This window comes from Pseudomonas sp. LBUM1646, assembly GCF_059716165.1.
Map to the genome: position 1 here is coordinate 57,672 of NZ_CP166810.1, position 54,811 is coordinate 112,482.

A 54,811-nucleotide genomic window follows, 5' to 3' on the forward strand; every position below is an offset into this window, starting at 1 on the left:
GCAGCCAGCATCGCCAAAAACCATGGGCGATAGAACCAACTACGCAACCTCTCTCGAGCAGCAGGCATATTGGAATATCCGAAGAATTACCAATGAGTTATAGCTGCTGATTGAGAATAAGCGCTGACCGTCGGGCGGGCGTCATTATTTTGTCTGGTTGAGCACCAGCAGCATGGCTGCGGTTTGCGCATCCGGGGTGCCGTCGAAACGGGAAGGGCGGTAATGCATTTGGAAGGCTGCCAACACATGGCGTGTTGCCACATCCAGTTCGCCGGTTTGCGGCGTTGCGTAGCCCAGGCGCGCCAGTTGTTCCTGGAACCAGCCGATGCTCGGCAGCTCTACCTCGTATTGCACTTGCCGGCGTGCGACGGCCTGCTCGTTCGGCCAGATGCCCAGGCCTTCGGCGGCCAGGCGCTTCCAGGGAAACAGCGGACCTGGATCCAGCTTGCGCAGCGGGGCGATGTCGCTATGACCGATGATGTGCCGAGGGCTGATGCCATTGCGTTGGCTGATGTCCTTGAGCAGGACAATCAAGGATTGGACCTGGGCTTCGCTGTAGGGGTACCAGTAGCGGCCGCCGGTCGGCATGTCGCGGAAGCCCGGATTAACGATTTCAATGCCGATGGAGCTTGAGTTCAGCCACGTCCGGCCTTGCCATTCGCTTTCCCCGGCGTGCCAGGCGCGCAGGTTTTCATCCACCAGTTTGTAGATGGTCGCGCCGTTATCGTCACCGATCAGGTAGTGGCTGCTGACCTCGCCATGGGTCAACAGCTGCAGCGAACGCTCCAGCGAGGCGGAGGTGTAATGCACCACCACGAACTGCACGCGGCTGTCGAAGTTGGCGGAAGGGTGGCTGGTGTCGAAGCGCGGACCGCTGGCACAACCGGCCAGCAACAGAAGCGACAGAGCGAGAGCAAGATATTTCATGGCAGAAGGCAATACACGCAGGACTGTAATGCAACAGTGTAACGTAATGCCTTGTGCCACGAAGGCGAAAGAGCCGCTTTAAACAAAATGGCACAAATAGCTATCAGCCCAGTTCCACCCGGTTGCGCCCGGCATTTTTGGCCCGATAGAGCGCCTGATCGGCTCTTTTAAGCACCAAGTCGCTATGTTCTCCGGGTTTGAACGCAGTCAGCCCCATGGAAATCGTGACGGTCACCCGTTCACCCTTGAAGTGAAAAGGGCAGGCTTCAATCGACGCGCGCAGGATTTCCAGCAATTTTGCGCCGGCTGCCGGCACCGTCGCGGGCATTAATAGCACGAACTCTTCGCCACCAAAGCGAGCAATGAAATCCGATCCGCGCAGGCGTTTGCGCAGCACGCTGGCGATGATTTTCAGCACCTTGTCGCCTGCCAGGTGGCCATAGTTATCGTTGATGCGTTTGAAATGGTCGAGGTCGAGCATAGCCAGCATCAACGTGTTGCCGTGCTGCTGCCATTCGCCGATTTCGTGTTCAAGTCGTTCGCTCCAGGCGGCGCGGTTGGGCAGGCCGGTCAGCGGGTCAATCAGGGCTTTTTGCCGTTGTTCTTCAAGGTGCTCGCGGTAGCCCAGGGCTTCTTGTTCCATGTGCGCGACCCGTTCGGCCAGGCCTTGCAAGCGGGCAGCGACTTCCTGCTCGCGTTCGTCGCGCTGCTTCTGATGCTGGTCCATGGTGCCCAGCAGGCCTTCGAGATGGTTTTCCAGTACGTGTTTGAGGTCTTCCAGGTCCGCGGCGTCCTGCACGCTGGTTTGCAAGCCGTCGACCTGTTCGCGGATCTGCGTGTCCATCTCCCGCGCGGCGGAGCGGTTATCGGCATGGCCGGCACTGGCGGCTTGCAGGTTGCTTTGGAATGACTCGAGGCGTTCATTGAGTTGCTGCAAGTACGCTTCGAATTCGTGCTGGCCGCTGTCGGTGATCGCCAGCATCAAAGTCGCCAGATCATCGAGGATCGGCAGCAATTCATACCAGTTCAAGCCATTTTGCAGGCGTTCCCGCATGGCTTCGGCCTGCGGGCGGTGGCGCTCTGGGAGCGTCAAGTCATTTAGCAGACCCAGCAGCGTTTCTTCGATATGCGATGCCACGGAGCTGTAGGACGGCTCCGGTGAATCTGGCAGCGCGTAGAGGATGTCTTGCTCGGGGTGTTCAGGATCGATTGCGGCCAGTGCCTGAGCCATCACGGCAGGTAAGGGCAGGCTGTCGAGGAATACAGGTGTTTCGGGATTGGCCGCCGGCGTCAGTTCGTCCGGATTGAAGGCTGGTTGAGCGTGGACGGCGGGCGCGATGATCGGTGGCGTTGGCTCTTGGGGCAGTTCAGGCTCTGGCTGCGGCACTGGCGCTTGGGCTCGCGTTACTTGCGGCTCGAGCACCGGTGGGACAAATGCCACGATTTCCGGCACGGGTACCGGTGTCGTCTGCGGCGCTGGCGGTTCGGGAATGACGGTGGCAATTGGCGCGACTTGCGCTGTTGGCGGCACTTGCTGCGGCACATTGGCGACTGGTGCGATTTCGGCCTTGGTCTGCGGTGCCTCGGCAAGCGGCGCAGAAACCGGTGCGGGAGATTGCTGGACCGGCGCCTGCACCGCGGGAGCAGCGACCTGTGGCACTGCTTCTTCCGTTTCCCGACTGCCAAATAGCCGCTGGAGCAAACCTGGGCGGCCAGGTTCGGCAGGGTTTTCCAGTTGGTTCAGGGCCTTGCCTTGCAAGCCGCTCAGTTCGCTGAGCAGCAGTGGAATCTCGCGGGCCTGGCCGACGCGCCCGTCCAGTTGCTTGGCGAAGGTCTTGAGTGGCCGGCTGACTTCCCGGGGTAGCGGCAACGCCTGGAGCTGCGAAACCAGCGCGTTCAGTGCCGCGCTGACCTGATCGACCCGGGTTTCGCGGCGCTGTTCGGAGTCGAGCACGGCTTTTTCCAGTCGCGGCAGCAGCGCGGCGAGACCCGCATCCATGTCGTCGGTGCGCACCACTTCGCGCATTTCCTTCATGCACAGGTCAACGGCGCGGTCGGTGCCCTCGGCCGCCAGCGTGCTGCGTACCAGCCCGCGACGCAGCAGGTCGAGCCGGGCGTCCCAGCGACGCTCGAGTTTTTCCTGTTGTTCGATGCTTTTGAGGTACTTCTCTTTCCAGCGCTGTGCTTCGTCGCTCATTCATGGGATCCGCGAGGGGCAGGACTCAACGCGGGGAATGCATCGGCCGTGAGCGAACCCGGCAAACGAATCTCTACCGCGACCGGCAGGTGATCGGAAATCGGTTGTGCCAGCACTTCGACTCTTTCCAGGGTCAGGGTCGGGCTGAGCAGAATGTGGTCCAGGCAGCGCTGCGGGCGCCAGCTGGGGAACGTCGCTTCCAGTTGCGGCGCCAGCAGGCCGAGGTCGCGCAACGGGGAGTTTTGCAGCAAGTCGCTGGCGTGGGTGTTCATGTCACCCATCAGCACCTGGTGTTTGTAGCCGCCGATCAATTCGCGGATGTAGGCCAGTTGCAGGCTGCGCACACGGGCGCCGAGCGCCAGGTGCATCATCACGACGATCAACGCCTCCGGACCTTCGCCGAAGCGCACCAGAATTGCCCCGCGGCCCTTGGGCCCCGGTAGCGGGTGATCTTCAATCGCCCATGGGCGCAGGCGGCTGAGCACGCCATTGCTGTGCTGGCCGAGGCGACCGAGATTGCGATTGAGTTGTTGATACCAGTAAGGGAAGGCCCCGAGCTGGGCCAGGTGTTCGACCTGATTGACGTAGCCTGAGCGCAGGCTGCCGCCATCGGCTTCCTGCAAGGCGACCAGATCGAAGTCGCCCAACAGGTTGCCGATCTTTTGCAGGTTGTCGGCACGCCCGGTGTGCGGCAACAGGTGTTGCCAGCCACGGGTCAGATAATGCCGATAGCGCTCGGTACTGATGCCGACCTGGATGTTGAAGCTGAGCAAACGCAAACGGCTGTCTGCGGGCAGGCCCGTCGATTCCAGGTGATGCGTGTTGACCCGCGGTTCATGCAGGCCAACGACGCGTTCAGTACCCCAGCGGCGCATGGCAGTGGCCGCGCTTAGTTGGCAGCAGCCTTGTTAGCCGCTCGCTCTTGGTCGACCAGTTTGTCGGCCAGTTTCAGGGCTTGTTCGGCACCGCCGGCAGAGCCCACGTCAAAGCGGTATTTTCCGTTGACGATCATGGTTGGAACACCGGAGATCTCATACTTCTTCGCCAGCTCTTTGGCTTTGACGATTTGGCCTTTGATGGCGAAGGAATTGAAGGTGGCCAGGAACTTGTCTTTGTCGACGCCCTGAGTGGCCAGGAATTCCGCCATGTCTGCTGGATCAGTCAGCTTCTTGTGTTCTTTCTGGATAGCTTCAAACACCGCCTTGTGCACCTTGCTCTCGACACCCATGGCCTCCAGGGTCAGGAACATTTGCCCGTGAGCATCCCAAGGGCCGCCGAACATGGCGGGGATACGGACGAAGTTGACGTCGGAAGGCAGTTTCTCAACCCAGGGATTGATCACCGGTTCAAAAGCGTAGCAGTGCGGGCAGCCATACCAGAACAGCTCCACCACTTCGATCTTGCCAGGGACAGCCACCGGAACAGCATTGGTCAATTCGACGTAAGGGGCTGCAGGTGCTTCGGCGGCCTGGGCCGCGGTCATGCCGAACAGGCTGGCAGCGACGAGTGCGGCGCTGATGATCAGATTACGCATGCTTTACTCCTGGACAAATTAGGTCGCCTCGCGCGACCTGTTTACAGACAGGTCATGGCGGGCTTGAGTTCTGTAGTGTAACGGCAGCGGCCACAAAAAAGGGCGGCCAAAGCCACCCTTTTTATGCTTGCATCGACGGATTAATCGAGCGTTAACGTTGCAGGAGATGTCCATCCTGCGTAACGCTCGATCCGCAGGCCTTAGTGCAGGCCCTGGATGTAGCTGGAGACCGCGGCGATATCTTCGTCGCTCAGCCTTTTGGCGATGGTCTGCATGGTTTTGGTGTCGCCGTCGTTGGAGCGGCCGCCTTCTTCCTTGCGGAAGTCGGTCAGTTGCTTGGCCACATATTGAGCATGTTGACCACCCAGGTGCGGGAAGCCGGCGGCGGCGTTGCCTGCGCCATTGGGCGAGTGGCAGCCGGTACAGGCTGGCAGACCCTTGGCCAGGTCGCCACCACGGAACAGTGCTTCACCGCGAGCCACGACTTTAGGGTCGGCGGCGCCAACGCTGCCTTTCTGGCTGGCGAAGTAGGCGGCGATATCGGCCAGGTCCTGATCGCTCAGGTTGGTCAGCAGGCCGGTCATTTCCAGTACCGTGCGTTTGCCGGACTTGATGTCGTGCAACTGCTTGTTCAGATAACGCTCGCCCTGACCTGCCAGTTTCGGAAAGTTAGGCGCCATGCTGTTGCCATCCGGGCCATGACAGGCGCCACATACTGCGGCTTTCGCCTGGCCAGCTGTTGCATCACCTGCAGCATGGGCAATGCCGGAGATCCCCACGGTCAACAGCAGACTCACGATCAATTTGTTCATCAGCTAATCCAACTACGGCTAAGGGTTAAAGAGTTATGGGCCGGGTTTACTCGCTCATCCAGTGGATGATGGCTTGGTAATCCTCGGCACTGCAGTCCATGCACAAACCACGCGGCGGCATCGCCTTGAAACCCTGGGTCACGTGTTGCACCAGCGTCTCCATACCTTTCGCCAACCTCGGCGTCCAGGCTTCCTGATCGCCCTTCTGAGGCGCCAAGGGTAGTTGGCCGGAATGACAGGCACCACAAACACGGTTGTACACAGCTTCCGGATCCTGTGTAGCCTGAGCGCTGTAAAGCGGCATCAAGACACCGGCAGCTAGCAGCCATTTCGTCATAAAACGACCTTTTCAGGGTAGAGAGCGTTCTGCGTTCTAGTGCGCAATCAAGGTCTATCGCTCTCGTGAACTTCATCCTACGCTGGGACAAAGCGCACACAAAATCTGCGGCATTATATACTGGCGCTACTGAAACGGAAACGACACTGCTCGCCGCGTCCATTCCCGGCGCCGCCCACATCGGAAATCCCATGCAACTCAAGAACCCTATCCTCGGCCTGTGCCAACAGTCCACCTTCATGCTCAGCGCTGCCAAAGTCGACCAATGTCCGGACGACGAAGGCTTTGAAGTAGCCTTCGCCGGGCGTTCCAACGCCGGCAAATCCAGCGCGCTGAACACCCTGACTCACGCCAGCCTGGCGCGGACCTCGAAAACGCCGGGTCGCACGCAGTTGTTGAACTTCTTCAAGCTAGACGATGATCGTCGTCTGGTCGACCTTCCGGGCTACGGTTACGCAAAAGTACCTATCCCGTTGAAGCTGCACTGGCAGCGTCACCTGGAAGCTTATCTGGGCGGTCGCGAGAGTTTGAAAGGTCTGATCCTGATGATGGACATCCGTCATCCAATGACCGACTTCGACTTGCTGATGCTCGATTGGGCGGTCGCCAGCGGCATGCCGATGCACATTTTGCTGACCAAAGCGGACAAGCTGACCTACGGCGCGGCGAAGAATGTCCTGCTCAAAGTTCAGGCAGACATTCGCAAGGGTTGGGGTGACACGATCACTATCCAGTTGTTCTCGGCGCCAAAACGCTTGGGTCTGGAAGACGCCTACACTGTATTGGCGGGCTGGATGGAATTGGCGGACAAGGGCGCCGAGATCGCCGAGTAAAACTTTCCTGCAGGCAAAAAAAACCCCGGACTTCTTATGGGGAGGGGGAAGTTCCGGGGTTCAAGTTCCGGACCGTTAGGGCGGGGTCCAGAGTATCTGCCAACACTTAACACAACATAGGAGCATCGAAGGGCTTCACCAGCCATTCAGTAACTCTGAGTGGCGGTTCACTAGATTAGTTCAGAAATTTTTCAAATGCCTTTGGAATAACCCGACGCATTTTTCGAACTAAGCGCCCTTCGACCCGAGTCTGCCGCGGCACTATGCCGCGGCAGAAAGCCCCGTTCAGACGGCTTAGTGAGCCTCGTCCCAGTTATTGCCTACGCCCACCTCGACCAGAAGCGGTACGTCCAGCTTCACTGCGTCGCTCATATGCGCACGAATTTCTTCACGCACCTGATCGACCAGGTCCTCACGCACCTCAAGCACCAATTCATCGTGCACCTGGAGGATGACTTTGGCGTCCAGGCCTGACGACGTCAGCCAGTTATCCACTGCCACCATGGCTTTCTTGATGATGTCTGCCGCGGTGCCTTGCATTGGGGCGTTGATCGCCGTGCGTTCGGCACCTTTGCGCAGGGCCGGGTTTTTCGCGTTGATGTCCGGCAGGTACAGGCGTCGACCAAAGATGGTTTCAACGAAACCCTGCTCGGCAGCCTGGGTGCGGGTGCGCTCCATATATTGGAGAACGCCGGGGTAGCGGGCGAAATAACGGTCGATGTACGCCTGGGACTGCTTGCGATCGACGCCAATCTGCTTGGCCAGGCCAAACGCGCTCATGCCATAGATCAAGCCGAAGTTGATCGCCTTGGCGCTACGGCGTTGATCGGTGGTGACCTCAGTCAGTTCAACCCCGAAGACTTCCGCCGCCGTGGCCTTGTGCACGTCCAGGTCGTTGCGGAAGGCGTGCAGCAAGCCTTCGTCCTTGGCCAGGTGGGCCATGATCCGCAGTTCGATCTGCGAGTAGTCCGCCGCCAGCAGTTTGTAGCCTGTTGGCGCGACGAACGCCTGACGAATCCGCCGACCTTCGGCGGTGCGGATCGGTATGTTTTGCAGGTTTGGATCGCTGGACGACAAACGCCCGGTCGCCGCGACGGCTTGATGATAAGAGGTGTGAATCCGACCGGTGCGCGGGTTGATTTGCTCCGGCAGGCGATCGGTGTAGGTGCTTTTCAGCTTGCTCATCGAGCGGTACTGCATCAGCACCTTGGGCAGCGGGAAATCCTGGTCGGCCAGTTCCGCCAGCACGGCTTCGGCGGTGGAAGCCTGGCCCTTGGCGGTTTTGCTGAGGATCGGCAGGCCGAGTTTGTCGTACAGGATCGCGCCCAATTGCTTTGGCGAGCCGAGGTTGAATTCTTCGCCGGCAATGGCATAAGCCTCACGCTCCAACTCGACCATTTTCGTGCCCAGTTCAACGCTCTGGATACCCAGCAGGGCGGCATCCACCAGCGCACCCTGGCGCTCGATCCGTGCCAACACGGGCACCAGCGGCATTTCGATGTCGCTCAGGACCTTGCTCAGGCTCGGAATCGCATTGAGCTTGGCCTGCAAGGTTTGGTGCAGGCGCAGGGTCACGTCGGCATCTTCGGCGGCGTAAGGCCCGGCCAGTTCCAGGGCAATCTGGTCAAACGTCAGCTGCTTGGCCCCCTTACCGGCGATATCGGTAAAACCGGTGGTGGTGTGATTCAGGTATTTGAGTGCCAGGCTGTCCATGTCGTGGCGGGTCGCGGTGGAATCCAGTACGTAGGATTCGAGCATGGTGTCGAAGGCGATGCCTTGCACGCTGATGCCGCAGCTCTGATCGCCACCGATGGCGCAGTTGGCCAGGATGTTCATGTCGAACTTGGCGTGCTGGCCGACCTTGAGCTTGTTCGGGTCTTCCAGAATCGGTTTCAGTGCGCGCAGTACGGTGTCGCGATCCAGTTGCTCCGGCACGCCCATGTAGGAGTGGGTCAACGGGATGTAGGCCGCTTCATTGGCTTGTACCGCGAACGACAAGCCTACGAGTTGCGCCCGTTGCGCATCGATGCCGGTGGTTTCGGTATCGAAGGCGATCAGTTTGGCGTCGTTCAACTTCTTCAACCAGAGATCGAAATCGGCCTGGGTGAGGATTGTCGTGTATTTGAGTTCGGCTGCTGCGACGACGGCTTCTTCAGCCACAGGCGCGACCACTTCCTGGCCGGAACGCTTGGCATCGCGCTGGTTGTCTTCAAACCAGCTCTTGAATTCCAGCAGGGTGTAGAGCTCGGCGAGTTTGTCGTGGTCCGGCTGGCCCATTTGCAGGTCGTCGAGGCCGATGTCCAGCGGCACGTCGATCTTGATGGTCGCCAGTCGATAGGAGAGGAATGCCATCTCCTTGTGCTCTTCGAGCTTGGCCGGCAGGGTCTTGGCGCCGCGAATCGGCAATGTCGGAACGATGTCGAGTTGCGCGTAAAGCTCGGTCAGGCCGCCGTTTACGCCCACCAGCAGGCCGGAAGCGGTCTTCGGACCAATGCCCGGAACGCCCGGGATGTTGTCGGACGAATCGCCCATGAGTGCCAGATAATCGATGATCTGCTCGGGAGCGACGCCGAATTTCTCCTTCACGCCCTCCACGTCCATGCTGCTACCGGTCATGGTATTGACCAAGGTAATGTGCCCGTCGACCAGTTGCGCCATGTCCTTGTCGCCGGTGGAGATCACCACCGGGCGGTCGGCCGCCGCGCTGCTACGGGCCAAAGTGCCGATCACGTCATCGGCCTCGACGCCTTCGACGCACAACAATGGGAAGCCGAGGGCGATCACGCTCTGGTGCAGCGGCTCGATCTGCACGCGCATGTCGTCGGGCATGCTCGGGCGATTGGCCTTGTACTCGGCAAACATCTCGTCGCGAAACGTCCCACCCTTGGCGTCGAACACCACGGCGAACGGGCTCTCCGGGTACTGCTTGCGCAGACTCTTGAGCATGTTCAACACACCTTTGACCGCGCCGGTCGGCAGGCCTTTGGAGGTGGTCAGCGGTGGCAGGGCGTGAAAGGCCCGGTACAGGTAAGAAGAACCGTCCACCAGGACGAGGGGGGCTTGGCTCATGAGCAGGATCAACCTTTTCGGCGGGTCCGGCGCTAGAATAGCGGGACCGTTGACGACAAAGGGACAAGGTTATCATGCGCACACTAAATCGCCTGTTGCTGGCTGGGTTGTTTGCAACCGTTCCATTGGCCGTCATGGCGGCGGATGACGCGCCGTCGGCAGAGCCGGAAGTTACTATCAGTACGCACAAGGAAGGCGACAAGGTCATTCAGGAATACAAGAAGGGTGGGTTTACTTACGCCATCAAGGTCACGCCGAGCGTTGGTAAGCCGTATTTCCTGGTGCGTGCGGACGGGACCGATGCCAATTACATCCGTTCGGACCAGCCGGATATGCTGATTCCCGCGTGGGAAATCTTTACCTGGAAGTAGTTTCTTAACTTTAATCGGCGCCGCTTTTATAGCGGCGCCCGAACTGAGCAGTTTTTAACCATGTCTGTGTTCACCCCCCTGGCTCGGCCCGAGCTGGAAACCTTTCTCGCCCCATACGGGCTCGGCCGCCTGCTCGATTTCCAGGGGATTGCCGCCGGTAGCGAAAACACCAATTTCTTTATCAGCCTGGAGCAGGGCGAATTTGTCCTGACCCTGGTTGAGCGCGGTCCGGTTCAGGAAATGCCGTTCTTCATCGAGCTGCTTGACGTGTTGCACGACGCCGACCTGCCAGTGCCCTACGCGCTGCGCACCACCGACGGCGTGGCCCTGCGCGAACTGGCCGGCAAACCGGCGCTGTTACAGCCGCGCCTGGCCGGCAAGCACATCAAGGAAGCCAACGCCCAGCATTGCGCTCAAGTGGGCGAACTGCTTGGTCACCTGCATTTGGCGACCCAGGCCAACATGATCAAACGCAAGACCGATCGTGGCCTGGACTGGATGCTGGAGGAGGGCACGCAGTTGCTCTCGCACCTGAATGCCAAGCAGAGCGATCTGCTGCAACGGGCGCTGGACGAAATCACCCAGCAGAAGACGAAAATCCTGGCGCTGCCACGAGCCAACATCCACGCCGATCTGTTCCGCGATAACGCGATGTTCGAAGGCACGCACCTGACCGGGTTGATCGACTTCTACAACGCCTGCTCCGGGCCGATGTTGTACGACGTGGCGATTGCCTTGAATGACTGGTGCTCGGACGAGCAAGGCGTGATCGACGGGCCGCGAGCCCGGGCGTTATTGGGGGCTTATGCGGGGCTGCGACCCTTTACGGCGGCTGAAGCTGAACTTTGGCCGACCATGCTGCGGGTGGCGTGCGTGCGGTTCTGGCTATCGCGGTTGATTGCCGCTGAATCGTTCGCCGGGCAGGACGTGTTGATTCATGATCCGATGGAGTTTCAGCAGCGCTTGGTGCAGCGGCAGAAAGTCAGTACACCGTTGCCTTTCGCCCTTTAAAGTCAAAAAATCGCAGCCTTCGGCAGCTCCTACACCGATCTCGGTAGGAGTTGCCGAAGGCTGCGATCTTTTTTTACGGGGTTACAACGACTCCAGACACCCTGCCAAATCATTCCCCAACTTCTCCAGCACCTGCTCATACCCTTTAGCGGTCGCCGGGGTATAGCCGCCCAACGCATCCAGTTCCGCCAGTTTCACCGGCAGGCCGGCCACCAGGGTCTCCGCCAGACGCGGGCGCAGCGGCGGTTCGCTGAACACACAGGTTTTGCCGACTTCCTGCAATCGCGTGCGCATCGCCGCGACATGCTGGGCGCCCGGCTGGACTTCGGCGGCAACGCTGAACACGCCCGTGTGCTTGAGGCCATAGGCGTCTTCGAAGTAGTCGAACGCTTCGTGGAACACGAAGTACGGCTTACCGGCAATGCCCGCCAGGCGAGCCTTCAAGCGCAGGTCCAACGCATCCAGGCGCTCATCGAATGCCTTGAGATTGCTCTGATAGCGCGCCGCGTTATCAGGATCGGCAGCACTCAGGTCGGCGGCCATTTTCGTGGCGATCACTCGAGCGTTCACCGGCGACAACCACAAATGCGCGTCGAGGGTGCCCGGACGATGATCGTGGTCATGTTCGTCGGCATCTTCGGCGTGAGAATGGCTATCTTCGGCGAAGTGACGCAGTTTCAGGTCAGGCAGGTCCTGCACGGCCACGGTCGGCAATGTGCGACCTTTCAGCACGCGGGGTAGGAAACCTTCCATGTCCGGCCCGATCCAGTACAGCAGATCCACCGACTGCACCTTCCGTACGTCGGATGGGCGCAAGGCGTAGTTATGCGGCGAGGCACCCGGCGGCAGCAACACTTCCGGAATCGCCACGCCGTCCTGTACCGCCGCAGCAATCAGCTGTAACGGCTTGATGCTGGTCAGCACTTTGACCTCGGCCTGGGCCGAACCGATCAGCAGGAAACTTGCGACAAATGCGACAAAGATAGAAAAAAGTCGGGACACGATGACCACTCGAAGAGGCGAGAACGGGTAACATAATAACGTCTCTCACAAAATGCGTCGCCGCTCATGCCTAAAACACCGATTGCCAGCCGTCCCCACGACCACTCTCATTGCGTTCATAGCGCATTGTCCGAGGCCGATACCCTGTGCGCACGTCAAGGCTTGCGCCTGACCGCCTTGCGTCGGCGGGTGCTGGAGTTGGTGTGGCAGAGCCATAAACCGCTGGGTGCCTACGACATTCTGGCGGTGCTCAGCGAGCAGGATGGCCGCCGCGCTGCGCCGCCGACCGTGTACCGGGCGCTGGATTTCCTGCTGGAAAACGGCCTCGTGCATCGCATCTCCTCGCTGAATGCCTTCGTTGGCTGCAATCACCCGGAACATGCACACCAGGGCCAGTTCCTGATTTGCCGCGAATGCCACGCTGCCATCGAGCTTGAACAAAAATCCATCAGCGACGCGATTGTCATCAGCGCCAAAGACGTTGGATTTATCGTCGAAGCCCAGACTGTTGAAGTGATCGGGCTCTGCTCGGGTTGCCAGGGGGCTTGATGAGCAACGCGTTGATCCGTCTTGAACAGGTCGCTGTCACATTTGCCGGGCAAAACGTGCTGGAAAACATCGATTTGAGCGTCGAGCCAGGGCAGATCGTGACCCTGATCGGCCCCAATGGTGCCGGCAAAACCACGCTGGTACGCGCCGTACTCGGTCTGTTGAAGCCGGACAGCGGCAGTGTCTGGCGCAAGCCGAAATTGCGCGTCGGCTACATGCCGCAAAAACTTCACGTCGATCCGACCCTGCCACTCTCAGTGCTGCGCTTCTTGCGCCTGGTGCCGGGTGTGGACCGTGCGCGCGCTTTGGCGGCACTCAAGGAAGTCGGCGCCGAACACGTGATCGACAGCCCGGTGCAAAGTGTTTCCGGTGGTGAAATGCAGCGCGTGCTGCTGGCCCGGGCGCTGTTGCGTGAGCCGGAGTTGCTGGTGCTCGACGAACCCGTGCAAGGCGTCGATGTGGCCGGCCAGGCTGAGCTATACAGCCTGATCACCCGTCTGCGCGACCGTCACGGTTGCGGCGTGTTGATGGTTTCTCACGATTTGCACCTGGTGATGAGCACCACCGACCAAGTGGTTTGCCTGAATCGCCACGTCTGCTGTTCCGGGCACCCGGAACACGTCAGCGGCGATCCAGCTTTCGTCGAGCTGTTCGGAAAGAACGCACAAAGCCTGGCGATTTATCACCACCATCACGACCACGCGCATGACTTGCATGGCTCTGTGGTCAGCGCAGCCCCGTCGGCCCAACCCCACGTTCATGGAGATAGCTGCAAGCATGGCTGATTTTCTGCTCTACGCCCTGCTTGCAGGTCTGGCCCTGGCGTTGGTCGCGGGCCCGCTAGGTTCGTTCGTGGTCTGGCGGCGCATGGCCTATTTTGGCGACACCCTGTCCCACGCGGCGCTACTGGGCGTGGCCCTGGGCTTCTTGCTGGATGTCAGCCCCACCGTTGCTGTCACCGTCGGCTGCCTGCTGTTGGCGGTGTTGCTGGTGACCCTGCAGCAACGTCAGCCGCTGGCGTCTGACACGCTGTTGGGAATTCTCGCACCGAGCACGCTCTCGTTGGGTCTGGTGGTACTAAGCTTCATGCACGAAGTGCGGATCGATCTGATGGCGTATCTGTTCGGCGACCTGCTGGCGATCAGCCCGACCGATCTGGCCTGGATCCTGGGTGGCAGTGCGGCGGTGCTGGCGTTGCTGGTGACGTTGTGGCGGCCATTGCTGGCAATCACCGTGCACGAAGAATTGGCAACGGTGGAAGGTTTGCCGGTAGCGGCGTTGCGTTTGACCCTGATGTTGCTGATCGCCGTAGTCATTGCCGTGGCGATGAAAATCGTCGGTGTATTGCTGATTACGTCGCTGTTGATCATCCCGGCGGCTGCGGCACAACGTCACGCCCGCTCGCCGGAGCAGATGGCACTGGGCGCGAGCCTGCTGGGCATGCTCGCGGTGTGTGGCGGGCTGGCGTTGTCATGGTTCAAGGACACCCCGGCGGGCCCATCGATTGTGGTGACGGCCGCCGCGCTGTTTCTGCTGAGTTTTGTCCTGCCCCGTCGAGGGGTGTAGACTTGCTCGTTTTTTGCGCAAATAGAGAGTCGCAGGAATGAAGCCGTTCGCCTCCCGTTATCTGCTCCTTGCCGCATTTTCTCTGCTGCTGGGCGCTTGCCAAAGCACGCCACCGGCGGCCCCCAAGGTCCCCGATGGACGGGCCACGGCCATCGCACAGCTGGAACAAAACCTGGCCAGCAGCGAGCTGGCCACTGCCGAGGATCAGCTGGCTACCTTGCAGGCTCAATCGCCCGACGACCCAAGCCTTGTGCAATACCAACGGCAACTGGCCGAAGCCTATCTGCAACGCAGCCAAATCGTGCTGCAAAAAGGTGACGTAAACGCTGCCGCTACCGCCCTGAGCCGTGCCCGGGCGTTGATGCCCAAGGCCCCGGCGCTGACCGGAGGGGTTAACAACGCCATCGTCAATGCGCGTAAGGCAGAGCTGGACAGGGCCGAAGCGGCGCTGATGGCAGCCGAAGCCAAGCCGAAGGCGAAAGTGATCGATCCGACGGCTGAAAGCACGACGGTTGCGTTGAATCTCTCCGATATGGGCAAACTGCGTCGTCAACTGGACGCTATCGCCGCCGATGTGGTGAATTATGAATGCGCCGTGAGCATCCAGGCACCGCGCACCCAGGATTACCCTTGGTTGGCTACGCTGCTGACCAAGCGGGTGAAGAAGCTGGATCCCGAGTTCGAATTGAAGATTGAAAAGCAGATCTTGCGCAATATTCCGGCGCAGATGGTTTTGAGTCCGAGTAAGCCCTAAAAGCATCGCGGGCAAGCCATGCTCCTACAGGTTTCGTGTCATTCAGAACACCACACGAACCCTGTAGGAGCGAGGCTTGCCCGCGAAGGCGTCCTCACTCGCAATGCATCTCTTTAGGCCGGAATCGCCTTGGCCTTAGGCTCCCGATCCCAAACCCGATGCTGTCCGATCGCCGCAAAAAACGCCTTGAACAACTTGGCATCCGCGCCAACGATCAACCCCGCATCCGCCTCCAGCTTCAACACATCCAGCAACTGCTTGGCCTCGCCATGCAACGCAATCGCCTTCAGGTGCTTGTACGCCTCCAGCAGGTAATGCAGCGCCACGCCATCGGTGCTCAACGCCTTGATCGACGCCGCGCCACCCGGCACGAACACCGCATCGAAGGCCACGGACGGCAAGCCTTCCATCGACGCGTCCACCGGCAGTGATTTGCCATCGGCGGTGGTCACAGGCGCAGATGTCGGGCCCAATAATTTCGCGTGAGCTCCCTCCGCCGCCAGCGCCTTCTTCATCGCATCAATCGCTGCACCATCGACGCCATTGGCCGCAAGAATGGCCACTTTTCGGGTTTTAATGTTCTCTGGCAGCAAATTGGCCTGGCTCAGCGCCGGGGAGTGGTCCAGAGACGTTTTTGGCACGTCAACCGTGCCGGTCTTCGGCGCGGGCAGGCCCAGGTTCTGTGCGACTCGCTTTGCCAGTTCCAGGTCGATGTTGGCGAGGATCTCATTGACCTGCCGCTCGCGAATCCACAACCGCTCAACCTTGCCGAGCTCAAAGCTGTAGGCCGAGATGATGTGTTCCTGCTCGTGCTTGCTCATGCTCTTGAAGAACAGGCGCGCCTGGGAAAAGTGGTCGCTGAACGACTCGCTGCGCTGGCGGATCTTGTTGGCATCAATGCGTTCTGGATACGTCTCGAAGCCGCCGTCCTGCGCTGACGGCGGGGTTTCCTTCGGCCAGCCGCCATCAATCGAGTTCGGCTCGTAGGAGGCGCGGCCCTTGTCGATCGTGGTGCGGTGCAACGCATCCCGCTGGCCGTTGTGAAACGGCGCTACCGGACGGTTGATCGGAATCTCGTGAAAGTTCGGCCCGCCCAGTCGGCTGATCTGCGTATCGGTGTAGGAAAACAACCGACCTTGCAGCAGCGGATCGTTGGAGAAGTCGATGCCCGGCACGATATGCCCGGGGCAGAACGCGACCTGCTCGGTTTCGGCGAAGAAGTTATCCGGGTTGCGGTTCAGCACCATTTTGCCCAGCGGCGTGATCGGGACGATTTCTTCCGGGATCAACTTGGTCGGGTCGAGAATGTCGAAGTCGAAACTGTGCTCGTTCTCTTCCTCGATGACCTGTACGCCAAGTTCCCATTCCGGGTAGTCCCCTGTCTCGATAGACTCCCAGAGATCGCGACGGTGATAGTCAGTGTCTTTACCGGCGAGCTTCTGGGCTTCATCCCACACTAGCGAGCAAGTTCCCGCGGTAGGGCGCCAGTGGAATTTGACGAAGCGCGACTTGCCCTCGGCATTGACCAGCCGGAACGTGTGCACACCGAAGCCCTGCATGCTGCGCAGGCTTTTCGGGATTGCCCGGTCGGACATGGCCCAGATGACCATGTGCGCCGACTCGGGTTGCAGGGAGACAAAGTCCCAGAACGTGTCATGGGCCGAACCGCCGGTAGGGATCTCGTTGTGCGGCTCGGGTTTTACCGCGTGGACGAAGTCGGGAAACTTGATCGCGTCCTGAATGAAGAACACCGGCATGTTGTTGCCCACAAGGTCGAAGTTGCCTTCGTCGGTGAAGAACTTCACGGCGAAACCGCGTACGTCCCGCACGGTATCGCCTGACCCGCGTGGGCCTTGTACCGTGGAAAAGCGCACGAAGACCGGGGTTTTCTGACCTGGGTCTTGTAGGAATCCGGCCTTGGTCAGTACGGAATGGTTCTCGTAGGTCTGGAAGAAGCCATGGGCACCCGTGCCACGGGCATGGACGATGCGCTCGGGGATGCGTTCATGGTCAAAATGCGTGATCTTTTCACGCATGATGAAGTCTTCCAGCAGCGACGGCCCGCGGGCGCCCACCTTCAAGGTGTTCTGGTTATCAGAGACCTTCACGCCCTGATTGGTGCGCAGGGCCTGTTCGGTGGCGTCGGAGCGAAATTTCTCCAGGCTGTCGAGCTTGGCGTTGGTGTTGCCGCGGTCCAGGGTATCGGTCCCGGCCAGTGCGCTTTTGGGGGCGGCAGGCTTTTTAGTACTCATCAGTCGTTAACTCCTCGTTGCGATTCCCGCCGTAGCCAGGACTCTTATGCATTTCCCCAGGCACGGCACCAGGGGCGTTTTCGAGTTGCCTAATTAATGACTGATGAGGTTTTTAGCCGTTCCTTTTTTCTGACCTTTGATCGCGTTATTGCCAAATGGAAGGTTGAATGCGGAATAAATGCTAATAACCTCTATACGGACAGGCTAAAATGCGCGCCCGGCTAACCGCTGATCCTTTTCCAACGCGCCCCACAAGGTTCGCTACGTGATCGAGTTTCAAAACGTCCATAAGACTTACCGCGTCGCCGGTAAGGATATTCCCGCCCTGCATCCGACCAGTCTGACGATTGAGAACGGTCAGGTCTTCGGTCTGATCGGTCATTCCGGCGCGGGAAAAAGTACTCTGCTGCGTCTGATCAATCGCCTGGAAGAGTCCAGTGGCGGCAAGATCTTCGTCGATGGCGAAGAAGTCACCGCGCTTGACGCCAACAGCCTGCGGCGTTTCCGTCAGCAGGTCGGGATGATTTTCCAGCACTTCAACCTGCTGGCATCCAAGACCGTGGCTGACAACGTTGCGTTGCCGCTGACCCTGGCGGGCGAACTGTCCCGCAGCGATATCGACCGGCGTGTGGCCGAGTTGCTCAAGCGTGTCGGCCTGTCCGACCACGCCAAGAAGTACCCGGCGCAGTTGTCCGGTGGCCAGAAGCAGCGTGTCGGCATTGCCCGCGCCCTGGCGACCAAGCCGAAAATCCTGCTGTGCGACGAAGCCACTAGCGCTCTGGACCCGCAGACCACCGCGTCGGTCCTGCAATTGCTGGCCGAAATCAACCGCGAACTGAAGCTGACCATCGTCCTGATCACCCACGAGATGGACGTGATCCGTCGGGTCTGCGACCAGGTAGCGGTGATGGACGCCGGCGTGATCGTCGAGCAAGGTTCGGTAGCCGATGTATTTCTGCATCCCAAGCACCCGACCACCAAGCGCTTCGTGCAGGAAAGCGAGCAGATCGACGAAAGCGAACAGCGCGATGACTTCGCTCACGTGCCGGGTCGTATCGTGCGTCTGACCTTCCAGGGCGAAGCGACCTACGCGCCATTGCTGGGGACTGTCGCTCGGGAAACCGGCGTGGACTACAGCATTCTGGCCGGTCGTATCGACCGCATCAAAGACGTCCCTTACGGGCAACTGACCCTGGCCGTCACCGGCGGCGACATGGAGGCGGCGTTCGCCCTCTTCACCGCAGCTGACGTCCACATGGAGGTGCTGCGCTAATGGAAGCCTTCATGAGTTTCTTCGCCAATATCGATTGGTTCGAAATCTGGTTGGCCACTGGCGACACGCTGCTGATGCTCGGCGGTTCGCTGTTGTTCACCATTTTGCTGGGCCTGCCGCTGGGGGTGTTGTTGTTCCTGTGCAGCCCGCGTCAGTTGCTGGAATCCAAAGGTATTTACGCCGTGCTGTCGCTGGTGGTGAATATCCTGCGTTCGCTGCCGTTTATCATTCTGCTGATCGTGATGATCCCGTTCACGGTGCTGATCACTGGCACTTCACTCGGCGTCGCTGGCGCGATTCCACCACTGGTCGTGGGCGCCACGCCGTTCTTCGGCCGTCTGGTGGAAACCGCCTTGCGTGAAGTCGATCGCGGCATCATCGAAGCGACCCAGGCCATGGGCGCGACGACACGCCAGATCATCACCAACGCCTTGCTGCCAGAAGCCCGCCCGGGCATCTACGCGGCGATTACGGTGACGGCGATTACACTGGTGTCCTACACGGCGATGGCCGGTGTGGTCGGTGCTGGTGGCTTGGGCGACCTGGCGATCCGTTTCGGCTACCAGCGTTTCCAGACCGATGTAATGATCGTCACCGTGGTGCTGTTGCTGGTGCTGGTGCAGATCCTGCAGATGGTGGGCGACAAACTGGTCGTACACTTTTCCAGAAAATAAATGGTTCACGTAACCAAGACATGAGCCGGCCATTCGCTGGCAGGCGCCAAACGGGCGCCTCACAAGGAGTTAGCTGAATGAAAAAACTACTCGTCGCATTGGCTGCAGTAGCAGCGTTTTCCGCCCAGGCCGATGAACTGACCGTTGCCGCCACCCCAGTCCCGCACGCGGAGATTCTGGAGTTCGTGAAACCGGCCCTGGCCAAAGAAGGCGTGGATCTGAAGATCAAGGTCTTCACCGACTACATCCAGCCGAACGTGCAGGTCGCCGAGAAGCGTCTGGACGCCAACTTCTTCCAGCACCAGCCGTACCTGGATGAGTTCAACAAGGCCAAGGGCACCAACCTGGTGGCCGTTGCCGGTGTGCACCTGGAACCGCTGGGCGCTTACTCCAGCAAGTACAAAGCACTGACCGAACTGCCCGGTGGCGCCAAGGTGGTGATCCCGAACGACGCCACCAACGGCGGCCGCGCCCTGTTGCTGCTGGCGAAGGCTGGCCTGATCAAGTTGAAGGATTCGAACAACATCCTTTCGACCATCAAGGACATCACCGAAAACTCCAAGGACTTGAAGTTCCGCGAACTGGAAGCCGCGACCATCCCGCGTGTGCTGACTCAGGTCGACCTGGCGCTGATCAACACTAACTACGCACTGGAAGCCAAGCTTGATCCATCCAAGGATGCGCTGGTGATCGAAGGTAACGACTCGCCTTACGTGAACATCCTGGTGGCCCGTCCGGACGACAAGGACAGCGAGGCGATGAAGAAGCTGGTTGCTGCGCTGCACAGCCCGGAAGTGAAAGCGTTCATTCTCGAGAAGTACAAAGGCGCGGTATTGCCGGCGTTCTGATCTGACCCGCTACACCGATCGACCGATCGTTCCCAAGCTCCGCGTGGGAATGCAGCCCGGGACGCTCTGCGTTCCCAAAGCGGACGCAGAGCGTCCGGTGAGGCATTCCCACGCAGAGCGTGGGAACGATCAAAACGAAAAAGGGGACGCCATGAGCGTCCCCTTTTTTATGCACGAAACACCGACCCTGTAGGAGCACAGCGTGCTCGCGATGGCGTCTATGTAATCGCCATCGCGGGCAAGCCATGCTCCTACAGGGGAGGTGGCGCTCAGTCGCGCTTGAGCATCACCGGCAACTGCGCCACCAACTTCGTGTTGTTCAACGGCGCGCGAATGAACCCACGCTGCGTGCCATCCGGCCCGATCACCGCGAGGTTGCCGCTGTGGTCGACGGTGTAGTTAGGTTTGCTGGTGTCCGCCGGAATAAACGGAATGCTCACCGCATTGGCCAGTTTCTGGATGTCCTCCACCGAGGAAGCGGTCAGGCCCTGGAATTGTGGATCGAAGTAGCCCAGGTATTGCTTGAGCTGCTTGGGTGTGTCGCGGTTCGGGTCGACGCTGACCAGGATGATCTGCAACTTGGCCGCTGCCTCGGGCGGCAGTTCGCTCTTGATCTGGCGCAGTTGGGCGAGGGTGGTCGGGCAGATGTCCGGGCAGAAGGTGTAGCCGAAGAACAGCAGACTCCACTTATTTTTCAGCTCGTTGACCGCCACCGGTTTGCCGTCTTGATCGGTCATCGTCACGTTCGGCAGGTTACGGCTTTGCGGCAGCAGGATGATCCCGGCGTCGATCAGTGCCGTCGGGTCGCCCTGGCCTTTGCCGGACAGCACCTTGTTGACGGTCAGGCCCAAAACCAGCGCGATCAGGGCGACGAGGATGAAGACGGTTTTCTGAGTTCGAGTCATAGGTTCAACAGTAAGTAGTGGTCTACGAGCAGGGCGATAAACAGCAGGAACAAGTACCAGATAGAGTACTTGAACGTGTTGATCGCCGCGTGCGGCCGAGTGCCACGGTACAGCACCACGGCCCATTGCAGAAACCTCGCGCCAAGGCCGAGGGCACAAATCAGGTAGAGCACGCCGCTCATGTGGATCACATAGGGCATCAGGCTGACCGCCAGCAGCGCGAAGGTATAAAGCAGGATGTGGATTTTGGTGTAGTGCTCGCCATGGGTCACCGGCAGCATCGGGATGTCGGCCTTGGCGTATTCTTCTTTGCGGTGAATGGCCAGGGCCCAGAAGTGTGGCGGGGTCCAGGCGAAGATGATCAGTACCAGCAGCAAGGGTTCGGCGCTGACATGACCGGTAGCCGCGACCCAACCGAGCAGCGGCGGGGCCGCGCCGGCCAGGCCGCCGATGACGATATTCTGCGGTGTCGCGCGCTTCAGGAAACCGGTGTAGACCACGGCGTAACCGAGCAGAGAGGCGAGGGTCAGCCATGCCGTCAGCGGGTTGGTGAAGGCCAGCAGCACGGCTTGGCCGAGCACTGCCAACACCAGAGCAAAGGTCAGCGCGGCCCTCGGCGACACTCGACCTTCAGCCAGTGGCCGCTTGTGGGTTCGGGCCATCACCGCGTCGATCCGCCGGTCCACCACATGATTGACCGCCGCCGCGCCCCCGGCACACAAAGCGATGCCCAGATTGCCGAACACCAGCACCGTCCACGGCACCCCGGCGCGAGTCGCGAGGAACATGCCCACCAAGGACGTGATGAGCATCAGCACCACCACTTTCGGTTTGGTCAGCTCCAGATAATCGCGCCAGATCGCTTGGCTGTGACGTTCGCCAATCAGAACCGCCATGGCATTTCTCCTTTTATTGTTATGGGCCCGGCTGAATGTTTACGCGGGCTGAAGCGCCAGCGCGCAGGAGCTTGTTGCTTGACCCGAACCAGACTGGTTCGCGCGTGATAATTGACCAGCACCATCGTCAGCAACAGCGCCGCACCGCCAGCGTTGTGGGCGACGGCGATTGGCAATGGCAGGTGAAACAGCACATTGCTGATGCCCAGGGTGATTTGCGCGCCGAGGGCGATCAGCACCAGACCGGCGAGGCGCGTCATACCGACCACTTTCAGTTGCCAGGCCAGGCCCAGCAGCACCAGCGTCACCAACAAGGCGCCGATCCGGTGAGTCAGGTGAATCGCGGTGCGGGCGTCACTGTCCAGTTGTCCACCGAGGTAGTTCGGGCCGATGTGTTGGGTCAGGTGAAAGCCGTTGGCGAAATCAGCCGTTGGCAGCCATTGGCCGTGGCAAGTCGGAAAGTCGATGCAGGCCACTGCCGCGTAGTTGGAACTGACCCAGCCGCCGAGGGCGATTTGTAGAATCACTAGCAGCAGCCCGGCGGTCGCCCAGTACTGCAAACGCTTTGGCACGGTCAGCGCCGGCAACACACCGGACAGTCGCAAGGTCAGCAAAAACAACAGACTCAACGTCGCAAACCCGCCGAGTAAATGCCCGGTGACCACTTGCGGCCAAAGCTTGAGCGTCACCGTCCACATGCCAAACGCAGCCTGGGCGAACACCACTGCCAGCAGAAATAGCGGCAACTTCACCGGTTGCCCCGGATGCCGCCGATGCACCCAGGCGCGACCGGCCAGCACCGAGATCAACAGCCCGAGGGTGCCGGCGAAATAGCGGTGGATCATTTCGTTCCAGCCCTTGTGGGCCACCACCGGTGTGTCAGGGAAATGCAATTCGGCATGGGCCAGTTGGGCTTCGCTTTTCGGCACGCTGATAAAGCCATAGCAACCCGGCCAGTCCGGGCAGCCGAGGCCGGCGTGGGTCAGGCGGGTGTAGGCGCCGAGCAACACCACAATCAGTGCCAGCAAGGTGGCAAACAGCGCGAGGCGAAATCCAGGTTTGGCCATGACGATGCCCTTATCCGATGTTCGACAGTTTCAGCAGGTGACGCAGGTCGTTGAGCAGGTCCTTGCCCTTGACCGTCGGGTCGTAGCGCAGCACCAGATTGCCGTGGGGGTCGATGATCCACAGCTGAGGCGCGGTCTTGTCGCCGGTGGTCTTGCTGAACGTGGTGAGGTCCATGGGGTAGCGTTGCAGTTGTGGATATTCGCGGGTCAGCTTGGCTTCGTAGTCGCTGCTCAGCGGCTGCGCGGCGGCCAATGCGTGGCTGGCGCGAGACGCATCGCGGCCCAGGCCGATCTGGATTTGCCGTGCCAGGTACACCAACTGCTGGCAATCCACCGAACAATCCTTGGGCGCGGTCACCAGCATCTGCCAGCGATCTTCCTGGGCCTGCACGCCGAGGTCGGCGCGGGTCTGGCCGTTGCCGATCAGTTCGCCGTGATAACTGCGACCGTCCGGCACCCAGAAATTCAGTTTGTACATGCCGGTGGCGAGGATCATCGGACCGATCACCCCGAGCAGGATCAGCAGCAGCTGCAAGCGGCCCTTGCGCCGACTTGCCGGCGTTTTCGCCTCAGACATGCTGGGTGGATTCATGGCCGCTCCCATGGTGTTTCTCCTTTGCGTTGTGCCAGCCGAGATAGATAAAAAGGCCGAGCAGGGCGATCGCCATGGCGAACCACTGCACGGCGTAAGCGATGTGTTTTTCCGGCCCCATGGCCACCACCGGCCAATCGGCCCGATAGGACGCCGGACCAGTTTCTTCACGTAATTCGTAGGCAAAGCCTTCGCGGTTGAGCGCGGTCCAGAGCTTGGCCGGTTCGACCGCAGTGACCAGTTGCGGCCAGGTGGTGGTGTTCGGATCGGCGTGCAATTGGAAGGTGGCGCCGGGAGACACGTAGACCCACGCATCGAGGCTCAGGGCTTCGGTGGGAGTCTTGAATTGCGGTGGGGTGCGCCGGTCCGGCCATGGCAGCCAGCCGCGATTGACCAGCAGCCAGAGCCCGGTCGCTTGATCGCGGAACGGTTGCAGCAACTCGACCCCGACCTTGCCGTCGCGCTGACGGTTATCCAGCAGAAGGCTGTGCTCGGCATCGAACTCACCGTGCAGGCGCACCCGGCGAAAGGCTGGATCTTGCGCGTTCAGCAGCTCGGAACTGGCCATCGGTTCGGCCGCCCGGCGCTCGGCGTAGCTTTGCAGCAACGCGCTTTTCTCCGCGCCCCGGCTCAGCTGCCAGAAGCCCAGTGACACCAGCAGCGGCAATAGCAACGCCACGACGAGGGTCGGCACGATGCCCGGCCGGAAGCGCGTCATGACGTCGCCAGAAAGTCGGTGATCGCGATAGCTATACTCAAATGCATCGCCTTTCCCCCGGAGCCTCACCATGCTCAAAGCAGCCATCGTCCTGATGCTGATTGCCACGGTTGTCAGCCTGTTCAGCGGCCTGTTTTTTCTGGTCAAGGACGACAGCAGCTCGAACCGCTTGGTCATTGCCCTGAGTGTCCGTGTTGCCCTGGCCGCCACCACCGTCGGCTTGATCGCCTGGGGCTTTTTCAGCGGCCAGTTGGTGTCCCACGTTCCGTGGTAGCTGCAAGTTCAAAGCTTGAAGCTCAAAGATTGCAGCTCTAAAGCACATAGACGAACACGAACAGCCCGATCCACACCACGTCCACGAAGTGCCAATACCAACTCGCCGCTTCGAACGCGAATTGGTGCTCGTTATCGAAGTGCCCGCGCAGGATCCGCATCAGCATCACAAACAGGATGATGGTGCCGATGGTCACGTGGGCGCCGTGGAAACCGGTCAGCATGAAGAACGTCGCGCCATAGATGCCCGAACCCAGGGTCAGCCCGAGTTCGCGGTAGGCGTGGATGTATTCTTCGGCTTGGAAACCGAGGAACGCGCAACCCAGCAACACGGTGATCGCCAGCCAGATTTTCAGCACGCCGCGATGGCCTTTCTTCAGCGCATGGTGGGCGATGGTCACGGTGACGCTGGAGCTGACCAGCAAAATGGTGTTGATCAGCGGCAAGCCCCAGGGGCTGATGACTTCTTTGGGTGGCGGGAACAGTTTCGGGTCCGGGGTGTGCAGCAGCGGCCAGGTGAACTGGAAGTTCGGCCAGAGCATATGAGCAATGCCTTTCGGGCCTTCACCCCCCAGCGCCGGGCCGGAGATGTGCCGCACATAAAACAGCGCACCGAAGAAGGCGATGAAGAACATCACCTCGGAGAAGATGAACCAGCTCATGCCCCAGCGGAACGAGCGGTCCATCTGTGCGCTGTACAAGCCCTGGCGGCTTTCCTTGATCACTGTGCCGAACCAGCCGAACAGCATGTACGCCACCATCAGGCCGCCGACGAAAAAGATCAGCGGGCCGTGGGATTCCGGCCGCGCTGCCTTGAGGTCGTTGAACCAGGTCGCCAGGCCGAATACGGTGACGAACATGCCGACCGTGGCGATGATTGGCCATTTGCTCTGGGCCGGTACGTAATAGTTTTCATGAGTTGCCATTTATTGTTCTCCTTATCGGGCACGCTCAACCGCCAGTGTTTACAGCTACCGGTGGATGTCGGGCGGTGATATCGAACAGCGTGTAGGACAGCGTCAGGTGCTTCACATCCTTGGGCATGTCACGGTCAACGATGAAACGTACCGGCATCTCGATCCGTTGACCGGGCTGCAGCACTTGCTGGGTAAAGCAGAAACATTCGGTCTTGTGGAAGTACGCCGCCGCCGCGCTGGGTGCGATGCTCGGCACCGCCTGGGCGCTCATCGGGCGATCAGTCGGGTTGCGGGCGATGAAAATCATCTCGTTCACCGCCCCGGGGTTAGCCGTCAGCTCATCGCTCTTGGGATAGAAATCCCAGGACATATCAGCGGCGTTGGTCGACAAAAACTGCACACGAACTTGTCGCGAGGTATCGACCGTTTGCTCGCCCTCGTACTGCCCGGCCGTCTTGCCGTTGATGCCGAACGCCTTGCACATCACGTCGTAGATCGGCACCAGGGCAAACCCGAACACAAACATCGCGACCACCACCATTAGCAGGCGGGTGACCAGTTTTTTCAACGAGATCGAATCAGCCATGATCTCTACCCTCGGCGAATAAACCTGAGAAAGCGAGCTTGCTCGCGATAGCGGTGTATCTGGCACACCGCATCGCCGTCATCGCGAGCAAGCTCGCTCCCACAAAGGTCAAGGCGTTCATTTCACTTCCGGCGGCGTAGTGAAGGTGTGATAAGGCGCCGGCGACGGTACGCTCCATTCCAGGCCTTCAGCTCCATCCCACGGTTTGGCCGGTGCAGGCGGGCCGCCACGAATGGTCTTGATCACAATGAACAGGAAGAACAGCTGCGTGGTGCCGAACATGAACGCGCCAATCGAAGACACCATGTTGAAGTCGGCAAATTGCAGGTTGTAGTCCGGAATCCGCCGAGGCATGCCCGCCAGGCCGACGAAGTGCATCGGGAAGAACGCCATGTTCATGCCGATGAACGAGAGCCAGAAGTGCAGCTTGCCGAGGGTTTCGTCGTACATGTGGCCAGTCCATTTCGGCAGCCAGTAATAGGCCGAGGCGAAGATCCCGAAGATCGCGCCTGGTACCAGTACGTAGTGGAAGTGCGCGACCACGAAGTAGGTGTCCTGGTATTGGAAGTCCGCCGGGGCAATGGCCAGCATCAGCCCGGAGAAACCGCCGATGGAGAACAGGATCACGAACGCTACCGCGAACAGCATCGGCGTCTCGAACGTCAGCGAGCCTTGCCACATGGTGCTGGCCCAGTTGAACACCTTCACGCCAGTGGGCACCGCGATCAGCAGCGTCGCGTACATGAAGAACAGCTCGCCCACCAGCGGGATGCCGACCACAAACATGTGGTGCGCCCAGACGATGAACGACAGGAACGCGATGCTCGCCGTGGCGTAGACCATCGAGGTGTAGCCGAATAAGGGTTTGCGCGAGAAGGTCGGGATGATCGAGCTGACGGCGCCGAAGGCCGGCAGGATCATGATGTATACCTCGGGGTGACCGAAGAACCAGAACACATGCTGGAATAGCACCGGGTCACCGCCACCGGCGGCACTGAAGAAGCTGGTGCCGAAGTGGATGTCCATCAGCATCATCGTCACGCACCCGGCCAGTACCGGCATCACCGCGATCAGCAGGAACGCGGTGATCAGCCAGGTCCAGACGAAGAGCGGCATTTTCATCAACGTCATGCCGGGGGCGCGCAGGTTGAGGATGGTCGCGATCACGTTGATCGCGCCCATGATCGAACTGATCCCCATCAAGTGGATGGCGAAGATAAAGAAGGTCACGCTTTCCGGGGCATAGGTCGTGGAGAGCGGGGCGTAGAAGGTCCAGCCGAAGTTCGGCCCGCCACCGGGGGTGAACAGGGTCGAGACCAGCAGGATGAACGCCGCGGGCAACAGCCAGAAGCTGAAGTTGTTCATCCGTGGCAGGGCCATGTCCGGCGCGCCGATCATCAACGGGATCATCCAGTTGGCGAGGCCGACGAACGCCGGCATCACCGCACCGAACACCATCACCAGACCGTGCATGGTGGTCATCTGGTTGAAGAACGCCGGCTCGACGATTTGCAGCCCTGGCTGGAACAGCTCGGCGCGAATCACCATCGCGAACGAGCCGCCCAACAGGAACATGGAAAACGCGAACCACAGGTACAGCGTGCCGATGTCCTTGTGGTTGGTGGTCAGCACCCAACGCATCAGGCCCTTGGCGGGACCGTGGGCGTGGTCGGTGGCATGACCATGATCATCGATGACAGCACTCATGGCCGTTCTCCTGAGAACGAATGGGCTGGGCAGGCCGGGGCGCGCTGCCCCGACCGGTTCCTGACGTGCGCGATAGACCGGATCATTTGCTTTCCGCCTGTTTCAGCTCCAGCACTTCTTTAGGAGTGACCATGTCGCCTTTGTTGTTACCCCAGGCGTTACGTTCGTAGGTCACGACCGCCGCGATATCGACTTCCGAGAGCTGCTTGCCGAACGCCGCCATGGCGGTGCCGGGTTTGCCGTGGAAGACAATGCTCAGGTGACCCTCTTTCGGTCCGGTGGCGATTTTCGAGCCCTTGAGCGCCGGGAACATCGGCGGCAGGCCCTGACCTTCGGCCTGGTGGCAGGCGACGCAGGTGGTGTGATAGATCTTGTCGCCGCGCTCTTTGAGCTCGTCGAGCGTCCATTCTTTACTGGTCAACTCTTTGAGCTGCAGGGCTTCGGCTTTGCGCTCAGCCAGCCACTTGTCGTAATCGGCTTTCTCTTTGACCTCGACCACGATCGGCATGAAACCGTGATCCTTGCCGCACAACTCGGCGCACTGGCCACGGTAGAGGCCGGGCTTATCGATGCGGGTCCAGGCTTCGTTGACGAACCCCGGAATCGCATCGCGCTTGACCGCGAAGGCCGGCACCCACCACGAGTGGATAACGTCGGCGGAGGTCACCAGAAAGCGCACCTTGGCGCCAATTGGCAGCACCAGTGGCTTGTCGACCTCAAGCAAGTAATGCTCGCCTTTGGCTTCCTTGTTGTGGATCTGGTCGGCGGGGGTGGCCAGGTTGCTGAAGAATTCGACGTCCTGGCCCAGGTATTTGTAGTGCCACTTCCACTGATAGCCGGTGATCTGGATATCGATATCCGGTTCACTGGCGTCGTACATCTTGATCAGGGTCGCGGTAGCGGGAACCGCCATGGCCACCAGGATGATGAAGGGCACGATGGTCCAGAGGATTTCGACGGTGGTGCTTTCATGAAATTTGGCGGCCACCTGCCCGGTCGAGCGGCGGTGGACCATCATCGACCAGAACATGGCGCCGAAGACGATGATGCCGATCACTACACAGATCCAGAAGATGGTCATGTGCAGGTCGAATACTGCGTGACTGATTTCAGTCGCTCCCGGCGCCATATTCACAGTCCAGGCCGCTTGTGCCTGGCTGAAAATTGACCACAACAGGAGGCCCATCCAGACGTGTGGATGTCGCATCATTGCGGGTTCCCCTTATCGTTCTTGTTATCCCGCCGGCTTTCACCTGCGGCAAGGGAGCGGCTTTTTCAGACTACGAACTTGAATCGCCGAGCCTTGCTGCATATGCAGTCGGGCGTCATCAGCTAACTCCATTCCCACCCGAGTATAGACAGCGACTGCTACCTCGCAATGTGATGGCGTAAATGATCTGAAACAGCTGGGACTTGCGTTCAAGGTCACGAATGGAGAAGGATGCAGACGAGTGGTGGCAAATCGATATAACTTTGACGTCTCAAGGATGAAATAATTATGACAAATGCGTCTTAGCCTTTTTCGTAAGCCAGCTAAGTTATGTCTTCCCTATTTCATTGCCGTTGTTTCCTGGAGTTTTCATGAACACCGCCGCATTGCGCGAGCAGATCCAAAAAGCCCAACAACACGAGGCCGAGACCGGCCTGTTAACTCGTCAACTGGAAACCCAACTGCCGCACCTGCATACCTCCATCCAATTGCCTGATGTCGATGCCAAAGGCGTGATGACCCGTTTTGTGACTGCTTATATAGAACAAGTGCCGGACCTATTGGACGCAGCCAATGATGTCGCACGGGAAGCCGGCATCGAATCGCAGATCAAACCGGTGCTGACAATCGCCGAGCAGTTCTTCCTCCAGCCGCCGGCGATCATGACCGGGCATATCGGCCTGGACAGCCTGCTGGACGAAGCCTATCTGGCGCATCGGTTGGTCGAAGAGGTCAATGACCTGTACATCAAGCATTTTGGCCAGCCACTGATCCCATTGGACATGACTGTCGCCAACCTGATTGCCCACCAATTGATCGGCGAAGAATTCGCCAACCAACTGGATGAGGCGGTGCATCACGCCGTGGACGAGATGCTTAACGAAGACAGTTTCGCGCTGGAGTCGGTGGAAGCCTACCGCGAGAAACTCAACAGCCCGGACACCGGCACCGCGTGGAAACGCTGGCCGTGCCTGTCGCGCCAGTTGGGCGTGGGCCTGGAGCTGGATCAGCCCGCAGCCTAAGCGGTACAAACCCTTGTAGGAGCGAAGCTCAAGTACGCCAAAAGCTTCGCGGGCAAGCCGGATCGCCGCCCGCTCGCTCCTACAGGTTATTTGTTACCCGGCTGAACCTACGCCGGACGTGGTGCGCAACCGCCCTTCCAATCTGCGCTTCAACCCCCGCGCTTCAATCATCAGCTTCGACCCCTTGGCCGCATTCGCCCGGCCCCACTCCTCAAGCAACTCCAGACACGAATGGTCGATGTAGCTCAGATTATTGAGCGGCACATGCACCGTCGAACCTGCTGGAATAGTACCCAGCACCTGGGTCAGCGCCGGTACCTTGAGAAAGGTTGCCGCGCCTATTAGCCGCAACTCCATTTCGCCGTCCTTGGGCAGATCGATCAGGCTGATTTTCAGTCGCGAAGCTTTCCAGGCCAGTTTGGCCAGTGTCAGGCCAAAGCCGATCAGCACACCGGTCAACAAGTCGGTGAAGATGATCGCCAGAGCGGTCGCCGCGTAGGTAAACATCGGCATCCGGCCATAACGACCCAGGCCGCGAAAGGCTTTGAGGTCCACCAGTTTGAAACCGGTGTAGACCAGCACACCCGCCAGGCTCGCCACCGGAATGCTTTGCAGCACACTGGACAGCAACAACACGAAAGCCAGCAGCCACAGACCGTGGAAGATTGCCGACAGGCGCGTGGTGGCGCCAGCCTGGACGTTGGCCGAACTGCGCACAATCACGCCGGTCATTGGCAGTGCGCCGAGCAGACCGCAGAGCATATTGCCTACACCTTGTGCCGACAACTCCCGGTCGAAGTCCGAACGCTCGCCGCTGTGCATGCGGTCCACGGCGGCGGCCGAAAGCAGGGTTTCGGCGCTGGCGATAAAGGCCACGGCAAACGCGGCGATCAGCAGGGTGGGGTCGGCCAGGTTGAGCAAGTCCGCAGGTTTGAGCCAGTCGATGGCTTCTGCCAGGTTGGCCGGGACTTCCACGCGTTTGACCTGCAAGGCAAGCATCAGGCTGGCAACCGTCGCCAGACCGACACCAAGCAAGGCACCGGGAACGAATCGCAGGGAATGGGGGCGGAATTTTTCCCACAGCCACATCACCGCAATCGTCGACAGCCCGAGCAAACCGGCCTGCCAGCCAAAGGACGGCAAGGCCTGGATCACTGCGGCCGGGAAAGCTGCCAGGTTATCCAGCCCGGACGGTTTGGGGACGGCATCGAGCATCACATGCACTTGTGACAGCACGATCAACACGCCAATCCCGGCGAGCATGCCGTAGACCACGGCCGGTGCTGTCACCCGAAACCAGCAGCCCAATTTGAAGCGCCCGGCCAGCAGTTGCAGAAAACCCGCCAGCAGCAGGATCGGCCCGAGCATGGCGATACCATGTTGGCGCACCAACTCGAACACCAGCACGGCCAATCCCGCCGCCGGGCCACTGACTTGGAGCGGTGAGCCGGCAATCCAGCCGACTACCAAGCCGCCGATGATCCCGGTGATCAGGCCTTTGGCCGGTGGCAACCCCGAGGCGATGGCGATGCCCATGCACAAGGGCAGGGCCACCAGAAACACAACCACGGACGCCAGCAGCTCCCGTGGCAGAACAGCTTTAAGTTGCGCAGCACGCATGGGGATTCTCCCGAATTTTTCTTCAGGCGTGAAAAAGCCTGGCTGCTGAATTAGCAGCCTCGGCTAAACCACACAGGGATTTAGGAGGATTTAGAAGCGCGCTTTGGGCGTCGCCACCGGAATCGGATGACTGCCATCGAGGGGCAGGAAGCAACCCTGATCCGCGTCGTAAGCTCTGATTTCGCTGGTTTCGATGCTGTAGACCCAGCCATGGATAAACAGCTGACCGTTGGCCATGCGCGAGGCCACCGATGGATGTGTGCGCAAATGCTGCAACTGGGCGATCACATTCTCTTCGGTGAGGATGTGCATGCTTTCGTTTTCATCGGTGCAATGGCAATTGTCCTGGACCATGGTTTTTGCCACTTCGGCATGCCGCAGCCAGGCTTTGACCGTGGGCATTTTTTCCAGGCTCTGCGGGTTGAGCACTGCGCGCATGGCGCCGCAATCGGAGTGCCCACAGATGATGATGTGTTGCACACCCAGGGCCAGCACCGCGTATTCAATAGCGGTGGAAACGCCGCCGTTCATTTGCCCATAAGGCGGCACAACGTTGCCGACGTTACGGGTCACGAACAGATCGCCGGGGGCGCTTTGGGTGATCAGTTCAGGAACGATGCGCGAATCGGCGCAGGCAATGAACATCGCTCTCGGACTTTGGGCCGTGGCGAGTTTTTTGAAGAGTTCTTCCTGCTGCGGGAAGACCTCGTGATGAAAATGCAAAAAGCCGTCAACGATATGCTTCAGCGCTGCATCGGCGGATTCCGCCTCGGGGAGCGCTTGCGCCGACGCAGCCAACGGCTGTTTATCCTTGTCACTCATGATTCATCCTCTTTGACGGAGTTGGGGAAATATCCCGTTTTATCCGATATGAAGCCAGTGGCTGTTTAAAAAACGTCCAGGTCGTAAATCTCGACCCGTCAGTCACTCGATGAACAAGGTAACCGTCGAAACTTAACTCAAACTGAATCAAACGCTCTAGAACGTGTGTTCCAGGTCACAAAAAACGTGACCGGCGTAATGGCGCAGTGCCTTTTACCCTACTCAACCTTAGGCCAATTGTCCTTAAATCAACGACATTTGGCGACCCGGCGGACAAAAGGCATCGCAGTCCAGATTAAACCCTTCGCGCCGATTGAGTCCCAGGCGCTTGATGGTTTTGGCAAAGCGTTGCGCCAACAGATCGGCGAACGGTCCTTCACCGCGCATCCGCGCACCAAAGCGGCTGTCATAGAGCTCGCCACCGCGACTCTGGCGGATCAGGCTCAGCACATGGGCCGCGCGCTGCGGGTAGTGGGCAGCCAGCCATTCTTCGAACAACGGTGCGACCTCCAGGGGCAGGCGCAACATCATATAGGCCGCGCTCTGGGCGCCGGCGGCATGGGCTTCGGTAAGCAGGCTTTCGAGCTCGCTGTCATTGATCATCGGAATCATCGGCGAGCACAAGACCCCCACCGGAATCCCGGCCTCGCGCATCACCCGGATGGCCCGCAGCCGAGCCTTGGGTGCCGCGGCCCGGGGTTCGAGGATGCGCTTGAGCTCATCGTCCAGCGTGGTGAGACTGATCATCACCGCCACCAGTCGCTGTTCGGCGAGCTCAACCAGCAGATCCAGATCGCGCAGGATCAGCGAGCCCTTGGTGATGATGGTCACCGGATGACGGTAACGCAGCAGCACTTCCAGGGTTTGGCGGGTGATTTTGTGTTCGCGCTCGATGGGCTGATAAGGGTCGGTGTTGGAGCCCAGGTTGATCGGTGCACATTGATATCCGCGTTTGGACAGTTGTTCCTCCAGTACGTCGGCGGCGTTGGTCTTGGCGATCAGCTTGGTTTCGAAATCCAGCCCCGGCGACATGTCCCAATAGGCGTGGCTGGGCCGCGCATAGCAATAGATGCAGCCATGCTCGCAGCCGCGATAGGGATTGATCGAACGGTCGAAGGGCAGATCCGGCGAGTTGTTGCGAGTGATGATGGTTTTCGCCGTCTCGATCCGCACCTCGGTGCCCTGGGTGATCGGCGCTTCCTGATACCAGCCGTCATCCTCGGCCACCGAGCGGTTCGGCGCGAAGCGGTTGTGCGGGTTGGTGGCGGTGCCGCGGCCGCGTGGCGGAAGAGGAGTGAACATGAAAACGCCTCGGTACTGGTTTTATATACAGTAACGAGGCGTTGCTCATCTGGCTAGTGCCGCTGGGCGATCAGTTCTTTTGGGTGACCTGGCCCAAGTCGTCGCCCGAAGTGGTTTTCATATCATCCTTGCGCAGGTCGGCCACCGTACTCGCCTTGACCGGCGAACCGTTGTTACCCCAACTGCCACGAATGAAACTGACCACGTCCGCCACTTCCTGATCCGACAAGCGCCAGGCAAAACCGGGCATGGTGAAAGTCGACGGCGCGGTGTGAGTAGCCGGCAAAGTCCCGCCCTTGAGCACAATGTGAATCAGCGATGTCGGGTCCTCCGACTGCAACACCGGGTTGCCTGCCAGCGCCGGGAACACTCGGGTATAACCATGGCCATCCGTCCGGTGACAGGCCGCGCAGTTATCGATGTACACCGAGGCGCCTGGCTTACTGTCATCACCTTTCCACAGCGCCTGGGCGACTTGCTTGTCGTACTGGTGCGGCTGGTCGTTGGGATCATTGGCCGGCAGCGACTTGAGGTAACGGGCAATCGCGGTCAGGTCGGCGTCGGTCATGTATTGCATGCTGTGGGTCACCACATCGCTCATGCCGCCGAACACTGCGCTGCGGTCGCTACGTCCGGTCTTGAGGAATTGCACCAGTTGCTCTTCGCTCCAGCTGCCGAGGCCGTCCTTGTGGTCGCCGCGCAGGCTTTTCGCGATCCAGCCTTCCAGCGGCGCACTGCCTGACAGAAACGTACCGCCTTCCCCGGCATTCAAGGATTTTTCCTGCATGGTCAGGGCCCGCGGCGTATGGCATGCGCCGCAATGTCCCAAGCCTTCCACCAGATAAGCCCCACGACTGACGACGGCATCCTCACCGGCGGTTGCTTTGTAGTCGGCTACAGCCGGGGCAAACAGCCAGCGCCAACCCATAAGCGGCCAACGCATGCTCAACGGCCAGGGAATGTCGCTGGCCTTGTTCTCCTGGGCGACCGGCGCCACGCCGTGCATGAAGTAGGCGTACAAGGCCTGCATGTCAGGTTCGTTGACGCTGGCGTAGGACGGATACGGCATCGCCGGGTACAAGGTGCTTCCATTCTTGGCAACCCCGTGGCGCACGGCTTTGTCGAAGTCTTCGAAGCTGTAGTCACCGAGACCGGTTTTGTCCGGGGTGATGTTGGTGGAGTAGATCGTCCCGATCGGCGTTTCCATCGGCAGGCCACCGGCGAACGGCTTGCCGTCCTTGGCGGTGTGACAGGCCACACAGTCGCCGGCACGGGCGAGGTATTCGCCTTGTTTGATCAGGTTTTGATCAACTTCAGCCGCGTTGATCGAGCCACTGCCGAGCAGGGCGAAGGTCGCGATAACAAGTGCTTTCATGGTTATCGCTCCTTAAGCCTGAACCAGCGGGCCGGGGTTTTTCAGGTACTGCTCGCGGATCGCCCGGGCCGACCAGTAGGTCAGAGCGGCAACAAGACCCGTAGGGTTGTAGCCCAAGCCTTGTGGGAAAGCCGACGCGCCAGGGACGAACACGTTGTGCACGTCCCAGCTCTGCAGGTAACGGTTCAGAGCGCTGGTTTTCGGGTTGGTGCCCATGATCGCGCCACCATTGAGGTGGGTGGTCTGGTAAGCCGCGGTGTTGAAGTGGTCACCGACCTGCTTGCCGATCACGGCGATGGCTTTCGGGCCCATGGCTTCGGCGATCTTGCCCATTTTCTCGACCATGAAACGGTTCATTTTGATGTCGTTTTCCTGCCAGTCGAACGTCATCCGCAGCAGCGGCAAGCCGTAGGAATCGCGGTACACCGGGTCGAGATCAAGGTAGTTGCCACGGTAGGACTGATGCGCGCCGTGGGCGTCCATCGACACCTGGTGGGTGTAGTAATCGGCGGTGGCGCGTTTCCAGGCACTGCCCCAGGCCGGCGTGCCCGGTGGGTTCGATGTGCCGGCAATCGGTCGGCTGCCAGCCTGGTTGACCCACATTGGCGAGCCGCCGACGAAGCCGTGCGGCCCGTGATCGAAGTTGTCGGCGTTGAAGTCATCGATCGCCACGCCATTGCCGCCGGCGCCGATGAAGTTGTTGGTGTGGGTGTCCTTGTCGAAGAACGCCTTGATCGTGGCCATGTTCTGGTAGGCGAAGTTCTTGCCGACCACGCCTTCACCGCTGATCGGGTCGTAAGGTTTGCCGATGCCCGAGAGCAGCATCAACCGCACGTTGTGAAACTGGAAGGCACCGAGGATCACCAGGTCGGCCGGTTGCTCGATCTCCCGGCCCTGGCCATCGATGTAGGTCACGCCAGTGGCTTTGCTCTTGGTGCTGTCGAGATTGACCCGCAGCACGTGGGAATTGGCCCGCAGCTCGAAATTCGGCAGCGGCTTGAGGGCCGGCAGAATGTTCACGTTGGGCGATGCCTTGGAGTACATGTAGCAAACGTAACCGCTGCAAAAACCGCAGAAGTTGCACGGCCCCATCTGTGCGCCGTACGGGTTGGTGTACGGGCCTGACGTATTGGCCGACGGCAGGTTGTAGGGTTTGTAACCTACAGCCGTGGCCGCTTTCTGGAACAGCTGTGCGGACACGGTGTTCTTCTGCGATTCCAACGGGAACGGGTTCGAGCGGTCCGGCGCATACGGGTTGCCGCCCTTGCCTTCACCGACCAACTGACCGTTCACTGTCCAGGCCTGACCTGAGGTGCCAAACACCTTCTCGGCATAATCGAAAAACGGCTCCAGTTCTTCATAGCTGACGCCGAAGTCCTGGATGGTCATGTCCTTGGGGATGAAACTTTTGCCGTAGCGCTCTTCGTAATGGCTGCGCATCCGCAACTCGATCGGATCAACCCGAAAGTGCACGCCGGACCAGTGCAGGCCCGCGCCGCCCACGCCATTGCCGGGCAGGAAGGCACCGAGTTGGCGGTTCGGCAGGGCGATGTCATTCACGCTATGGCGAATGGTCACGGTCTCTTTGGAGATGTCCTGGAAGAGTTTTTTCCGCACGCTGTAGGTGAGTTCGTCGATCACCTGCGGATAGTTGCCGTCAGGGTAAGTGTCCTGCATCGGTCCGCGCTCCAGCGCCAGCACATTCAGGCCGGCTTCTGTCAGCTCTTTGGCCATGATCGCGCCTGTCCAGCCAAAACCGACGATCACTGCGTCGACCTTCTTCATTACGGTTGCCATTGCTTATGCCCTCTCGCCGCGAATCGAAACTGCCGGGAAGGGGTATTGCTCGTTGCGTTCCACCCAATCCATGAAATCGGCGCGGGCGCCGGGGAAGCCGATCATGGTCCAGCCGACCATGCCTTTGTTGCCACCGTGGATCGGGTCGCAGAAGAACCCTTCCTTGGTGTTTTGCAGCAGCAGGTTGAAGAAAATCTTCGACGGAACACTAGCGAATTCGGGTTTTCCGGCTTCGAGTTGCTTGAGCAAATCGTCTCGGGTAGCGCTGTCTTGCTCGGCAAAGTTCTTCCCGTTGAACGCTTTCGACCAAGCATCCGTGGCGGCGATGCCCAGGCGATAGATCTCTTTCGGTACGAGTTTGCTCTGCCAGCCCATTTCCGCTGGGGCGTCGGCGTTGAACGGCCCTTGCATGAACCACAGGGCGCCGGCGGCGTACGGGGTATTCATTTGGCGGTCGATGTATTCCGGCACGCCGGCTTCCAGCGCGCCAGGTCCTTGGGCGTCGTTCGGGATCAGTTGAGCGACGGCGGACTTGATGAACGTCCATTCTTCGGCGGTGAAGTAGATGGGTTCATAGGCGCTGGTGCTGGCTGGCGTTTTGCCGGGACTGGCAGGTGCCGGTTCGGGTGCGGCAAGCAGGACTGAACTGCCCAGCGCGGTGCTGGCGACGGTGACCACCGGGATCAAGGTCAGGGATTTGCGCAAAAACTCACGCCGCGGGTTGTCTCGATCTTGATCAGACATGGGGTGCACCTCATCAGGCATTGACGGTTTTCAGCCGTTTCATTGAACGGCTTTTCGTTTTGGCAGCGATGCGGTCTGGGGCTATCGGTGAAAAAGCCACGCATCGGCAAACTTTGGTAACAAATGGTAGCAGGCTAAGTATCAAGATGAACCGATTCAGCCTAAATAAACCGGGCTTTTGCGACGAAAGTAGCCTGCGGGGTGATGGATTCACGATTCTTTGACAGGCGGCTCACAGCGCTTTGACCGCTCAAGGCTGAAGCTGACCGTCATCAATCCGCTTCTTCCTGCACGGTCGGCCAGCATGTCTAAAACCCGTCTTATCCCTGCGATGTGTCTATCGTTAGTTGCCATTTTCAATGTGTCACTGGCCATAGCTGACGACGCGGCACCCGCGCGGCCCGCAGAATGGGCGCAGCCGGTGGAGGCCAAATACAACCTCTACCAAATGTCCCCGACGCTCTACCGCAGCGCGTTGCCTGATAGCGGGGCGGTGCCGCTGCTGGAAAAACTCAAGGTTGGAACCGTGATCAACTTCCTGCCGGAGTCGGACTCCCGTTGGTTGTCCACGCCTGGTATCAACCTGGTCCAACTGCCTTACCGCACCAATCACGTGGATGACGTGCAGATCCTCACGGCCCTGCGCACGATCCAGACCGCCGAAGCCAAAGGTCCGGTGCTGATGCATTGCAAACACGGCTCCGACCGCACCGGTCTGATCGCAGCGATGTATCGGGTGGTGGTGCAGGGCTGGAGCAAGGAAGACGCCCTGAAGGAAATGACCGAGGGCGGGTTTGGCGACAGCACCCACTTCAAGGATGGCGTTCGCTACATGATGCAGGCAGATGTCGACAAACTGCGCACGGCGCTGGCCAATGGCGATTGCAGCACCAGCCCGTTCGCCATGTGCTCGATGAAGAACTGGTTCAAGTCGGCCAGTGTCGAAAAGTAGGAAATTTGAAAGACGCACCCTTGTGGGAGCGAGCAAGCCCGCTCCCACAGGGATGACTCAGTGTTGCTCGTCTGGCTTTTTCTTCAGTTTCGGGTTCGGGAAGAATTGCACCGCCTGAACCTTGGCGTCCGGCACCTTCAGCGCCGAAACGTTGACCCGCGTGCCCAACTCCTTAGGCACGGACAGGCCTTGTTCATTGAGCGTGTCGGAATAACCGCAGGCCACGCACTCACGGTGCGGGACCTCGTCTTCGTTCCACATCATCAATTTATCCGGCTCGCTGCACGCCGGGCAGACCGCCCCGGCGATAAAGCGTTTTTTCGTGATCACAGGCCCCTCGCTCATGCTGCCGCGTCCTCACTCAGGCCGCTGTGGCGCAAGAGTGCGTCAATCGATGGCGCACGGCCACGAAAGTCGACGAACAGCACCATCGGCTCCTGGGAGCCGCCGCGCGCCAGGATCGCTTCGCGGAAGGCGCGACCGGTCTCGGCATTGAGTACGCCGTCTTCTTCGAACTTGGAGAAGGCATCGGCCGACAGCACTTCAGCCCACTTGTAGCTGTAATAACCCGCCGCGTAACCGCCGGCGAAGATGTGCGCGAAGCTGTTCGGGAAGCGGTTGTAGGCCGGCGGACGCATGACCGACACCTCGTCGCGCACGCCTTCGAGCACTTGCAGCACGCTGCGGCCGTCGCCATGGGTGGCGTGCAGTTCGAAGTCGAACAACGAGAACTCGAGTTGGCGGACCATCATCAGGCCGGACTGGAAGTTCTTCGCCGCGAGCATTTTTCCCAGCAGGTCCTGAGGCAGCGGCTCGCCGGTTTCGTAGTGACCGGAAATCAGCGCCAGGCCTTCCGGCTCCCAGCACCAATTTTCCATGAACTGGCTTGGCAGTTCGACCGCATCCCAAGCCACGCCATTGATGCCGGACACGCCAGCATGCTCTACGCGGGTCAGCAGGTGATGCAGGCCATGACCGAATTCGTGGAATAGCGTGGTGACTTCATCGTGGGTTAGCAGCGCGGGCTTGCCGCTGTCGGCCGGGGTGAAGTTGCACACCAGATTGGCCACAGGGCTTTGCAGCATGCCTTCAGCGGTGCGACGACGGTCGCGGGCGCCGTCCATCCAGGCCCCGCCACGCTTGTTGGCGCGGGCATAAAGGTCAAAGAAGAAGCGGCCGACGTGCTGGCCGTTTTCCTTGATTTCGAAAAGGCGGACATCCGGGTGCCAAGTATCGAAGCCTTTCTGTTCGGCGATCTCGATGCCGTACAGGCGCTGAACGATAGCGAACAAGCCGCCGAGCACTTTGTCGATCGGGAAGTAGGCGCGAAGGGCTTCCTGGGCAACGCTGTAACGTTGCTCGCGGAGTTTTTCGCCGTAGAAACCGCTGTCCCAGCTTTGCAGGTCCGGGCAGCCTTGTTCGGCGGCGTAGGCCTTGAGCTGTTCCAGGTCCTGAGCGGCGAACGGTTTGCTGCGCTTGGCCAGGTCCCGTAGGAAACTGAGCACCTGGTCGCTGGATTCGGCCATTTTGGTCGCCAGACTCAGCTCCGAGAAGCTGGCGAAACCCAGCAGCTTGGCCAGTTCCTGACGCAGGTCGAGGATTTCTTCCATCACCGGGCTGTTATCGTTCTGACCGGCGTTCGGGCCTTGATCCGACGCCCGGGTGCAGTAGGCGGCGTAGACTTCTTCGCGCAGGGCACGGTCGTGGGCGTAGGTCATCACCGCGTAGTAGCTCGGGAATTCCAGGGTGATCAGGAAACCCTCCAGGCCTTTGGCCTGGGCTGCTGCGGCCAATTGCGCCTTGGCCGAATCGGTCAGGCCGGCGAGAGACCCTTCGTCGGTAACGTGTTTGGTCCAGGCCTGAGTAGCGTCGAGCAACTGGTTGGAGAAGCGACTGCCCAGTTCGGACAGCTTGCTTTGCACTTCGGCGTAACGCTTTTGTTCGGCTTCCGGAAGGTCGATACCCGACAGACGGAAGTCACGCAGGGCGTGTTCCAGGATAGTTTTCTGCGCCACGTCGAAGCCGGCGGCTTCCGGGCTGTTGGCCAGGGCTTCGAAGGCCTGGAACAGTTCGCGGTTCTGTCCCATCTCGGTGGAGTAGGCGCTCAGGGCCGGCAGGCAGGATTCGTAGGCTTCGCGCAATTCAGCGCTGTTGCACACGGCATTCAGGTGGCTGACCGGGCTCCAGGCGGCGCCCAGGCGATCATTGAGTTCGTCCATCGCCAGCACCAGGCCGGCCCAGGTCGGTTGTTTGCCCTGGGTTTTGAGGATCTCGATAATGGCGGCGCGGTTGTCAGCCAGGATCTGTTCAATGGCCGGTTGCACGTGTTCGGCACGAATCGCCGAGAACGGCGGCAGGTCGTAGGACTGCAAAAGAGGGTTGTTCACGCTCACGGTTGGCACCTTGGCTGGAAGAAACATGCGGCCATCTTAATTACAATCGACGCTCACCGCAGCTATCAGCGACAGAGAGAGAACCTATCGTGACCCTTCGCAAGTATCTGAACCACACGCCGCTGTTGGGCAAAGGCGCTTTTGTCGACGGCTCGGCGGTGGTAATCGGCGACGTCGAAATCGGCGAAGACAGCTCCGTCTGGCCGCTGACGGTGATCCGCGGCGACATGCACCGCATCCGCATCGGTGCGCGCACCAGTGTCCAGGATGGCTGCGTGCTGCACATCACCCATGCCGGGCCGTTCAATCCCGATGGCTTTCCGTGTTTGATCGGTGATGATGTGACCGTCGCTCATAAGGTCATGCTCCACGGCTGCTCGGTAGGCAATCGAGTGCTGATCGGTATGGGCAGCATTGTCATGGACGGTGCGGTGGTGGAAGACGATGTCATCATCGGCGCCGGCAGCCTGGTGCCGCCGGGCAAGCGCCTGGAAAGTGGCTTCCTGTATGTCGGCAGCCCGGTGAAACAGATCCGACCACTGACTGACAAGGAAAATGCCTTTTTCACCTACAGCGCGGCGAACTACGTGAAGCTCAAGGACCTGCATCTGGCTGAAGGCTACGACAAGCTCTAAATCTTTCCCGCGACTGCCCAGGAAATTTCATGCATTACCAAACTGTTCTGTTCGACCTCGATGGCACCCTGACCGACCCACGCGAGGGTATTACCCGTTCGATCCAGTTCGCCCTGGCCAAATTGGGCATCGATGAACCTGACCTGACCAAGCTTGAACACTTTATCGGCCCACCGCTGTTGCAGGCGTTCATGCAGTTCTATGAGTTCGACGAGCCCAAGGCGTGGGAAGCGGTGAATTTCTATCGCGAGCGTTTCAGAGTCACCGGCCTGTATGAAAACCGCGTGTTCGACGGCGTTACACCGCTGCTGGAAACCCTGAGCGGGCAAGGCCGACAGTTGTACATCGCCACCTCAAAACCCTGGGTGTTTGCCCGGGAGATCGCCCGGCACTTCGACTTCGCCAAACACTTCAAAGTGATTTACGGCAGTGAACTGGATGGCACCCGCACCAACAAAGTCGAATTGATCGCCCATTTGATCGCGGAGGAAGGCCTGGACCCGGCCAATACCCTGATGATTGGCGACCGTAAACACGATTTGATCGGCGCGCGCAGTAATGGGCTTGATGCTGCCGCAGTGGGTTACGGGTTTGGCAGCCGGGAAGAACTGAGCGCCGAAGCACCGGCGTATCACTTTGAAACGCTGGAAGAGATGCATCAGGCGTTTTTGCAGCGCTAATCAAATTGCCATCGCGAGCAAGCTTTGCTCCTAGGGATCGTGTCGAAAACCCGTAGGAGCAAGGCTTGCCCGCGATGACGTCCGCTCAGCCGCCCACGTTCTGCAGGTCCGCCAATGTCCTTAATGACGCTTTACGCTCCTGCGCCGGCAACCCACCCAGCTTCTCCACTTCGGCATAAAACCTCCCCCAGTCCCCAGCAACCTGCCTGAACATCGCCGCAAACGCCGGCACCCACTGGTCATACAGACCAAATGGCAGCAGCCTGGCGTTGTTCATCGGCGCATTGATCCACGCGTCATAACGTTTATCCCCGGCCCATCGACTGTCACGCATCGTCCGATAATCGCTACGTAACCGTTCAAACTCTGCGGCCTTGCGTTGACGCATTTGTTCGGCGGCCAAGGGTTGGGCGTACAGCCGTTCAAGGCGTGTGCGGGTGTCCAGAAGCAATTGAATGAACTGATCGCGCTGCTGCATTAACGCGCCATTGTCCGGGGCGAGCCCGCGACTGGCGCGCCATTGGCGAGTGCCTTCCTGTTCGACAAACGAGGCAAAAGATTCGTTGAACTCAGTGTCGTCCTTTACATAAAAGCGTTGATGGGCCAGCTCATGAAAGATCAGCGTGGCCAGCCGTTCGTCGCCCCAGTTCATCATCGAGCTGATGATCGGGTCGTTGAACCAGCCCAACGTCGAGTAGGCCTCGACCCCGCCAATCGACACGTCCATGCCATTCACCCGCTGCAATGCCGCTTCGCCCCGGGCTGCGCTCTGGCTGTAGTAGCCGCGATAAGCGACGCAACCGGCGATGGGGAAGCAATGGTTTTGCGGCTTAAGGGAAAATTCCGGCGTGGCGAAGACATTCCAGACGACGTACGGCCGGCCAATGTCGGCGTACAAACGGTAACTTTGGTTATCCGGCAGGTGCAGATGCTCGCTGGCGAATACCCGGGCCTTTTGCGATTGGGCCAGATGCGCGCGCAGTTTTGGATCGCGCTGGGGATCGGCAATCACCTTGGCAACCGGCTCCCGTGCCCGCAGCAATTGCAGCTGACCCCCGGCCAATTGGCCGTAGTAGCTGACGCTGGCGCAACCGTTGAGTAACAAAAACAGCACACCCGGAAACAAAACGCGCAAAACGCGATCAAGTAACCCAAGGCTTGGAAGCGGCCTGATCACAATAAAAACATCCCTGGAAAGTCTGCCCACAAGACTATCCCGCCAGACTGGAGCTCCGCTATGCGCAAGTTGATGCTGACAGGAGGCCTGCTGATGCTGGCCGGCTGTGCCGGATTCGGAATGCCCGACCCGGATCCGAACCAGGCGTGGATCGACCTGAATTCAAAGCAGGAAGACGCCGCGCTGCAAGCGCTGAAAGTCGACGACAAAGTCGCCACCGACAAACGCTTCTTCGAAGTGCAGCCCGGCAGCCATGAATTGAAGGTTCGTTATCAGTTCGCGGTGCAGCCCACCAACATTGGCACCGACGCCGAGCCGTTGTGGCGTGATTGCCAGTTGAGTGTGAAATTCAAGGATTTCAACGCCGGGGAGCGTTATCAGCTGCAAGCGGGGAATATCGGTTTCCGGCCATGGGCCAAACTCTACGACCAGCAGCGCAAAGTGATTGGGCAGGGCACACCGGCTGGCTGCCAACGCACGTGATTCGGGACATTCATCATGCGCAGGTTCTTGCTATTGCTCGGTGCAGGCGTTATTGCCGGTTGCGTGAGCCCGTTGCCCAGTGTCAATCCACAGATGGCGTGGATTGATCTCGCGACCCCGACGCCGGGCGGCAAATTACTGATGGCGGAGCGCTTGGATAATCAGCGCCTGACTGATGGGCGATTCTTCCAGGTAACTCCTGGCAGCCACGAACTGACGGTGCGTTTCGACTTTGAAACGTTCGCGGGAGGGCTGGGAATGCTGAGCGATCCGCAGGAGCGGCTGTGCTACATGACCGTGCCCTATGAGCACTTTGAAGCCGGCCAGCACTATCGCCTGGAAGGGCGCTCCCTGTCCTTTACCCCGAGCGCCCGACTGGTGAATGCCAAGGGTGAGATTGTCGCCACGGAGCGGCAGATCAACTGCGTGCCCTAGGCCAATCAACGATCGTTCTTTTGGTAGATGATGGCTTTGGTGCCGTTATCGCAGGTGCCTACGACCATGGCGGCGTCGTGCTTGTCAGCTTCCTCTTTCGTGACAATTTCCAGTGTGTAGGAGGGCACGGCGTTGGCCTGAATCTTCACTTCAATCTCATTCTTGAGTTCTTCACATGATTTCGGTGCCGCCAGGGCCGAGGTGGCCAGCGCGCAACAGATAATCGCCAAGGCAAAACGTTTCATGGTTGAAGCTCCCTTGAGGCAGCGCGCAGGTTGATGCGCTTTAGGCTGCTGTCATTTATTCGACCACATTTTTGCCTGTCGGGTTTTGTTCTGAGGCAAAAAAGATCGCAGGCTGCGCCAGTTCCTACACGAATCGAGTGATCCCGTAGAAACTGCCGAAGGCTGCGATCTTTTCGCCTCGACGCCGATTTAGCCGACGAGTGTGGCATCCAGGCTGATCTTCGCATTCAGCACCTTGGAAACCGGGCAGCCTTCTTTGGCCTTGTTGCTCAGCTCCTCAAATTGCGCCTGGGTCGCCCCGGGGATTTTCGCCTTGAGGATCAGTTTTACCGCCGTGATCGCAAAACCACCGTCCACCTGATCCAACGTGACCTCGGCATTGGTATCGATGCTGTCAGCCTTGAGGCCGGCATCGCCGAGGATCATCGAAAACGCCATGGAGAAACAACCTGCGTGGGCTGCGCCGATCAGCTCCTCCGGATTGGTACCCTTGCCGCCTTCGAAACGCGCCTTGAAGCCGTAGGGCGCTTCCCTGAGTACACCGGTTTCCGTGGAAATAGAACCGATGCCGGTTTTCAGATCACCTTCCCAATGAGCCGATGCTTTCTTCGTGATAGCCATGTCTGCCTCCTCAAGATCCGGCGCGGAATGTCGCGCCTTCGTGGTTTTAGGTTGCTAGGGTTCTGAGGATAGAAGACTTGGCAAAGTTCATCTTGTCGGATCAAACCGCTTATCGGGGAGGCAAATTCATGTCTGCTATTGAAACTCGGGTATATGCCCTCATTGCATAGGGAACGCTTTTAGACTCGGCAGGTTTTCGTTCGTGAAAAAACCTGCGCCCTATTGGAGAAGCAGGTTTATGAAACGATTGTCCGATATCAAGTACTCGACCCTCGACCTGGTGCCCGTGCGCGAGAACGGCAGCGCGGCCCAGTCGCTGCGCAATTCCCTGGACCTGGCGCAGCACGTTGAAAAACTCGGCTACAACCGTTTTTGGGTGGCCGAACACCACAACATGGACGGCATCGCCAGTTCCGCAACCTCGGTGCTGCTCGGCTATCTGGCGGGCGGCACTTCGACCATTCGTGTCGGTTCCGGTGGCGTGATGCTGCCCAACCACGCGCCATTGGTCATCGCCGAACAGTTCGGCACCCTTGAAAGCCTGTACCCCGGCCGTATCGACCTGGGCCTGGGCCGCGCGCCAGGGTCCGATCAGATGACCGCCCGCGCGCTGCGCCGTGAGCGCTCTGGCAGTGCCGATGAATTCCCGGAAGACGTGGCAGAACTGATGCGCTACCTCGGCCCACGCACGCCGGATCAGCGGATCATCGCGATGCCGGGCACGGGCACCAATGTCCCTGTCTGGCTGCTGGGTTCGAGTCTGTTCAGCGCGCAATTGGCCGGTGAGCGCGGTTTGCCCTACGCCTTCGCCTCGCATTTCGCGCCGCGCTTCATGCACGAGGCGATTCGCGTCTACCGCAATCACTTCAAGCCTTCAGCGGTTTTGGATAAACCTTACGTGATGCTCGGCGTGCCATTGGTGGCGGCTGACACCGACGAACAGGCTGATTACCTGGCGACATCGGTCTATCAGCGGATCCTTGCGCTGATGCGTGGCCAGAGCCTGGTGCAACGTCCGCCGGTGAAAACCATGGACGGCCTGTGGTTGCCCCATGAGAAAGAAGCGGTCGGCGATTTCCTTGGTCTGGCCATGGTCGGCAGCCCACAGAAAATCCGCGCCAAACTGGACGTGCTGATCGAGCAGACCCAGGCCGATGAGCTGATTTTTACCTGCGACCTGTATGAGCACGCCGATCGCGTGCATTCCTACGAATTGCTGGCGCAGGTCATGAAGGGCTGACGCGCAAACGACGGGCACAAAAAAGCCGACGCCATTGCGTCGGCTTTTTCATTTGTGCAGAAACCAGCCTACTTGGTGTAGATGATGACTTTGCTGCCCTTTTCACAAGTGCCGACGACTTTGCCGCCAGCCGCTGCGCCTTTATCCGCGATTTCCAGCGAATAACCTGCAACGCCCTTGGCATCCAGTTTCGCCGCGATTTCGGCTTTCAGCTCTTCGCACGACTTGCCGTCAGCAAACGCTGTACCCGCAAGGCTCAACAAACCTACCGCCAAAATAAACTTCTTCATCGGTCGCACTCCCTGGTCGGATCAATAGGGGCACCCAGCGATTGGCCGGGTGCACACATGTAGCGCTTTGCCATTCCCTATGGCATTCGGCCAGCGCGCAAGTTCAGAAGACTAGCTCAAACTCAGCTACTGGCAATCCTGAACCCGACTTTGAGCGTCACCTGGAAGTGGGCAGCCTTGCCATCCTTGATGTGGCCGCGGGTTTCGGTCACTTCAAACCATTCCAGATGCTTGATGCTTTTGCTGGCTTCCGCCAGCGCGTTGTTGATCGCGTCTTCGATGCTGGTAGGGGACGAGCCGACCAGCTCGACTTTCTTGTAGGTGTGATGGTCAGTCATGGCGTTCTCCTTGGGGTATGAAATACAGCCTAGCAGTGATTTTTCGTATTACTTCTGTCGGTCAATCCGACTTGGAAGTTCAGATTTACTGCACTTTCTCAAACCCCTGAAGTCCCAACCAACACACGCTACTCATCACCAATGAAGGAGAGCCACCATGGCCAACACCTCTTTACGTAAAGCCTCATTGCAAAGCATGGAAGCCGAGATCGAGAGTCTTCTCAAGTCGCTGGAAAGCCTGAAGGACGATGCCTCGGACGAGTCGCGTAAAACCCTCAAGGCCCTGAAAAGCAACGCCGAGAGCGCGCTGAAGCATTCGCGCCATCTGCTCGCCGATGCCTATGAAGAAGTGAAAGTGAAAACCCGCGAAACCGGGATCGCCACTCGGGACTACGCCCAGGAACACCCTTGGACTACAGCCGGTGTCGCCGTGGGTGCACTCGGCCTTCTCGCTGCTTACCTGTTGTGCAAACGCGGCGATTAATCCGCTTGGCGCAGCTCATGCTTGAGCCACTGCGCCAACTGCCGAGCGCGCCCGTCCGCAGCGCGCTTGGGTAGCCAAAGAGCCAGTTGCGCCGGGGTTTCGCTGAAACCCCACGGCGCGACCAGGCGTCCGGCCTTCAAGTCCTCGGCCACCAGTGGCTCAGGGGCAATCGCCACACCCAGCCCTGCCACCGCCGCTTCCAGCAAATAATATAAATGCTCGAAACCCTGACCGTACTTCAACGCCTTGGCGTCGAGGCCGCTTTGCTGTGCCCAGCTCGGCCATGCTTGTGGGCGCGAGGTGGTGTGCAGCAGCGGCTCGGTCAACAGCGCGCGTGCCGGCGCCTGTTGCAGCCTTTCGTAACCGGCGAATCGTGGGCTCATGACCGGACCGATGCGTTCGCTGGCCAGTTCGTACACCTGCATATCCGCCGGCCAGGGCGGCTCGGCAAATACCAACAAGGCATCCAGCCCCGGCCGTCGCGGATCGAGATCGCCTTCCCCGGCGGACAGGTGCAGACGCAGGTCCGGCAGGTCCGCATTCAATCGCCCAAGGCGCGGGATGAACCAGCGCGCGAGCAAACTCCCGGAGCAGCCGAGCACGAACGGTGCATCGGCGGTGCTTTGGGTCAATTCGGCACATACGGTGCGTAAGCGCTCAAACGCTTCAGCGCTGGCATCGCGTAAACGAATGCCGGCATCTGTGAGTTTAAGGCCACGCCCATCCTTGATGAACAGGCTGACGCCAAGGTGTTCTTCAAGCACTTTGAGTTGTCGGCTGACCGCACCATGGGTGACGTGCAGCTGTTCGGCAGCCTGACTGACGCTGTTCAGGCGGGCAGTGGCTTCGAAGGCCCGAAGGGCGTTCAGCGGAGGGAGGTCATGGCTCATGGGATCTGTGAGTTTTCCTGACAGGTTGTGGCGATCTTATCGGTTTTCAGGCCGGGATGTGAGGGGTAGAGTGAGCGTCATTGTCATCTCACGAATCCAACTGGAGCGACCCATGACCCAGACTAATCTGCGCAACGGCCCCGACGCCAACGGCCTGTTTGGCTCGTTCGGCGGCCGTTACGTCGCCGAAACCCTGATGCCGTTGATCCTCGACCTGGCCCGTGAATACGAACTGGCCAAGGAAGATCCTGCATTCAAAGAGGAATTGGCCTACTTCCAGCGCGACTACGTCGGTCGTCCCAGTCCTCTTTACTACGCTGAACGCCTGACAGAATTCTGCGGCGGCGCGAAGATTTACCTCAAGCGTGAAGAGCTGAACCACACCGGCGCGCACAAGATCAACAACTGCATCGGCCAGATCCTGCTGGCGCGGCGCATGGGCAAGAAACGCATCATCGCCGAGACCGGCGCCGGCATGCACGGCGTGGCGACTGCCACCGTAGCCGCACGTTTTGGCCTGGATTGCGTGATCTACATGGGCACCACTGACATCGAACGTCAGCAAGCCAACGTGTTCCGCATGAAGTTGCTGGGCGCCGAAGTGATCCCTGTGGTGGCCGGCACCGGCACCCTGAAAGACGCAATGAACGAAGCGCTGCGTGACTGGGTGACCAATGTCGACAGCACCTTCTACCTGATCGGTACCGTCGCAGGCCCACATCCATATCCGGCTATGGTTCGTGACTTCCAGTCGGTGATCGGCAAAGAAACCCGTACGCAACTGCAAGACCAGGAAGGTCGCCTGCCGGACAGCCTGGTGGCGTGCATCGGCGGTGGTTCCAACGCCATGGGCCTGTTCCACCCGTTCCTGGATGACAAGAGCGTCGAGATCATCGGCGTTGAAGCCGCCGGTTACGGTATCGAAACCGGCAAACACGCGGCCAGCCTGAACGGCGGCGTACCGGGCGTGTTGCACGGCAACCGCACCTTCCTGTTGCAGGATGACGACGGCCAGATCATCGACGCGCACTCGATCTCAGCCGGCCTCGATTATCCGGGCATCGGCCCTGAACACGCCTGGTTGCATGACATCGGCCGTGTCCAGTACACCTCGGTGACCGATGACGAAGCCCTCGACGCGTTCCACAAATGCTGCCGCCTGGAAGGGATTATTCCTGCACTGGAAAGCGCCCATGCCCTGGCCGAAGTGTTCAAACGCGCACCGAATCTGCCGAAAGATCACCTGATGGTGGTCAACCTGTCCGGCCGTGGCGACAAAGACATGCAAACCGTGATGCACCACATGGAACAATCCAAGCAGGAGAAACACTGATGAGCCGCCTGCAAACGCGTTTTGCCGAACTCAAGGAACAGAATCGCGCCGCTCTGGTGACCTTCGTCACTGCCGGCGACCCGAGCTATGACACCTCGCTGGCAATCCTCAAAGGCTTGCCAGGCGCAGGCGCCGACGTAATCGAGTTGGGCATGCCCTTCACCGACCCGATGGCTGACGGCCCGGCGATCCAGTTGGCCAACATCCGCGCCCTGGGCGCCAAGCAGAACCTGGCGAAAACCCTGCAAATGGTTCGCGAGTTCCGCGAAGGCAACACCGAGACGCCGCTGGTGCTGATGGGGTATTTCAACCCGATTCACATGTATGGCGTACCGCGTTTCATCGCGGATGCCAAAGAGGCCGGTGTTGACGGTCTGATCGTGGTCGACTTGCCGCCGGAACATAACGGCGAGCTGTGCGACCCGGCTCAGGCTGCGGGCCTGGACTTCATCCGCCTGACCACCCCAACCACGGACGACGTGCGCCTGCCGACCGTTCTGAATGGCAGCTCGGGCTTCGTCTATTACGTATCGGTTGCCGGTGTGACCGGTGCCGGTGCGGCGACGCTGGAACACGTCGAGGAAGCGGTAGCGCGTCTGCGTCGCCACACCGATCTGCCGATCAGCATCGGTTTTGGTATCCGGACACCGGAGCAAGCGGCCTCTATCGCGCGTCTGGCCGACGGGGTGGTGGTGGGTTCGGCCTTGATCGATCACATCGCCAATGCCTCGACCCCGGACCAGGCCATCGACGGCGTGCTGAGCCTGTGTGCGGCGTTGTCCGAGGGCGTGCGTAAGGCCCGGGTCAGCTGAAGGTAAAGTTCTTGATACAGAGGAATTAGCGCCTCGCGGCACACACTAATCAGCAAGACCGAGGGATTCAGAAACACGTTCTGAATCCCTTTTTGCTGTATGTGCAGTGAGGAAACCCCCGATGAAAATGCCGAAACGTCTGATTGCCAGCCTGGGCGTACTGATGCTCAGTGCGACTCCGTTGCTGCACGCCAGCGCCGACCAGCGCGACGATCACGACCACGGCGGCCCGCAGCAGGGCCAACACGATAACCACGGTGACAATCGTGGCGACGATCACCGCGGCCCGCAGGACAATCACCGCGGCGGTCCTCCGCCACGGGACTTTGGCCCGGTTCGTCAGAGCATTCGTGACAATCATGGTTATTTCGTACGCGGTGCGCCGCCGCCTCAAGGTATTCGTCTGGAACGTGGTCGGCCGTTGCCGCATGGGTATTACGGTGAGCGCCTGGATAATCGCGCGTTGTCGCATCTGCCGTATTACCAGGGCTACGAATGGCGTCGTGCCGGTGGCGACATTGTGCTGATCGCCGTGGGAACCGGGATTGTTTATGAAATTCTGGATAACGTGTTGAACTGATCGATTCCAATTCTGCAGGCTGAGCACGGCATATGTAGCAGCTGGCGAAGCCTGCGTTCGGCTGCGGAGCAGTCGCAAACCATCCATCTCGGTCTGTTTGATGTACCGCGGCGTCTGATTTTACGACTGCTTCGCAGCCGAACGCAGGCTTCGCCAGCTGCTACAAAGTCCGGTCAGGGCAACTCCAACCCGCCCGCCGCCTTATGCAACGCCCGCAAATGCTCGCCAACCTGCTTCAGGTTGGCTTCATTGGCCGCAATCTCCGCCGCACGGCTCGGCTCCAGCAACGCCCTCACTTCCTTATCCAGATCCCCGGTCAGCGATTGCAGCTGTTTCTGCCGCAGGCTGCTTTCCGCTTCCAGGCGCTCTGACTCGCTCGGTTGGGGTAAACCATAACCGCCGGAACCGAGCAATTCGGCAGGGCGACTGAGGAAGCCGCTGTTGGCGAGAATCTGCTGCAAGGTCGCGTTGGCCTTGTCCATGCCGCCGTTTTTCAGTTCGCGAGCACCCAGATAGCGTTGCTTCACTTCATCCTGGGCCAACTGCAGTTGCCGACGGAAACTGGCTTGCTCCAGCAATAGCAATGCTGCGCTGGTGCGCAAATCAGCTTGATCGATCCACTTGCTGCGTTCTTCAGCGCTCAATGACAGCCAGTCTTCGACGGTGACCTGCTTGATCGGCAAGTGTTTCTTCAGCACCTCGAACATTGCTTGATAGCGATCGCGGAAGGAGTCGAAGCGATAGCCCAGGCGCAAGGCCTCGCGCGGGTCGTCGAGTACGCTGGTGTCCGCCAGTCCGCGACCCTTGAGCACTTCCAGCAAACCATTGGGCATGATGCTGTCCAGGCCCGTCAGCTGCGCATTGTTGCTGCCGCTGCGCAGCAGTTTCAGGCTTTCCACCGCGCAGTTGTTGGACAGGAAAAAGTAGTTGCCGTCGTAGCTCCAGTGCATCTCCGCCGCGTGTTCCACCACTTCTTCGATTTCGGTGCGAGAAAGATTCAGTGGCACCGAAGCGAGGCTGCGCAGTTCGGTCTTGGTGTATTCGTCGATTACCTGGGCCAGGGGCAAGACAAACAGGCGCGACGGGTATTTGCCCACCAACCCGTCCCAACTCGATAGCTGTACGTCACCAACGAAGGCGCGGTAGGACAGCACCAGGTGCTGATCAAGATCCAGTCGGCAATCCGGCCCACGTGGTCGGCCGGGTGCACAGATCACCAGACGCAACATGCTGTGGCCCCAACGGCTGACCCAGTTCTGGTTGGCTTCGGCCAGCAGATAGTCGACGGCGTAAACCCGTTCCGGGTCGACCTGGCCCAAGGGTGTCTTGGCGAAGTCGTTGCCGGCGTTGAGGAAGGCGAAGGACTTGGCGCAGGTGTCTTTGGCGGCAGGTGCCCAGCCGAAATGCTCTTTGTAGTAGCGGTACAGCGCGGGACGACGGCAGGCATAGCTCGGGTCGAGGAGGAAATACTCCATGTTGACCGCCACAAACTCCTTGGGATTGGTCGTCTCGTAGATGTCCGGACTACGGGCGACCTGCCGGTTGTGCGCTTCGCGTTCGCCACGGCGGCCGACGTATTGCGGCCAGCCGGCCAGGTCCAGCAGGCGCGGATCATCACTGAGGGTAAAGCGTCGTGCCGTCTGGCCGCGGCATTGATCGGGAATGCCGACCAGCCCGGAACTGCTGTTGCGCTGGGCACAGCGCTGGATCAGCGTGTGCTCGGCGTCTGGCCACAGCCGCGAACGGTCATAAATGTGGGTGAGTTCGTGCAGGACAGTGGCGAGCATTTCCCGGCGCACGGTGCCGTGGGGGCGATAAGTCTTTTTGGTCGCGGCGCTGCCGTCGGTGAGGCTGGCGAGCAAATTGCGGTTCAGGTCGAGTTCGGACACCAGCGAAGCCTGTCCGTAGGCATTGCCGGGCATTTCGTCGGTCCAGCCGACATCGATGCGCCGATCCAGTTGCTCGATGAAACGCGGCGGCAACGCCTGCATGGCTTCATCGAGTAGCGCCTGGCTAGCCTGCACTTGCGCGGGGCTCAGACCGTCGGTCTTGAGGCGTAATTGCAGGCTGGCCTGGGCGGTGTTGCCAAGCAGCAACACCATCCCGGCCAGCAGCCAGGCGCTGAGCCACCTCACAGTGCGAGGATGGCTTCGGCGAGAACCTGATCACTGGCGTCACGGGCTTCCGGCACGCGGGTGCGCAAGGTATTGAGCGCCGCTTCCAGGTGCGCGCCACGAATATCGCCATCGCTGGCGATGAAACTGGCCGCATCGTCGTGGGCTTCGCGGACGATTTTCGAATCGCGAATGGAGGTGGTGGTATCGGAAGTGAAATCAAGCGTGCGCTGGGTGGCACGGATGATCATGTTACTGGTGGCAACCAGGGTGTGTGCCTGGGTCACATCGGCCAACAACAGCAGGCCAAGGGTGGCAGCAATCAGCGGGCTACGCATGGAACGACTCCGGGGGAACGATGATAACTATTGGACGAGAATTGCCTGTGCCAGTTCAAGGTCGCTGGCATGAAGTTTTGGCTGGGTCCGACGTAGGTAAACCAAGGCGGATTCCAGTTGCGCTCCTCGCAGTTGGCCGTCACTGGCGATGAAAGCCGCGGCGTCATCCTGAGCGGCGATCAGCAGTTTATGGTCGAAGGGCGCGGAGGTCACCATGCTGGTGGCATAACCACTGACTACGGTGCCTTGCGTCGACAGGTTGAAGGCGTCGAAGGCATTCGCCGAGCCCGACCAACAGCCTGCAAAAACAAGCGGAATGACCAACAGATTTGAAAGAAAACGCATGAGACTCGATAGCTGAAAACGAGTCCCAAGGCTAGCGCAATGCCCGGACTAGAGCCAGCGCCGAAACATTGGGACACGATGGGCGTGCCCCAATGTTGAGCTGACGCTTAGATCGCCAGAATGGCTTGGGCCAGCTGTGCGTCGGTCGCGTTCAGTTGAGGCGCCTGGTGGCGGATTTCGTCGAACGCGCTTTCCAGTTTCACACCACGAATGTCGCCATTGCTGGCGACAAAGCTGGCGGCATCATCACGAGCGGCGCGCACAATTTTATTGTCGCGCAGCGAAGAAGAAACATCCGAAGTTGCGTCGGAACTGGATTTGAGGGCGCCGACGACAGCATCGGTGGTCACGATAAAACTGGTGGCGTGGGCATTGGCAGCCACGGCGAGCAGGGCTGCGACGCTCAGCAGACGAAGACGGGACATGGGGTAGCTCCTTTGGATAAACCGATTGAGAGGTGGCGCAGGGTCTGATTGATCAGACGCCTGTTGTGAAGCTTTCGCCACGTTCTGGTTGGATATTAGGCTGGTGGGGATGAATTCGAATAGCCCAGATAGATGAAACGGCAGCTCCTGCGAATGTGTACCGCTAGGTATTAGAATATCCACAACTGTACTGGTGTGGATTTTTAAGGCCCTGAAACGACAAAACCCGCCGTGGTTTCCCACGACGGGTCTTGTTTGTTCAATTCGGGTGCTGGCGGTGGACCCTACAGGTCAGGGCCAGCGACGCTATCTTAGCGCCAGAACGGCTTGCTCAGCTCTTCGTAGCGTTGTGCTTCGCTAATCCCGGCATCAGCCAGCAGACGCGAATCCAGACGAGCCAATTGATGGCGGCTGGTAATGCGGCGCTGCCACAACATCA

At 59.7% G+C, this 54,811-nt stretch carries 60 protein-coding genes (2 of these 60 only partly in view); 22 read left to right on the forward strand and 38 right to left on the reverse strand.

Annotation, left to right across the window (positions count from 1 at the left end):
* From ACA071_RS00250 to ACA071_RS00280, 7 genes are all read right to left on the reverse strand, one after another.
* Window positions 1–68, reverse strand: the beginning of a protein-coding gene (locus ACA071_RS00250) for an EAL domain-containing protein (RefSeq protein WP_497642646.1). It extends 1,546 nt beyond the left edge of the window; only the first 68 of its 1,614 coding nucleotides appear in the window; its start codon is at window positions 66–68; the stop codon falls past the left edge of the window.
* Between the two features lie 76 nt (window positions 69–144).
* A complete protein-coding gene (locus ACA071_RS00255; RefSeq protein ID WP_497642647.1) occupies window positions 145–927 on the reverse strand; it encodes an N-acetylmuramoyl-L-alanine amidase in 783 nt (260 codons plus the stop codon).
* Window positions 928–1,030: 103 nt separating this feature from the next.
* Window positions 1,031–3,124 carry a GGDEF domain-containing protein gene (locus ACA071_RS00260; protein ID WP_497642648.1) on the reverse strand — a complete coding sequence of 698 codons (2,094 nt, stop codon included), beginning with the start codon at window positions 3,122–3,124 and terminating at the stop codon, window positions 1,031–1,033.
* The gene (locus ACA071_RS00265; protein WP_497642649.1) at window positions 3,121–3,999 is read right to left on the reverse strand and encodes an endonuclease/exonuclease/phosphatase family protein; all 879 of its coding nucleotides are present in this window, start codon (window positions 3,997–3,999) and stop codon (window positions 3,121–3,123) included. The genes ACA071_RS00260 and ACA071_RS00265 overlap by 4 nt, the downstream gene beginning before the upstream one ends.
* Before the next feature lie 14 nt (window positions 4,000–4,013).
* On the reverse strand, window positions 4,014–4,658 hold the full coding sequence (locus tag ACA071_RS00270) for a thiol:disulfide interchange protein DsbA/DsbL (RefSeq protein WP_497642650.1): 645 nt from the start codon (window positions 4,656–4,658) through the stop codon (window positions 4,014–4,016).
* A 200-nt stretch (window positions 4,659–4,858) separates the two neighbouring features.
* Window positions 4,859–5,470: a c-type cytochrome gene (locus ACA071_RS00275; protein WP_427629664.1), complete on the reverse strand. Its 612-nt coding sequence runs from the start codon at window positions 5,468–5,470 to the stop codon at window positions 4,859–4,861.
* Between the two features lie 46 nt (window positions 5,471–5,516).
* Window positions 5,517–5,807: a c-type cytochrome gene (locus ACA071_RS00280; protein ID WP_149659290.1), complete on the reverse strand. Its 291-nt coding sequence runs from the start codon at window positions 5,805–5,807 to the stop codon at window positions 5,517–5,519.
* A 191-nt stretch (window positions 5,808–5,998) separates the two neighbouring features.
* Here ACA071_RS00280 and yihA point away from each other — a divergent pair, with 191 nt between their 5' ends.
* Window positions 5,999–6,640 carry a ribosome biogenesis GTP-binding protein YihA/YsxC gene (yihA, locus tag ACA071_RS00285; protein WP_092275538.1) on the forward strand — a complete coding sequence of 214 codons (642 nt, stop codon included), beginning with the start codon at window positions 5,999–6,001 and terminating at the stop codon, window positions 6,638–6,640.
* Between the two features lie 294 nt (window positions 6,641–6,934).
* Here the strand turns inward: yihA and polA are convergent, their stop codons facing one another.
* The gene (gene polA / locus ACA071_RS00290; protein WP_497642651.1) at window positions 6,935–9,709 is read right to left on the reverse strand and encodes a DNA polymerase I; all 2,775 of its coding nucleotides are present in this window, start codon (window positions 9,707–9,709) and stop codon (window positions 6,935–6,937) included.
* A gap of 74 nt (window positions 9,710–9,783) precedes the next feature.
* Between polA and ACA071_RS00295 the strand changes: the two genes are divergently transcribed.
* Both ACA071_RS00295 and ACA071_RS00300 read left to right on the forward strand, forming a co-directional pair.
* Window positions 9,784–10,080: a DUF2782 domain-containing protein gene (locus ACA071_RS00295; RefSeq protein ID WP_123513297.1), complete on the forward strand. Its 297-nt coding sequence runs from the start codon at window positions 9,784–9,786 to the stop codon at window positions 10,078–10,080.
* A 60-nt stretch (window positions 10,081–10,140) separates the two neighbouring features.
* Entirely contained in the window at window positions 10,141–11,091 is a 951-nt protein-coding gene (locus tag ACA071_RS00300; protein ID WP_497642652.1) for a homoserine kinase, read from the forward strand.
* An 81-nt stretch (window positions 11,092–11,172) separates the two neighbouring features.
* Here ACA071_RS00300 and znuA read toward each other — a convergent pair whose 3' ends face one another.
* Window positions 11,173–12,093 carry a zinc ABC transporter substrate-binding protein ZnuA gene (znuA, locus tag ACA071_RS00305; RefSeq protein ID WP_497642653.1) on the reverse strand — a complete coding sequence of 307 codons (921 nt, stop codon included), beginning with the start codon at window positions 12,091–12,093 and terminating at the stop codon, window positions 11,173–11,175.
* 66 nt (window positions 12,094–12,159) lie between these two features.
* Between znuA and zur the strand changes: the two genes are divergently transcribed.
* Genes zur through ACA071_RS00325 form a run of 4 tightly spaced genes read left to right on the forward strand, consistent with a single transcriptional unit; the run spans window position 12,160 to window position 14,962 of the window.
* The gene (zur, locus tag ACA071_RS00310) at window positions 12,160–12,642 is read left to right on the forward strand and encodes a zinc uptake transcriptional repressor Zur (protein WP_497642654.1); all 483 of its coding nucleotides are present in this window, start codon (window positions 12,160–12,162) and stop codon (window positions 12,640–12,642) included.
* A complete protein-coding gene (gene znuC / locus ACA071_RS00315; protein ID WP_497642655.1) occupies window positions 12,642–13,427 on the forward strand; it encodes a zinc ABC transporter ATP-binding protein ZnuC in 786 nt (261 codons plus the stop codon). The genes zur and znuC overlap by 1 nt, the downstream gene beginning before the upstream one ends.
* Window positions 13,420–14,208, forward strand: a complete 789-nt coding sequence (znuB, locus tag ACA071_RS00320) for a zinc ABC transporter permease subunit ZnuB (RefSeq protein WP_054047998.1) — start codon at window positions 13,420–13,422, stop codon at window positions 14,206–14,208. The genes znuC and znuB overlap by 8 nt, the downstream gene beginning before the upstream one ends.
* Window positions 14,209–14,245: 37 nt before the next feature.
* Window positions 14,246–14,962, forward strand: coding sequence for a PA5502 family lipoprotein (locus ACA071_RS00325; RefSeq protein WP_497642656.1), 717 nt, complete (start codon window positions 14,246–14,248; stop codon window positions 14,960–14,962).
* Window positions 14,963–15,075: 113 nt separating this feature from the next.
* Here ACA071_RS00325 and katE read toward each other — a convergent pair whose 3' ends face one another.
* Window positions 15,076–17,214: a catalase HPII gene (gene katE, locus ACA071_RS00330; protein WP_497642657.1), complete on the reverse strand. Its 2,139-nt coding sequence runs from the start codon at window positions 17,212–17,214 to the stop codon at window positions 15,076–15,078.
* Between the two features lie 265 nt (window positions 17,215–17,479).
* On the opposite strand from katE, the gene ACA071_RS00335 reads away from it, so the two are divergent.
* The 3 genes from ACA071_RS00335 (at window position 17,480) to ACA071_RS00345 (ending at window position 20,009) form a co-directional block, all read left to right on the forward strand.
* Entirely contained in the window at window positions 17,480–18,487 is a 1,008-nt protein-coding gene (locus ACA071_RS00335; protein ID WP_133835171.1) for a methionine ABC transporter ATP-binding protein, read from the forward strand.
* Window positions 18,487–19,161, forward strand: a complete 675-nt coding sequence (locus ACA071_RS00340) for a methionine ABC transporter permease (RefSeq protein ID WP_497642658.1) — start codon at window positions 18,487–18,489, stop codon at window positions 19,159–19,161. The genes ACA071_RS00335 and ACA071_RS00340 overlap by 1 nt, the downstream gene beginning before the upstream one ends.
* 77 nt (window positions 19,162–19,238) lie before the next feature.
* Entirely contained in the window at window positions 19,239–20,009 is a 771-nt protein-coding gene (locus tag ACA071_RS00345) for a MetQ/NlpA family ABC transporter substrate-binding protein (RefSeq protein WP_497642659.1), read from the forward strand.
* A gap of 269 nt (window positions 20,010–20,278) precedes the next feature.
* On the opposite strand, the gene ACA071_RS00350 is transcribed toward ACA071_RS00345, so the two are convergent.
* The 5 genes from ACA071_RS00350 to ACA071_RS00370 are packed head-to-tail and all read right to left on the reverse strand — an operon-like array spanning window position 20,279 to window position 24,187.
* On the reverse strand, window positions 20,279–20,914 hold the full coding sequence (locus ACA071_RS00350) for an SCO family protein (RefSeq protein ID WP_497642660.1): 636 nt from the start codon (window positions 20,912–20,914) through the stop codon (window positions 20,279–20,281).
* Window positions 20,911–21,810 carry a heme o synthase gene (gene cyoE, locus ACA071_RS00355; RefSeq protein ID WP_497642661.1) on the reverse strand — a complete coding sequence of 300 codons (900 nt, stop codon included), beginning with the start codon at window positions 21,808–21,810 and terminating at the stop codon, window positions 20,911–20,913. The genes ACA071_RS00350 and cyoE overlap by 4 nt, the downstream gene beginning before the upstream one ends.
* Entirely contained in the window at window positions 21,798–22,877 is a 1,080-nt protein-coding gene (locus ACA071_RS00360; protein WP_497642662.1) for a COX15/CtaA family protein, read from the reverse strand. Before ACA071_RS00360 ends, cyoE begins: the two co-directional genes overlap by 13 nt.
* Window positions 22,878–22,887: 10 nt before the next feature.
* Window positions 22,888–23,481: a PA_0111/PP_0108 family redox-active disulfide protein gene (locus ACA071_RS00365; RefSeq protein ID WP_497642663.1), complete on the reverse strand. Its 594-nt coding sequence runs from the start codon at window positions 23,479–23,481 to the stop codon at window positions 22,888–22,890.
* A complete protein-coding gene (locus ACA071_RS00370) occupies window positions 23,447–24,187 on the reverse strand; it encodes an SURF1 family protein (protein ID WP_497642664.1) in 741 nt (246 codons plus the stop codon). The genes ACA071_RS00365 and ACA071_RS00370 overlap by 35 nt, the downstream gene beginning before the upstream one ends.
* Window positions 24,188–24,257: 70 nt before the next feature.
* On the opposite strand from ACA071_RS00370, the gene ACA071_RS00375 reads away from it, so the two are divergent.
* Entirely contained in the window at window positions 24,258–24,461 is a 204-nt protein-coding gene (locus tag ACA071_RS00375) for a twin transmembrane helix small protein (RefSeq protein WP_103405380.1), read from the forward strand.
* A gap of 37 nt (window positions 24,462–24,498) precedes the next feature.
* On the opposite strand, the gene ACA071_RS00380 is transcribed toward ACA071_RS00375, so the two are convergent.
* From ACA071_RS00380 to coxB, 4 genes are all read right to left on the reverse strand, one after another.
* Window positions 24,499–25,386 (reverse strand): cytochrome c oxidase subunit 3, encoded by an 888-nt coding sequence (locus tag ACA071_RS00380; RefSeq protein ID WP_497642665.1) that lies wholly within the window; start codon window positions 25,384–25,386, stop codon window positions 24,499–24,501.
* 25 nt (window positions 25,387–25,411) lie between these two features.
* Entirely contained in the window at window positions 25,412–25,963 is a 552-nt protein-coding gene (locus ACA071_RS00385; protein WP_497642666.1) for a cytochrome c oxidase assembly protein, read from the reverse strand.
* A gap of 117 nt (window positions 25,964–26,080) precedes the next feature.
* Window positions 26,081–27,670, reverse strand: a complete 1,590-nt coding sequence (gene ctaD / locus ACA071_RS00390; protein ID WP_497642667.1) for a cytochrome c oxidase subunit I — start codon at window positions 27,668–27,670, stop codon at window positions 26,081–26,083.
* 82 nt (window positions 27,671–27,752) lie between these two features.
* On the reverse strand, window positions 27,753–28,880 hold the full coding sequence (gene coxB, locus ACA071_RS00395; protein ID WP_169372269.1) for a cytochrome c oxidase subunit II: 1,128 nt from the start codon (window positions 28,878–28,880) through the stop codon (window positions 27,753–27,755).
* A 371-nt stretch (window positions 28,881–29,251) separates the two neighbouring features.
* On the opposite strand from coxB, the gene ACA071_RS00400 reads away from it, so the two are divergent.
* Window positions 29,252–29,902, forward strand: a complete 651-nt coding sequence (locus tag ACA071_RS00400; RefSeq protein ID WP_497642668.1) for a hypothetical protein — start codon at window positions 29,252–29,254, stop codon at window positions 29,900–29,902.
* 93 nt (window positions 29,903–29,995) lie between these two features.
* Here ACA071_RS00400 and ACA071_RS00405 read toward each other — a convergent pair whose 3' ends face one another.
* The 6 genes from ACA071_RS00405 to ACA071_RS00430 all read right to left on the reverse strand — a co-directional run bounded on the left by ACA071_RS00405 (window position 29,996) and on the right by ACA071_RS00430 (window position 37,562).
* Window positions 29,996–31,522 (reverse strand): SulP family inorganic anion transporter, encoded by a 1,527-nt coding sequence (locus ACA071_RS00405; protein ID WP_497642669.1) that lies wholly within the window; start codon window positions 31,520–31,522, stop codon window positions 29,996–29,998.
* 90 nt (window positions 31,523–31,612) lie between these two features.
* Window positions 31,613–32,344 (reverse strand): carbonic anhydrase, encoded by a 732-nt coding sequence (locus ACA071_RS00410; RefSeq protein WP_497642670.1) that lies wholly within the window; start codon window positions 32,342–32,344, stop codon window positions 31,613–31,615.
* Window positions 32,345–32,587: 243 nt separating this feature from the next.
* Window positions 32,588–33,646 (reverse strand): PA0069 family radical SAM protein, encoded by a 1,059-nt coding sequence (locus ACA071_RS00415; RefSeq protein WP_497642671.1) that lies wholly within the window; start codon window positions 33,644–33,646, stop codon window positions 32,588–32,590.
* 70 nt (window positions 33,647–33,716) lie between these two features.
* Window positions 33,717–35,021 (reverse strand): c-type cytochrome, encoded by a 1,305-nt coding sequence (locus ACA071_RS00420; RefSeq protein ID WP_497642672.1) that lies wholly within the window; start codon window positions 35,019–35,021, stop codon window positions 33,717–33,719.
* A gap of 12 nt (window positions 35,022–35,033) precedes the next feature.
* A complete protein-coding gene (locus ACA071_RS00425; RefSeq protein ID WP_497642673.1) occupies window positions 35,034–36,818 on the reverse strand; it encodes a GMC family oxidoreductase in 1,785 nt (594 codons plus the stop codon).
* A gap of 3 nt (window positions 36,819–36,821) precedes the next feature.
* A complete protein-coding gene (locus tag ACA071_RS00430) occupies window positions 36,822–37,562 on the reverse strand; it encodes a gluconate 2-dehydrogenase subunit 3 family protein (RefSeq protein WP_497642674.1) in 741 nt (246 codons plus the stop codon).
* A 304-nt stretch (window positions 37,563–37,866) separates the two neighbouring features.
* Here ACA071_RS00430 and ACA071_RS00435 point away from each other — a divergent pair, with 304 nt between their 5' ends.
* Window positions 37,867–38,514 carry a dual specificity protein phosphatase family protein gene (locus ACA071_RS00435; RefSeq protein ID WP_497642675.1) on the forward strand — a complete coding sequence of 216 codons (648 nt, stop codon included), beginning with the start codon at window positions 37,867–37,869 and terminating at the stop codon, window positions 38,512–38,514.
* Between the two features lie 57 nt (window positions 38,515–38,571).
* On the opposite strand, the gene ACA071_RS00440 is transcribed toward ACA071_RS00435, so the two are convergent.
* Together ACA071_RS00440 and prlC are read right to left on the reverse strand one after the other, a co-directional pair.
* The gene (locus ACA071_RS00440; protein ID WP_123408468.1) at window positions 38,572–38,859 is read right to left on the reverse strand and encodes a YheV family putative zinc ribbon protein; all 288 of its coding nucleotides are present in this window, start codon (window positions 38,857–38,859) and stop codon (window positions 38,572–38,574) included.
* Window positions 38,856–40,934 (reverse strand): oligopeptidase A, encoded by a 2,079-nt coding sequence (gene prlC / locus ACA071_RS00445; RefSeq protein ID WP_497642676.1) that lies wholly within the window; start codon window positions 40,932–40,934, stop codon window positions 38,856–38,858. Before prlC ends, ACA071_RS00440 begins: the two co-directional genes overlap by 4 nt.
* 62 nt (window positions 40,935–40,996) lie before the next feature.
* Between prlC and ACA071_RS00450 the strand changes: the two genes are divergently transcribed.
* Together ACA071_RS00450 and ACA071_RS00455 are read left to right on the forward strand one after the other, a co-directional pair.
* Entirely contained in the window at window positions 40,997–41,542 is a 546-nt protein-coding gene (locus ACA071_RS00450) for a gamma carbonic anhydrase family protein (protein ID WP_497642677.1), read from the forward strand.
* A gap of 29 nt (window positions 41,543–41,571) precedes the next feature.
* A complete protein-coding gene (locus ACA071_RS00455) occupies window positions 41,572–42,222 on the forward strand; it encodes an HAD family hydrolase (RefSeq protein WP_497642678.1) in 651 nt (216 codons plus the stop codon).
* 85 nt (window positions 42,223–42,307) lie between these two features.
* Here the strand turns inward: ACA071_RS00455 and ACA071_RS00460 are convergent, their stop codons facing one another.
* Complete coding sequence (locus ACA071_RS00460; protein ID WP_497642679.1) at window positions 42,308–43,399, reverse strand: aminopeptidase; 1,092 nt, start codon at window positions 43,397–43,399, stop codon at window positions 42,308–42,310.
* Window positions 43,400–43,459: 60 nt separating this feature from the next.
* On the opposite strand from ACA071_RS00460, the gene ACA071_RS00465 reads away from it, so the two are divergent.
* Complete coding sequence (locus ACA071_RS00465) at window positions 43,460–43,882, forward strand: PA0061/PA0062 family lipoprotein (RefSeq protein ID WP_497642680.1); 423 nt, start codon at window positions 43,460–43,462, stop codon at window positions 43,880–43,882.
* Window positions 43,883–43,897: 15 nt separating this feature from the next.
* Window positions 43,898–44,317: a PA0061/PA0062 family lipoprotein gene (locus tag ACA071_RS00470; protein WP_497642681.1), complete on the forward strand. Its 420-nt coding sequence runs from the start codon at window positions 43,898–43,900 to the stop codon at window positions 44,315–44,317.
* A 5-nt stretch (window positions 44,318–44,322) separates the two neighbouring features.
* Here ACA071_RS00470 and ACA071_RS00475 read toward each other — a convergent pair whose 3' ends face one another.
* Window positions 44,323–44,562: a DUF1161 domain-containing protein gene (locus ACA071_RS00475; protein ID WP_497642682.1), complete on the reverse strand. Its 240-nt coding sequence runs from the start codon at window positions 44,560–44,562 to the stop codon at window positions 44,323–44,325.
* Window positions 44,563–44,751: 189 nt separating this feature from the next.
* On the reverse strand, window positions 44,752–45,183 hold the full coding sequence (locus tag ACA071_RS00480; protein ID WP_309674352.1) for an OsmC family protein: 432 nt from the start codon (window positions 45,181–45,183) through the stop codon (window positions 44,752–44,754).
* A 238-nt stretch (window positions 45,184–45,421) separates the two neighbouring features.
* On the opposite strand from ACA071_RS00480, the gene ACA071_RS00485 reads away from it, so the two are divergent.
* A complete protein-coding gene (locus ACA071_RS00485) occupies window positions 45,422–46,423 on the forward strand; it encodes an LLM class flavin-dependent oxidoreductase (RefSeq protein WP_497642683.1) in 1,002 nt (333 codons plus the stop codon).
* A 68-nt stretch (window positions 46,424–46,491) separates the two neighbouring features.
* Here the strand turns inward: ACA071_RS00485 and ACA071_RS00490 are convergent, their stop codons facing one another.
* Together ACA071_RS00490 and ACA071_RS00495 are read right to left on the reverse strand one after the other, a co-directional pair.
* Window positions 46,492–46,713, reverse strand: coding sequence for a DUF1161 domain-containing protein (locus ACA071_RS00490; protein WP_497642684.1), 222 nt, complete (start codon window positions 46,711–46,713; stop codon window positions 46,492–46,494).
* 122 nt (window positions 46,714–46,835) lie between these two features.
* On the reverse strand, window positions 46,836–47,051 hold the full coding sequence (locus ACA071_RS00495) for a dodecin (protein WP_149412791.1): 216 nt from the start codon (window positions 47,049–47,051) through the stop codon (window positions 46,836–46,838).
* Window positions 47,052–47,208: 157 nt separating this feature from the next.
* On the opposite strand from ACA071_RS00495, the gene ACA071_RS00500 reads away from it, so the two are divergent.
* Window positions 47,209–47,535 carry an ElaB/YgaM/YqjD family protein gene (locus ACA071_RS00500; RefSeq protein WP_169372251.1) on the forward strand — a complete coding sequence of 109 codons (327 nt, stop codon included), beginning with the start codon at window positions 47,209–47,211 and terminating at the stop codon, window positions 47,533–47,535.
* Here the strand turns inward: ACA071_RS00500 and ACA071_RS00505 are convergent.
* Window positions 47,532–48,425 carry a LysR family transcriptional regulator gene (locus ACA071_RS00505; protein ID WP_497642685.1) on the reverse strand — a complete coding sequence of 298 codons (894 nt, stop codon included), beginning with the start codon at window positions 48,423–48,425 and terminating at the stop codon, window positions 47,532–47,534. The two genes, ACA071_RS00500 and ACA071_RS00505, sit on opposite strands and share 4 nt — an antisense overlap.
* Before the next feature lie 112 nt (window positions 48,426–48,537).
* Between ACA071_RS00505 and trpB the strand changes: the two genes are divergently transcribed.
* From trpB to ACA071_RS00520, 3 genes are all read left to right on the forward strand, one after another.
* Window positions 48,538–49,758 carry a tryptophan synthase subunit beta gene (gene trpB / locus ACA071_RS00510; protein ID WP_497642686.1) on the forward strand — a complete coding sequence of 407 codons (1,221 nt, stop codon included), beginning with the start codon at window positions 48,538–48,540 and terminating at the stop codon, window positions 49,756–49,758.
* Window positions 49,758–50,570 carry a tryptophan synthase subunit alpha gene (trpA, locus tag ACA071_RS00515; RefSeq protein WP_133835136.1) on the forward strand — a complete coding sequence of 271 codons (813 nt, stop codon included), beginning with the start codon at window positions 49,758–49,760 and terminating at the stop codon, window positions 50,568–50,570. The genes trpB and trpA overlap by 1 nt, the downstream gene beginning before the upstream one ends.
* 121 nt (window positions 50,571–50,691) lie before the next feature.
* A complete protein-coding gene (locus ACA071_RS00520; protein ID WP_497642687.1) occupies window positions 50,692–51,150 on the forward strand; it encodes an anti-virulence regulator CigR family protein in 459 nt (152 codons plus the stop codon).
* A gap of 173 nt (window positions 51,151–51,323) precedes the next feature.
* On the opposite strand, the gene ACA071_RS00525 is transcribed toward ACA071_RS00520, so the two are convergent.
* From ACA071_RS00525 to ACA071_RS00545, 5 genes are all read right to left on the reverse strand, one after another.
* Window positions 51,324–53,285 carry a DUF7844 domain-containing protein gene (locus tag ACA071_RS00525; RefSeq protein ID WP_497642688.1) on the reverse strand — a complete coding sequence of 654 codons (1,962 nt, stop codon included), beginning with the start codon at window positions 53,283–53,285 and terminating at the stop codon, window positions 51,324–51,326.
* On the reverse strand, window positions 53,282–53,602 hold the full coding sequence (locus ACA071_RS00530) for a DUF2388 domain-containing protein (RefSeq protein ID WP_497642689.1): 321 nt from the start codon (window positions 53,600–53,602) through the stop codon (window positions 53,282–53,284). Before ACA071_RS00530 ends, ACA071_RS00525 begins: the two co-directional genes overlap by 4 nt.
* 27 nt (window positions 53,603–53,629) lie before the next feature.
* Window positions 53,630–53,947, reverse strand: coding sequence for a DUF2388 domain-containing protein (locus ACA071_RS00535; protein WP_497642690.1), 318 nt, complete (start codon window positions 53,945–53,947; stop codon window positions 53,630–53,632).
* 107 nt (window positions 53,948–54,054) lie between these two features.
* Window positions 54,055–54,372, reverse strand: coding sequence for a DUF2388 domain-containing protein (locus ACA071_RS00540; RefSeq protein WP_497642691.1), 318 nt, complete (start codon window positions 54,370–54,372; stop codon window positions 54,055–54,057).
* 311 nt (window positions 54,373–54,683) lie between these two features.
* On the reverse strand, window positions 54,684–54,811 hold the 3' portion of the coding sequence (locus ACA071_RS00545) for a DUF1127 domain-containing protein (protein ID WP_030129620.1). The gene runs 88 nt beyond the window's last position; only the last 128 of its 216 coding nucleotides appear in the window; its start codon lies off the right edge, out of view; the stop codon is at window positions 54,684–54,686.

Coding starts and splice junctions, on each gene's coding strand:
- ACA071_RS00255 (WP_497642647.1), bottom strand. CDS start 927: ATGAAATATCTTGCTCTCGCTCTGTCGCTTCTGTTGCTGGCCGGTTGT.
- ACA071_RS00260 (WP_497642648.1), bottom strand. CDS start 3,124: ATGAGCGACGAAGCACAGCGCTGGAAAGAGAAGTACCTCAAAAGCATC.
- ACA071_RS00265 (WP_497642649.1), bottom strand. CDS start 3,999: ATGCGCCGCTGGGGTACTGAACGCGTCGTTGGCCTGCATGAACCGCGG.
- ACA071_RS00270 (WP_497642650.1), bottom strand. CDS start 4,658: ATGCGTAATCTGATCATCAGCGCCGCACTCGTCGCTGCCAGCCTGTTC.
- ACA071_RS00275 (WP_427629664.1), bottom strand. CDS start 5,470: ATGAACAAATTGATCGTGAGTCTGCTGTTGACCGTGGGGATCTCCGGC.
- ACA071_RS00280 (WP_149659290.1), bottom strand. CDS start 5,807: ATGACGAAATGGCTGCTAGCTGCCGGTGTCTTGATGCCGCTTTACAGC.
- yihA (WP_092275538.1), top strand. CDS start 5,999: ATGCAACTCAAGAACCCTATCCTCGGCCTGTGCCAACAGTCCACCTTC.
- polA (WP_497642651.1), bottom strand. CDS start 9,709: ATGAGCCAAGCCCCCCTCGTCCTGGTGGACGGTTCTTCTTACCTGTAC.
- ACA071_RS00295 (WP_123513297.1), top strand. CDS start 9,784: ATGCGCACACTAAATCGCCTGTTGCTGGCTGGGTTGTTTGCAACCGTT.
- ACA071_RS00300 (WP_497642652.1), top strand. CDS start 10,141: ATGTCTGTGTTCACCCCCCTGGCTCGGCCCGAGCTGGAAACCTTTCTC.
- zur (WP_497642654.1), top strand. CDS start 12,160: ATGCCTAAAACACCGATTGCCAGCCGTCCCCACGACCACTCTCATTGC.
- znuC (WP_497642655.1), top strand. CDS start 12,642: ATGAGCAACGCGTTGATCCGTCTTGAACAGGTCGCTGTCACATTTGCC.
- znuB (WP_054047998.1), top strand. CDS start 13,420: ATGGCTGATTTTCTGCTCTACGCCCTGCTTGCAGGTCTGGCCCTGGCG.
- ACA071_RS00325 (WP_497642656.1), top strand. CDS start 14,246: ATGAAGCCGTTCGCCTCCCGTTATCTGCTCCTTGCCGCATTTTCTCTG.
- katE (WP_497642657.1), bottom strand. CDS start 17,214: ATGAGTACTAAAAAGCCTGCCGCCCCCAAAAGCGCACTGGCCGGGACC.
- ACA071_RS00340 (WP_497642658.1), top strand. CDS start 18,487: ATGGAAGCCTTCATGAGTTTCTTCGCCAATATCGATTGGTTCGAAATC.
- ACA071_RS00345 (WP_497642659.1), top strand. CDS start 19,239: ATGAAAAAACTACTCGTCGCATTGGCTGCAGTAGCAGCGTTTTCCGCC.
- ACA071_RS00350 (WP_497642660.1), bottom strand. CDS start 20,914: ATGACTCGAACTCAGAAAACCGTCTTCATCCTCGTCGCCCTGATCGCG.
- cyoE (WP_497642661.1), bottom strand. CDS start 21,810: ATGGCGGTTCTGATTGGCGAACGTCACAGCCAAGCGATCTGGCGCGAT.
- ACA071_RS00360 (WP_497642662.1), bottom strand. CDS start 22,877: ATGGCCAAACCTGGATTTCGCCTCGCGCTGTTTGCCACCTTGCTGGCA.
- ACA071_RS00365 (WP_497642663.1), bottom strand. CDS start 23,481: ATGGGAGCGGCCATGAATCCACCCAGCATGTCTGAGGCGAAAACGCCG.
- ACA071_RS00370 (WP_497642664.1), bottom strand. CDS start 24,187: ATGACGCGCTTCCGGCCGGGCATCGTGCCGACCCTCGTCGTGGCGTTG.
- ACA071_RS00375 (WP_103405380.1), top strand. CDS start 24,258: ATGCTCAAAGCAGCCATCGTCCTGATGCTGATTGCCACGGTTGTCAGC.
- ACA071_RS00380 (WP_497642665.1), bottom strand. CDS start 25,386: ATGGCAACTCATGAAAACTATTACGTACCGGCCCAGAGCAAATGGCCA.
- ACA071_RS00385 (WP_497642666.1), bottom strand. CDS start 25,963: ATGGCTGATTCGATCTCGTTGAAAAAACTGGTCACCCGCCTGCTAATG.
- ctaD (WP_497642667.1), bottom strand. CDS start 27,670: ATGAGTGCTGTCATCGATGATCATGGTCATGCCACCGACCACGCCCAC.
- coxB (WP_169372269.1), bottom strand. CDS start 28,880: ATGATGCGACATCCACACGTCTGGATGGGCCTCCTGTTGTGGTCAATT.
- ACA071_RS00400 (WP_497642668.1), top strand. CDS start 29,252: ATGAACACCGCCGCATTGCGCGAGCAGATCCAAAAAGCCCAACAACAC.
- ACA071_RS00405 (WP_497642669.1), bottom strand. CDS start 31,522: ATGCGTGCTGCGCAACTTAAAGCTGTTCTGCCACGGGAGCTGCTGGCG.
- ACA071_RS00410 (WP_497642670.1), bottom strand. CDS start 32,344: ATGAGTGACAAGGATAAACAGCCGTTGGCTGCGTCGGCGCAAGCGCTC.
- ACA071_RS00415 (WP_497642671.1), bottom strand. CDS start 33,646: ATGTTCACTCCTCTTCCGCCACGCGGCCGCGGCACCGCCACCAACCCG.
- ACA071_RS00420 (WP_497642672.1), bottom strand. CDS start 35,021: ATGAAAGCACTTGTTATCGCGACCTTCGCCCTGCTCGGCAGTGGCTCG.
- ACA071_RS00425 (WP_497642673.1), bottom strand. CDS start 36,818: ATGGCAACCGTAATGAAGAAGGTCGACGCAGTGATCGTCGGTTTTGGC.
- ACA071_RS00430 (WP_497642674.1), bottom strand. CDS start 37,562: ATGTCTGATCAAGATCGAGACAACCCGCGGCGTGAGTTTTTGCGCAAA.
- ACA071_RS00435 (WP_497642675.1), top strand. CDS start 37,867: ATGTCTAAAACCCGTCTTATCCCTGCGATGTGTCTATCGTTAGTTGCC.
- ACA071_RS00440 (WP_123408468.1), bottom strand. CDS start 38,859: ATGAGCGAGGGGCCTGTGATCACGAAAAAACGCTTTATCGCCGGGGCG.
- prlC (WP_497642676.1), bottom strand. CDS start 40,934: ATGTTTCTTCCAGCCAAGGTGCCAACCGTGAGCGTGAACAACCCTCTT.
- ACA071_RS00455 (WP_497642678.1), top strand. CDS start 41,572: ATGCATTACCAAACTGTTCTGTTCGACCTCGATGGCACCCTGACCGAC.
- ACA071_RS00465 (WP_497642680.1), top strand. CDS start 43,460: ATGCGCAAGTTGATGCTGACAGGAGGCCTGCTGATGCTGGCCGGCTGT.
- ACA071_RS00470 (WP_497642681.1), top strand. CDS start 43,898: ATGCGCAGGTTCTTGCTATTGCTCGGTGCAGGCGTTATTGCCGGTTGC.
- ACA071_RS00475 (WP_497642682.1), bottom strand. CDS start 44,562: ATGAAACGTTTTGCCTTGGCGATTATCTGTTGCGCGCTGGCCACCTCG.
- ACA071_RS00480 (WP_309674352.1), bottom strand. CDS start 45,183: ATGGCTATCACGAAGAAAGCATCGGCTCATTGGGAAGGTGATCTGAAA.
- ACA071_RS00485 (WP_497642683.1), top strand. CDS start 45,422: ATGAAACGATTGTCCGATATCAAGTACTCGACCCTCGACCTGGTGCCC.
- ACA071_RS00490 (WP_497642684.1), bottom strand. CDS start 46,713: ATGAAGAAGTTTATTTTGGCGGTAGGTTTGTTGAGCCTTGCGGGTACA.
- ACA071_RS00495 (WP_149412791.1), bottom strand. CDS start 47,051: ATGACTGACCATCACACCTACAAGAAAGTCGAGCTGGTCGGCTCGTCC.
- ACA071_RS00500 (WP_169372251.1), top strand. CDS start 47,209: ATGGCCAACACCTCTTTACGTAAAGCCTCATTGCAAAGCATGGAAGCC.
- ACA071_RS00505 (WP_497642685.1), bottom strand. CDS start 48,425: ATGAGCCATGACCTCCCTCCGCTGAACGCCCTTCGGGCCTTCGAAGCC.
- trpB (WP_497642686.1), top strand. CDS start 48,538: ATGACCCAGACTAATCTGCGCAACGGCCCCGACGCCAACGGCCTGTTT.
- trpA (WP_133835136.1), top strand. CDS start 49,758: ATGAGCCGCCTGCAAACGCGTTTTGCCGAACTCAAGGAACAGAATCGC.
- ACA071_RS00520 (WP_497642687.1), top strand. CDS start 50,692: ATGAAAATGCCGAAACGTCTGATTGCCAGCCTGGGCGTACTGATGCTC.
- ACA071_RS00530 (WP_497642689.1), bottom strand. CDS start 53,602: ATGCGTAGCCCGCTGATTGCTGCCACCCTTGGCCTGCTGTTGTTGGCC.
- ACA071_RS00535 (WP_497642690.1), bottom strand. CDS start 53,947: ATGCGTTTTCTTTCAAATCTGTTGGTCATTCCGCTTGTTTTTGCAGGC.
- ACA071_RS00540 (WP_497642691.1), bottom strand. CDS start 54,372: ATGTCCCGTCTTCGTCTGCTGAGCGTCGCAGCCCTGCTCGCCGTGGCT.